The organism is Leeuwenhoekiella sp. NPDC079379, assembly GCF_044542075.1.
GTDB lineage: Bacteria > Bacteroidota > Bacteroidia > Flavobacteriales > Flavobacteriaceae > Leeuwenhoekiella.
The window spans coordinates 461,371-519,041 of the sequence record NZ_JBITTU010000001.1; the positions used below are offsets into that span (position 1 = coordinate 461,371).

A 57,671-nucleotide genomic window follows, 5' to 3' on the forward strand; every position below is an offset into this window, starting at 1 on the left:
AACAGAAAACATCGAAAACGGAAAATGGTTTGAGATGGTAAGCTCTAACGGAGGCACTAACAATGCAAATACATCTCAGGATCGCACGTATTACTATGAAGTTTTTCCTTCAAATAATCTAGAATTAGGGTTATGGATGGAATCTGAGCGCATGTTACACCCTATTATTAAACAAGGTGGCGTAGATACTCAAAATGAGGTTGTAAAAGAAGAGCGTCGTTTGCGTTATGACAACTCTCCTTACGGCCAATTTCTGTTCGCCATTAGCGAACAATTATTTAAAAATCATCCATATAAAGATCCTAACGTAGGATTTATGGAAGATCTTGATGCTGCTTCTTTAGAGGATTTTAAAGCTTACTTCGATAAATATTACAAACCTAGTAATGCAGCATTAGTAGTTGCAGGTGATATTGATATCGCCAAAACTAAAAAAATGATTCAAGATTATTTTGGCCCCATACCAAGCGGACCAAAACTAGAACGCAGCTATCCTGAAGAAGCTCCTATTACTGAAGCCAAAAGAACTCAGTTTTACGATTCTAACATACAGGTGCCTGCAATCCTAACCGCATACCGTACTCCGGGATATGGTGATCACGATGCTTACGTACTAAATATGATCTCTTCGTATTTAAGTGACGGTAAAAGTTCTAAACTGTATAAAAAAATGGTTGATGAGAAAAAGCAAGCACTTCAAATAGGCGCTATCAACTTAGAACAAGAAGATTATGGCATGTATATTATCTATGGCTTGCCTTTAGGAGAAACTTCTCTTGAAACCTTACTGGAAGGAATGGAAGAAGAAATTGCCGCTTTGCGAAATAATTTAATCTCAGAAAGCGATTTTCAAAAGCTTCAAAATAAAGCTGAAAGCAACTTTGTAAACTCAAACTCTAGTGTTGAAGGTATTGCAAGCACATTAGCAACAGATTATATGCTATATGACGACACTAATCTAATTAATACAGAGATTGATATTTACCGCTCTATAACGCGTGAAGAAATTAAAGAGGTTGCAAATAAATATTTGAAACCTACGCAACGCGTTGAAGTAGAGTATTTACCTAAAAAAGATGAGAAATAAACTGTAGATTTTTACAAATCATATACAGTAACGTCAAACAAAATCAAATTCTGATGAAAAAAATAATATTTAGTTTACTTATTGTAGCTGCTAGTTTTGGCACTAATGCACAGGTAGACAGAAGCACAATGCCAAAAGCCGGGCCTGCACCTGAAATCAACCTCAGCAAGCCTCAGAGCTTCGAATTAAAGAATGGTCTAAAGGTAATCGTTGTAGAAAATCACAAACTCCCACGCGTTGCCTACACACTTACGTTAGACAATCCGCCTATTCAGGAAGGAGACAAAACAGGAGCTGCAACACTTTCTGGCGCATTATTAGGAAAAGGCTCTACAAGCATTAGTAAAGATGCCTATAATGAAGAAGTAGATTTTATGGGTGCCCGTATCAACTTTGGGTCTCAATATGCTGCTGCAAATGGTCTTACTCAATATTCAGATCGTATTTTAGAACTCCTTGCTGATGCAGCAATCAACCCTAATTTTACTGAAGAAGAATTTAACAAAGAGAGAGCACTTCTTATAGACAATTTAAAAACAAATGAGAAGAGTGTTTCCGCAGCTGCAAATACGGCAAGTCGTGCATTACTTTATGGTAAAGACCACCCAAAAGGGGAATTTGAGACGCCAGCAGGTTTAGAGAACGTAACTCTTACAGACGCTAAAGCTTTTTACAACAAAGCGTTTATACCTAACAATGCATATTTAGTTGTCGTAGGTGATGTCGATTTTAAAAACATCAAAAAAATAGTTACTAAAAATTTTAAAGATTGGAAAAAAGGAACTGAACTTTCAGCAGCTTTTACAACTCCTAAAAATGTTGTTAGTACAGAAATAGACTTTATAGATATGCCTAATGCGGTGCAGTCTGAAGTGATTGTAGAAAACCTGGTTTCTCTTAAAATGAGTGATCCTGATTATTTTCCGGTTTTAATGGCAAATCAAATCTTAGGTGGTGGTGGTGAAGGCCGCCTGTTTTTAAACCTACGTGAAGACAAAGGCTATACTTACGGAGCTTATTCTAATATAGGCAATGACAAATATGGGATGACTTCGTTTAGCGCTTCAGCGAGTGTTAGAAACATGGTTACAGACAGTTCTGTTGTGGCATTTTTAGAAGAAATAGATAGAATACGTGAAACTCCGGTTTCAGAAAAAGATCTAAAAAACGCTAAAGCAAAATACGTAGGAAGTTTTGTAAGATCTCTAGAGCAACCGGCTACTGTAGCGCGTTTTGCGTTAAATATTGAAACAGAAAATCTTCCTGAAGACTTTTACCAGAATTACTTAAGTAAGATTAATGCTGTAACTATTGCAGATGTGCAACGTGTAGCTAAAAAGTATTTCTTATCAGATAATTCACGTATTGTTATTGCAGGAAAAGGAAGCGAAGTCTTAAATAACCTTGAAAATGTATCATTTAAAGGAAAAACAATTCCTGTAAAATTTTATGACAAAGAAGGTAACGCTGTAGAAAAGCCAACATATGAAGTAGCTCTTCCTGAAGGTGTAACTAAACAAACTGTTTTAAATAACTATCTGGAAGCAATAGGCGGAAAAGATAAAGTAGCAGCACTTAAATCTCTTATGATGGTTGGCGAAGGTAGTGTTCAGGGAACACCACTTAAACTAACTATGAAAAAAACAAACAAAGAACAGTTTGTACAAATGATAGAGGTGATGGGTAATGTAATGTCTAAGCAAGTACTTAATGGTGATACCGCTGTTATTACTGCACAAGGGCAAACAGTTAATCCTACTCCTGAGCAACTGAAAGATTTAAAGGCAGAATCTGCTATTGTTGCTGAATTAAATATGCTTGAAGATGAAACTATTAAGCTTGATAAGATCGATAAAGTAGATGGTAAAAATGCTTATGTTTTAGTTTTAAATGAAAAGAAAAAAGCTTTCTATGATACAGAAAGTGGTCTAAAAATTAAAGAGGAAACCACTCAGGAAATGCAAGGCCAGACCTTTGTACAAACCGTATTATACGGAGATTACAAAGAAGTAAATGGCGTACAATTTCCTACCAAATTATCACAGTCTATGGGACCTCAAAATATTGAGTTTACATTTTCTGAAGTAAAGGTTAATGAAGGAGTTACTGAAGCAGATTTCAAATAAAAATCAGCTTTTTAAATACTTAAGAAGACCGGCTTAATCGTCGGTCTTTTTTTTGTTTACGGTTTACGAGATATACACCCAAAAGAATCACCATCGCTCCTAAAAAATGAATCAAGGTGAATAATTCACCATCAAGTAAACCCCAAAAAATACCAATTACGGGAATCAAATAGGTCACCGATGTTGAGAACACGGCAGACGAAATCTGAATGAGCCTATTGAATAAAATTTTAGCGATTCCTGTTCCCACTACAGCAAGCACACCTACATACATCAGAGATTCTGAGACTATATTATTTGATAAATCAAGCTCTAAAACACCTGAGAAATAAAGAACAATTAACGCCGGAATAATCATTACTGTAAAATTACCTACTGCTATTGCCTTAGAGGAAACTTCCTGTAACTTCGATTTTATAATATTTGCATTACCTGCATAACAAAGCGCCGCAAGAACCACAAAACCCGCAAACAAATAATTCTGCTCTGGGTTTACCTCAGCTCCTTTAAAAATAAGAATCCCTGCTCCCGCAAGCCCCATTAAAACTCCAAGTACTTGATTTCCCGTAAAGGGTATTTTAAAAATCACATAACCTAAAAACATAGTAAAGAGAGGCACCAGTGAATTTAATATTGAAGCGATACTGCTATTAATCTCAGTCTCTGCATAAGCAAATAGAAATACAGGAAGAAAGGTACCTAGCAAAGCACTAAGTGCAATCCAGGGCCACTGCTTTCGAGTAATTGTAAAAACAGATTTAAACCCTATAATAAACAGAAAAATAGTAGAGAAAGTGATGCGTACAGCACCTAACTGAAGCGGTGTTAACCCCACCAGACCTTTTTTAATTAGTATATAAGAACTGCCCCAAACCAGTGAAAGTATAATGAGGTAAATCCATTTTTTAGTATCATTCTCCATTGCCAAAAATATGGCTGCAAAATTGTGATTAATAAATGGGAATATGACACTAGGTCTTGGCTATTTCTTCCACCTTAGAGACTCCATCAAATGACGAATATCATTTTTCATATAAGCAGCAGCAGGTAAAATACTATCGTAGTTAGGTTTTACATTAAAATAAATAGAACCTGTTATAAAATGGGAAGTACTATCTGTAATGTAAAATTGAGATTGGGAAGCTGCGTTACCAGCAACGTCATAAAACATACCATATACGTTATGCTCATCGTTCAAATACTTCTCTTCAGAAATGTTATCTGCCTTTATAACGTGCTCATAAGTGAGTTTTTGAGCATCAGTCAACAGTTCCTTTATATTATTTTCTACCGGCCGGTATGTAAGATACAATGCAGCATCTAATGCAGGGTATTCTAAAACAGCAGAGCAATCGCTTTTATAACGCACTACGGCCAATGCGTTTTTCATAAATTTATAAGAACACGCATCTGAACCATATAAAGAATATTCAGGAGCCTTATAGTTGAGTGCTAAAAAAGCATCGGGCTTTGGCAATACATCATCTTTGCAAGAACATAACAGAAAACTGCATAAAACCAATAAATGTGCTGCTTTTAGATTCAATACTATAAAGATTATAAGAAACCCGGCTTTATTCGGTGTCTCTAATTGTAAGTTTAATTTGCTTAATACGTTTTTGATCTATCACCTCTATCGTAAACGCATAATGCTCAAAATTTAGTATCTCGTTTTTCCTCGGAAAACCTTTTGAAATCTCTAAAAGAAAACCGGCTAAAGTTTCAGCCTCCCCTTTGTTATCTTCAAATGAAGAGGGGTCATCCATTCTCAAAACTTTGTAAAAATCTTTAAGTGATGTCTTTCCTTCAAAAATATAATTGTTGTCATCTAGCTTAGAGAAGATAATATCTTCATCGTCAAACTCATCGCTAATATCTCCCACAATTTCTTCTATGATATCTTCCATAGAGATTAAACCACTTGTACCGCCATATTCATCTACGACAATTGCAAGGTGTATTCGCTTCTCTTTAAATTCATTTAAGAGATCATCTAGCTTTTTATTTTCGGGCACAAAATATGGATCTCTTAAAAGAGAGGTCCATTCAAAATCTTCTTTATCTATATGCGGCAGGAGGTCCTTTACATAGAGAATCCCAGATATATTATCTACATTATCAGCATAAACAGGAATACGTGAATACCCATTCTCAATTATTAACGGAATTATAGTCGAGTAAGACGACTCTTCATTAAGCGCAAACACATCCATTCTAGGTTTCATTACCTGCTTGGTATCTGTATTACCAAAACTCACGATACCTTTTAGAATTTTTTGCTCTTCTAAAGATGTATCCTCTTCACTGGTTAATTCTAATGCCTGCCCTAATTGATCTATACTTATATTAGCCTTTTGCTTGCCCAGGCGATCCTGAAGCAACAGCGTTATAGAACGCATAGGCATACTTAAGGGTGTAATGATAAAATCTAAAACCAGCATGGGATATGCCATTTGGCCAGAAAACTTTACCTTATTTCTACTGGCGTAGACTTTAGGCAAAATCTCACCAAACATAAGTATAAGAAAGGTAATTCCTAAAACTTCTACTAAAAACCTTAGATCTACTACCCAAACCTTTAAACCATCAAGACCTGAGAATAACGTCTCTCCCAGACCTGTGAATATTAAAACAATAGCAATATTTATAAAGTTATTAGCAACCAGTATTGTTGCAAGAAGTTTTTTTGGCTTTTCTAACAATCCCGCAACAATACTTTCTTTTCTAGATTGCTTATCGGGATCTAGCTCTAAATCTGAAGGAGTAAGTGAGAAAAAAGCAACCTCAGTACCGCTAATTAAAGCTGAAAAAACCAGTAAAATAAGCACCGCTATAATTTCTACAACCGTGGTTATTGAAAAGCTTTGTTGAATGAGCAGCAAACTTGGGGGGTCGGGATCCAATTAAATGATGGTGTTTAGTTTATACTTTTTAAAAAGGAAGGTCATCTTCTTCCTCCTCAATTGCAGGAGTTACAGGAGATGGCGCTGCTTTTGGCTTAGCTACTGCAGCAGGTCTACTTTGAGCTGGTTGAGCTGTAGAAGAATCTATACCACCGCTTTCTTTAGGTGTTAAAAATGTAAAATCTGTACATTGTATCTCTGTACTGTAACGCTCAATACCAGACTCATCCTGCCATTTACGAGTTTTAATACGTCCTTCTATATATACTTTGTCACCCTTCTTCAGGTATTTTTCGCAAATCTCTGCTCCTTTATTACGTACAACAACATTGTGCCACTCTGTAGAACTTACGCGCTCTCCAGAAGTTTTATTTGTATATGTCTCATTTGTAGCAAGCGGAAAACGCCCTATACTACCACCACCTTCAAAATAGTGCATTTTAACATCGTCTCCGGTGTGGCCTATTAACATTACTTTATTTAGTGTACCTGACATAATCTTAATTTGAAAGATCAAAAGTAACTAAAATTAAGTAGTTGCTCAACTAAAAACACGTTAAGCCTTTGCCATAAATCTCATACTTTTCAAGGTATTTTGAAGTTAATAATCCTCAAAATCAAAAGTTTCCATAAACCGATCTATAACTCTAGGCACAGCAAACTCGCTAAAGCTTGTAAATGGTATCGTTTGAAGACCCTTAGCTTCTACCAGTTTAGCTATCCAGAATTTAACGTAAAGTCTTTGATGCGATAACTTATGAATAATAGGTTCTATTTGACCTAACTTAACAGACTCAACCTCTAAATCACTAAAAAGAACAGGACCATCTATTCCTATAATAGAAAAGTCTTTGACGCGTTTGCTAAACGTTTTACTATCAAGATCTTTAGTAGACTCAAGTAATGGGAAATCATAAAGACCTTGCCAAATACCCTTTTCTTCTCGCTTGCTCAAAACAGTTTTTCTATCTTGAGTTATTAATATTACATAATTAAAGAACCGGTCCCGCACTTTTGTTTTTCCTTCTTTATAGGGGAGTTTATCTATTCTACCCTGCTGAAAAGCGACACAGTCTGTTTGAAAAGGACAATGTAAACAGTACGGATTTTTGGGCTTGCATTGCGTAGCACCAAACTCCATAACCGCCTGATTAAACGTAGCCGGATCTTTAATGTCTATAAGTTTTTGAGCCAATTCCTTAAACTCTTTTTTACCAGATGTAGAATCTATAGGAGTATCTATACCATAAATACGAGAAAGCACTCTGTATACATTACCATCTACTACTGCTCTTACTTCGTTAAAACATATAGACGCAATCGCACTAGCTGTATAATCACCCACACCTTTTAATTTAATAATATCGGTATAGGTAGAGGGAAAGACACCTCCTAATTCATAAGCTACTTTTTTTGCGGTAGCGTGCAGATTACGAGCTCTTGAATAGTAGCCCAGCCCTTGCCATAATTTTAAAACCGCATCCTCATCTGCGTCAGCAAGTGATTTTACATCGGGATATGACGAAATAAACTTGAAATAATAGGGTGTTCCCTGCTCAACTCGTGTTTGTTGAAGTATGATTTCTGAAAGCCAAATGTAATATGGGTCACTTGTAGACCTCCAGGGAAGCGCTCTTTTATTTTGTAAGTACCAGTCAATTAGTTTTTTAGAGAAATTTAACACAAAAAATACCTTTTGTTCAATTTAGCCGTTTATGTAGTTATATTTTAATCTTTTACGTTTGAAATATTGATTTATTAATGTGTATATTTGCACCCTTGAAAATTTTTAACCCCCTAAAACAATAAATAATGACAAAAGCAGATATTGTTGCTAAGATTTCCGAGAAATTAGGAATTGAGAAAAATGACGTTCAGGCAACTGTTGAAACATTTATGACCGAAGTGAAGAATTCTCTGGAAAGTGGAGACAATGTTTACTTAAGAGGTTTTGGAAGTTTTATTATTAAAACACGTGCTGAGAAAACCGGCCGTAACATTTCTAAAAATACTACTATTAAGATACCCGCACATAACATCCCTGCGTTTAAACCTGCTAAGGTTTTTGTAGAAGGAGTTAAGTCAAACGTATCAGTAGACGAAAACTAACTATTAATTATTAAACCGAGCTCTTATGCCAAGTGGTAAAAAAAGAAAAAGACACAAGGTAGCAACGCACAAACGTAAAAAACGTCGTCGCGCTAACCGTCACAAAAAGAAAAAGTAGTCTAGTACTACTTTTTCTGTTATTATAACGTTTGTTATGATAACCTATGTTCATTGACATCTGGAGTCTTCGCATAATTTAATGTGTAAAACTTCTAACGTTTACAAAATCCTGTGAAAAAAAATGTTTAATCTTTTTGCAGCAAAAACCTGTATATCAGGCTTAGGCTGTGGATATAATTTAATGAAGCGTGAATAATGAATTAATCATTAGATCCAGTTCCACTTCAGTTGATTTTGCCCTTTTAAAAGATGGTAAACTAATAGAATTACATAAGGATGAGGAAGATAACCAATTTGCAGTAGGAGATATTTTTATCTCTAAAATACGCAAAACGGTTTCTGGTCTTAATGCCGCATTTGTCAATGTAGGCTACGAGAAAGATGCATTTTTGCACTATCACGATTTAGGACCCCAGCTTCCCACTCTTTTGAAATTTGTAAAACGTGTAAGCACAGGTAAACTCAAGGATTACTCCTTAAAAAACTTTCCTACGGAAAAAGATATTGATAAAAATGGAAAAATAGCAGATGCTATAAAATCTAATCAATCTATTCTAGTACAGGTAGTTAAAGAACCCATTTCTACAAAAGGCCCAAGAATAAGCAGCGAGCTTTCTATCGCCGGAAGATATGTGGTTTTAGTTCCTTTTTCTGACCGTATTTCTATTTCTCAAAAGATAGAATCTAAAGAAGAAAAAGCACGCCTTAAACGCCTCATGCAAAGCATACGACCAAAAGGTTTTGGCGTAATTGTGCGTACTGTCGCTGAAGGAAAAATGGTTGCAGAGTTAGATAAAGATCTACAAAACCTGGTAGACCGTTGGACTGCCATGTGTAAAAAATTACACAATGCCCATTTGCCCAGTAAAGTTTTAGGTGAGATGAATAGAGCCTCTTCTATGTTAAGAGACTTGTTTAATGACACCTTTACTGCAATCTGCGTAGATGACGAGACATTGTATTATCAAATTAAAGAATATCTGCAAGAGATTGCGCCTAACAAAGAAAATATCGTAAAACTACACCAAAGTAATGTTCCTGTTTTTGAAAAACATGGCATTGAACGACAAATTAAAACTTCCTTCGGGAAGACTGTATCTATGAGTCGTGGGGCTTATTTAGTTATCGAGCATACCGAAGCTTTACATGTTATTGATGTAAATAGTGGTAACCGTTCTAATAAAGCCAAAAGTCAGGAAGAAACAGCTTTGGAAGTAAATATGATTGCCGCCACAGAAGTAGCCCGCCAATTGCGCCTACGCGATATGGGCGGTATTATTGTTGTAGACTTTATAGATATGGGTAAGGCCGAAAATCGTAAAACTCTTTTTAATCACTTACGTGATGAAATGAGTGATGACCGCGCTAAACATAAAATTTTACCTCCTAGTAAATTTGGACTTATTCAGATTACACGTCAACGTGTACGACCTGAAATGAATATCAAAACAAGGGAAAAAGATCCTAACGGAGATGGTGAGATTGAAGCACCTATTAGTGTCGTAAGTCGCATACAAGCAGACTTAGTAAAATTATTTAAAAAAGACTATAAGAAGATAACGTTACATACGCATCCTTTTATAGAGGCCTTCTTGACAAAAGGCTTCCCATCAGTACGTTCTAAATGGTTTATAGAACATAAAAAGTGGGTTAAAATAATGCCCAGAGATGCTTACACGTATCTCGAGTACCGTTTTACAGATAAAGACGGGAAAGAAATTAGATAAACTGAAACAACCCTCATCGTGCAAACGGTGGGGGTTTTTTGTTTTATATCTTTGCGTGATTAAATTTTATAATGCAGCAACCTGTAAAAACCTATACGTTAGAAGAAGCAAAGCGAAAGCTTGAAAGCTTTTGCGCCTATCAGGATCGTTGCCATAAAGAAGTACGAGAGAAACTTTATAAAATGCGTATGATCCCTGAAGCTATTGATGAAATTATATATCATCTGCTTCAACACAAATTTTTAGATGAAGAACGCTTCGCACGTAGTTTTGCACGTGGAAAATTCAGACATAAAAAATGGGGGAAAAACCGTATTAAACAAGAACTCAAGCAACGTGAAATAGGTGATTATATTATTAGAAAAGCCTTTACTGAAATTCCAGAATCAGAATATCTAGAAACTTTTGATTTATTAGCAGACAAACGCTTTGATCAACTCAACTCCGAAAAAGACAAATACAAAAAAAGAAAAAAACTTGCCGATTACTTATTTTACAGGGGCTGGCCAGGAGATTGGATTTATGAAAAAACAACAGAACTAATTCCTTAACTACCCTTCAATAACTACTCTACTTTATTCGTGACAAAGAAATTATGCTCATTTACATCGCGTGTATGCATAATTTGCGATGATCAATCTTAATTTGATTAAAAACTAAATTTCTATACAGTAATAACAACGAGACAGGCTAATAAATTTCAAATAAATTAAGAATCAAAAACCTATCTAAATTCCGTGAGCGGTATGTGTTTCAGTAATCGCACGCTCATTTTTTTCGTCAATCCAAGCTTGTCCTTTTCTTCGACGCATTAACCCATCAAAATGACGCATTATGAAGACGTTATAAACGGCGCGTAATAGATGTTTTGGCTTTCTAGGTAGCGAACGTAAACTCATACTAAAACCAGGCGTTACATACTTCATATAGTGCCAATATCCTTCAGGCATATATAATGTTTCGCCGTGGTTAAGTTCGCAGATAAACCCTTCAGCTTTTTTCAAAACCGGAAATTTATCATAATTAGGATTATCAAAATCGATATCCTCTCTGGTTATTAATGAGTGCGGTACTTTATATAAATTTTCAGTTTGCTCCGGAGGGAATAAAACAACCTGCTTTTTTCCGTGGAAATGAAAATGCAAAATATTTGCGAAGTCTATATCGTGATGCATAAAAACCCGTGAGTTTTCACCACCAAAGAAAACCATTGGTATTTGCTTAATTAAATGCAATCCTATTTTAGGAAAATTGAAGTCCTTCTTGAGTGTAGGGACTTCTTTCATAATATTGTATAAAAAAATACGATAGGTCGTAGGCTCTTTCTGCAGCAAATCTATATAATCTGCCATTTTCATTTTTGCATGAGCCTGGTTAAAGCCGTCTTCGTGAGTAACCGGCCTATCATCATATAATGGCACTTCATTATCACCGGCCACATCTTTAATGTAGTCAAGATCCCATTTATCAAAAGCAGGCCAATCTTCAATTAAATTTTCGATAACCACAGGTTTTTGTGGTTTCAAATAATTTTTAACAAATTCTGCTTTAGTAATTGTTTTTACCCTATTTATTTCGGTAAGCTTCAAATATATATGTATTAGAATTAAGCTTTGGCTTTTGCCTTAGCTTCTTCATTACGAGGTATCGTGTGACCCGGTCTTGACCATTTTGGCTTTTCACCGGTAGGTATATGTTTAGAATCTTGAGCTTCTACAGTTTCTGGTTTCGCCTTTTTTACAAAAGGTGCTTGCGGATTTAAGCCTAACAATTCAAACATTTTCATATCTTCATTTACATCAGGATTAGGTGTAGTTAACAACTTATCTCCTGCAAAAATCGAATTTGCTCCCGCAAAGAAACACATTGCCTGCCCTTCTCTGCTCATTTGAGTACGTCCTGCGCTTAGTCGTACTTGTGTTTGTGGCATTACAATACGGGTAGTTGCAACCATACGCACCATTTCCCATATAGAAATAGGCTCAATATCTTCCATTGGGGTGCCTTCTACCGCGACTAATGCGTTTATAGGCACACTTTCTGGCTGCGGGTCTAAAGTCGCAAGAGCAACAAGCATACCGGCTCTATCTTCTACTTTTTCTCCCATCCCAATAATACCGCCGCTACAAACCGTAACATTAGTCTTGCGTACATTTCCTATCGTATCTAATCGATCTTGAAAAGCACGTGTCGAGATTACATCTTTATAATAATCTTCAGAAGTATCTAAGTTATGGTTATAAGCGTATAAACCAGCTTCTGCCAGGCGTTGCGCCTGATTTTCGGTAATCATACCTAAAGTACAACACACCTCCATATCAAGTTTATTAATGGTACGCACCATTTCTAAAACCTGATCAAACTCTTCACCATCCTTAACATTTCTCCATGCCGCACCCATACACACGCGTGAACTTCCTGCAGCTTTAGCGCGTAAAGCCTGTGCTTTTACCTGCTGAACTCCCATTAAATCATTACCCTCAATATCTGTATGATATCTCGCAGCTTGCGGGCAATACCCACAATCTTCGGGACAACCACCTGTTTTAATTGATAATAATGTAGAAACCTGTACGGTATTGGGATCGTAATGCAAGCGGTGTGTTGTCGCAGCTTCATAAAGCAATTCCATTAAAGGTTTATTATAGATATCGAGGATTTCCTCGCGAGTCCAGTTATGTTTCATCTGTTTCATTTTAAATCTCCGGAAGTAAAAGAATTAATCTTTTTTCCCAAAGTAAATTTCATAGCTCTAGGAAGCGTGTCAAAAATACTAAATCTGTTGTTTATAAATGTGAAAAAGCTAGGCTTTACGCAACAAAATACTAACAGCATTACCGCCAAAACCTACTGCATTAACTAATATATTCTTAATCTCTTTATGTTTTGCTTGCGGCGAAATAAAGGGCACTTGCTCGTACTGTTGCGATTGCAGCATTTTTACGGCAAGATCAAAACTTAATAAACCGCTGGCACCAAAAGTATGACCTACCTTCCACTTATTTGTTGTTAATAACGGAAGGTCTTCACCAAATAGTGCGTGTATAGCCTTAAACTCACTGCTGTCTCCTAATAGTGTCCCAGGAGCGTGCATCACAATGGCATCTACAGTACCAGCCATCTCTCTAACAGAGCTAATCCCTACACTATCACCAGTTACAAAAGCATCTTCTAGTGCCATCTTCATAGACTTTTGAAAACACGTGGCTTCGGCAGAAATAGAGACGGCATGTTTCAATTTTTCTGTGGCGTAACCTATTCCCGTAATGTAAGCAAGCGCATTTTCTTTTTTACCAAGTTCTAAACAGACTGATGCTGCCCCTTCTCCTAAAACCATAGTGTTTTCGGTTTTATCAAGATCAAAAGCACGGCACGGATAAGAAGCCTCTTGACCCGCTCGACTGTAGGTTTTCATTGCACGCATTTGAGCTATAGTAAATGGTGTTAACGCTGCCTCACTACCACCTACTAAAAATTTATCACACATACCCGACTGTAACCAGGCAACGCCATTGAGTAGGGAGTGTAACGCCGTAGAACAGGTTATAGAGTGCGAAATATCGGGTCCATTATTCTGTAAATCCTGAGCAACCCAGGAGGAGATATTACCTAAAGTGGTTGTGGGTGATGCCAGAGTTTCGGTTTTACCTTCTTTTAAAAATGTATTGTAATAGGTTTCAAAAAGCTGCGTTGCTCCACGTGACGAACCTATATTAATACCAAATTTACTCTCAAAACTCCAGCCGGCTTGCGCTACTGCATTACGAGATACATGCATCGCATACAATACTGAAGGATCGAGTGCCTGATAATTGCGGTTTTCCTCTCGTATTTTTTCAATTTTAAACTGAATTTCTTTAGGCAGTTTACCTACCCAGGCGTCAAGATCTTCGTCAAAAGATAAGTTATGATTTGCTAAGCTATTGTGCAGATTCGTATCTTCTCCCGTAGCAGAAATAGCAGAAATTCCCGTTAGTGCAACTATGTGTTTCAACTGGATTTATTTTTGACAAAATCAGTATTTAAAAACTGATTTTTTATACATCGCAAAATTACTATATCAGTTAATGAGAACATCAAAAAATCAAGTTTTAAAAGATTTACTTAGATTCGTAGAATCAATCAACTACAAAAATCAATGAACGAATTAGTAAAAGAAGAACGCAGCTGGTGGTCTCGCAACTGGAAATGGGTCGTACCCGTGGGTGGATGTTTTACCATTATTATCATCGGAATTCTTCTAATAGGAGGAGCAATCTTTGGCTTTGTTAATAAAGTACAAAATAGCAGCGGCGGTGACGAGGCGCTAGAACTTGTACAAAATAACCCTGCAGTAATTGAAGCCCTGGGAGAACCCATAGAGAAAAATGGCTTTGGCAGTTATAAAGTAAATTACAACAACGGCGATAAAACTGCAGAAGCATCGTTTCCCATAAAAGGCCCTAAAGGAGAAGCTTTAGTAGAACTTAAATCTTCTGGTGAGGATGATGAAATACTCTATGAGATTTTTCAGGTTACTCTTGAAAATACTAACAAAGTTATAGATCTAAATAAAAGTCAACTAAAAGCTGGAGATTACTAAAAAGTATCTAAAACCTTCCTGATCACAGCATACACTTTTTCCATTTGCTCTTGAGTCGTTACATAAGGCGCCAATATATATATAGTCTCGCCCAGTGGCCGCAGGTACACACCCTCAGTCATACACGCCTCATAAATTTGGTAGCGCAAGTTGCCATAACGTTCCATTTCTAGTGCGAGTTCTAAAGCAAAAATTACACCTTGTTGTCGCGTAACACGCACTTTAGGATGATCTTTTAGTTCTTCAGCAAATTGCTGATGCCAGCTCATAATTTGTTTGATGTTGGCCTGAATTTTTTCAGACTGCAACAATTCTATCCCGGCAATTGCGGTTGCGCAAGCGATGGGATTAGCTGAATAGGTGTGCGCGTGAAACAGACCTTTACCTATATCATCTGCATAAAAAGCATCGTAAATCTCCTGAGTACAAGTGGTGATCCCCATAGGAACCAAACCGGCGGTTAAAGCTTTTGACAGACACATCACATCAGGTTTTATATTTATGTGATCTGAAGCAAAAAAGCTTCCGGTTTTACCGAAGCCGGTCATGACCTCATCAGCCACGGTAATAATCCCAAGGTCTTTACATTTTTTTAAAACAGGCTCGAGATGTTCAGGCTGATACATTTTCATCCCCGCAGCACCTTGCACTAAAGGCTCGTAAATGAATCCGGCTAATGGAGATTCTTTATGAAAAGTCTCAATGGCACGAAGTACATCGTTAATATTTTCGCCGTTAGGCAATGGAATGCGTTTTACATCAATAAAAAATTCTTCAAACGGACCGTTGTAAACAGATAATCCGCTTACAGACATTGCACCCAGGGTATCGCCGTGAAAACCCTCTTCAAATGCCAAAAGTGTTTTGCGATCAGCACCTTTATTATGATGGTACTGCAACGCCATTTTAATACCTATTTCGGTAGCAGTAGAGCCGTTATCGTTAAACATCAACTTGGCTTGATTAGAAGGTAAGATTTCCATTAATTTTTCGGAAAGTTCTACTGCCGGCTCGTGTGTAAAACCACTAAAAATAATCTGATCTAACTGCTGCATTTGTTTATAGGCGCGGTCGATAATAAAATCGTTGCAATGCCCGTACATGGCAGTATACCAGGAGGAAATTGCATCTACATATTCATTTCCATCCTCATCATAAAGTAAAGCTCCTTTAGCTTTAACAATGGGTTTTGCTTCCGGATGTAGTTTATGCTGCGTTAGCGGATGCCAAATGTGTTTTTTATCGCGTTCAGTTAGATTCAAAATTCAAAGTTTAAAATTCGTACAAGCCTGCTTATTGTGACTTCCTACTGTAGACGTTCCTTCAAAAGATCAGCATATTCTTTAACCACCATCTTATCAAAATAAGGTTCTTCATCAATACGGCCAATGATCTTAACACCGCTCATTTTTTCAATTACGGCCTCAGTGGTGGGATGTTTGGCTCCGCTGAAAAGAATTCCGAAAATGGTTTTCCCGGCTTGTTTCAGTCTATCAATTGTAAGCAACGTATGATTGATGCTTCCTAAATAATGTCTTGAAACTACAATCACCTTGTCATTTGGCTCAATTAAATCTAGAATCGTTTCGGTATCACTTATAGGAACCAAGAGGCCTCCCGCTCCTTCAATCACCAGATTGTTTTTAGTTTCGGGTCGTTTTACTTCTGCAGAAACGATTTGAACACCATCAATTGCTGCTGCTGCATGCGGACTCATAGGCGTTTTTAAACTGAAGGCATTAGGATGAAATTGAGTCTTGCTGTTTGAGATAAATTCTTTGACTTTGTGTGTATCAGAATGTTCTAAATCTCCCGCCTGAATGGGCTTCCAGTAATCCGCTTCTAACGCTTCAGTAACAATCGCCGAAGCCACTGTTTTGCCAACCTCAGTTGAAATTCCTGTTATAAAAAAAGTTTGTTTAGCCATAGTCCTGCAAAGGTACTACCACAAGCTTAATCTATAGAGAATGTATCTAAACATTTTGTAAGTCGCTCAAGTACATTTTTAAGCTCTTCTTGTGTGTTGTAGCTGTGTAAACAAAATCGTAAGCGTTCCTGTCCTGCAGGTACTGTAGGCGAAAGAATCGCTTTAACCTCATAACCAGATTCTTTAAGCTGAAGCGAAATCCTTTTAACCGTATCATTACCGGGTATTACCGCAGATTGTATTGCAGAATCACTTGGGATAAAATACCCTTGAAGGTTTTTAACTTTAATTTCATTAATGAAAAATTGAATAATATCTTCAAGCTTTTTCACTTCATCGGAAAGCCCCTCGACTGCGCTCGGGGTGACATTTGTAAGCTGTTTATAAGATGCTAAGATGGTTGCTACACTATGCGGCGGCAAACCGGTGGTATAAATTAAACTTCGGGCAAAATTAACAAGGTAACTTTTTAAATCTTCCGAACCCAAAATCGCTGCTCCGTGACAGCCCATCGCTTTACCAAATGTCACAAGCCTTGCAAATACACGCGGGGCAAGACTCAAATTATCAATGATGCCGGTCCCAAATACACCGAGGGCGTGAGCTTCGTCAACTATAAAATGGGCGTTATAGTTTTCACATAAATTCACCATCGCTTTAAGGTCTGGAGTATCACCATCCATGGAGAAAACCGATTCAGTGACGATGTAAATTTCATAACCAGTTGATTCTGCCAAACATCTCGACTGCACTTCGACAAGCGCAGTGTGACCCGCTCGACTTCTCGACTGCGCTCGAAGTAACAGTTTTGATTCTAAATCCTGGAGGTCGTTATGCTTAAACTTATACGCTTTCGCATTACTCATTTGGATACCGTCGCGAATGCTGGCGTGAATAAACTCATCGTATAAAATCACATCACCACGTTGCGGCACACTGCTAAAAAATCCCACATTAGCATCGTAACCCGAATTGAAAATCAATGCTGCTTCAACCTGATGTGTTTTTGCAATAAACGCTTCTGCCAGATCGTAAAGCTTGTGATTGCCAGAAAGTAAACGCGAACCGGTTGCACCGTTTTCTTGCAGGTCTTGTTCCTCTAAAATTTTGCTTGCGCGGAAGAAAATGTTCTTGTTTTTAGAAAAACCCAAATAATCATTAGAAGAGAAATCGACGTCCTTCCCCAGGCCCTCCAAAGAAGAGGAGCCTAATTTGCGTAACGCATTAGCTGCACTCCGCTGATCAAGTTTTATCTGTAATTTTTTAGGTAGCATCACGTAAAGATAAACTCTCCAAAGAAGGGAAGAAACATATTTTAATTTCAAAAATCTAAAAATAAATTATTGTTTTTCAATAATTAAATTATATTTGTTATCGTAAAACGATAATATTTAAAATTATGAAAACTAAAAATGTATTATTAATTGTAGCCGCATCAGTTGTAATTCTCTTTACAGTCATGGCTTTTGTTGCAGATAAGGTAAGTATAGGTGTAACCCATTATTAAAACGATGAACTTAAACAAACTCTTCAAATCGCTTATTGATTTGGCTTTTTATTTGATGATTCCCATTGTTGTCTTTTTTCCGGGAACTATCTTATATATCCTGATTTTTCCGGAGCAAAGCATTATCAATGTAAATATTCCGTTTACTGAAGATGGATTTAGTGGAAAGGCATTGCTCTTTACACTTATATTCTTTGCGCTATTTCTTTTATTCTTTGCAGGTTTTTACCACTTGAGAAAGTTTGCCGGTTTACTACTTATTAAAAACAAGCTCTTTTCTGAAGAAGTCATTATACGTACTAAAAGAACCGGACAGTTTTTTACGGCTTGCGCATTGGGTTCATTCATTTTTATAGGAATCTATTCCTTGCTTACGGTTAAGAGTCAACTCAGTATCACTTTTGGAACTTCAAATTTCAACCTTCTTTTATTTCTTTTAATTGTAGGAGTACTCTTTCTACTCCTTAGCAACGCGTTTGCAAGGGCTTTAAAACTGAAAGAAGAAAACGATTTAACCGTCTAGCTATGCCCATCATCATCAATTTAGACCAGGTATTGGCAGACCACAATATGAAGAGTAAAGAGCTAGCAGAGATTGTAGGCATTACGGAGGCAAACCTTTCCATTCTAAAATCGGGGAAGGCAAAAGCGGTTCGGTTTTCTACTTTAGAAGCCATTTGTGAAGCATTAGAGTGTCAGCCGGGGGATATTTTAGCCTTTTCCTCCCCTCATCCCTCCAAAGGAAGGGATTAGAAATAGGCAGGTTTCTAGTACCCATTTGCATTTGTTTAATTATTTTTAATGCAAATAGTATTTTATGAAACTTTGGATTGCCTTCCTTCTTGTAAGCCTATCACTTCAGGCACAAACTAACACCTATACAATTTCTTTTGACAATGCAGTTCACCACGAGGCCGTGGTACAGGTTACCTTTCCGCAGGTAAAATCTAAAACGCTACGCGTACAAATGAGTAGATCTTCACCGGGACGTTATGCCATTCACGAATTCGCCAAAAATGTCTACGGTTTTAAAGCTACAAACGGGGCAGGCGAAATCTTAGAAATAGATCGAAATGATCCCTACAGCTGGGTAATCACAAACACAGACGGAACTATTAATATAGAATACATTCTTTTTGCAAATCGTGCTGACGGAACCTATTCTCAAGTTGATGAAACGCACGCGCACCTTAATATGCCCGCTACATTTATGTATGCTGAAAGCTTACAGGAACGCCCAATAGAAATCACATTTAATACACGCAAAGACCTGAATTGGAAAGTGGCTACCCAACTCAAATACGAAGGAAATACAACTTACTCTGCTCCTAATCTCTATTATTTTTTAGATAGTCCCACCGAAATAAGTGATTACAAACTACGTGAATTTAAAGTAGACGGTCAGACCATCAAATTTGTTTTACACGACCCGGGAACAGAAGCCGAATTTGATGAATACTGGGATAAAGTTCAAAAAATTGTGTTCCAGGAAAAAGCTGTTTTTGGGGAGTTACCAAAATACGATTATGGCGAATACACGTTTTTAGCGTGTTATATGCCTAATGTTTCCGGTGACGGAATGGAACACCGCAACAGCACCATACTAACCGATACCGAAACTTTGGCCAATGGAGGAATGAAAGGTAATATTGGCACGGTTGCACACGAGTACTTTCACAGCTGGAATGTGGAGCGCATTCGCCCGGCGGACTTAGAACCGTTTCAGTTTGATAAAGCCAATATGAGCAACAGTCTTTGGTTTGCCGAAGGGTTTACCAGCTACTACACAAATCTGATTTTAGAACGTGCAGGTGTTATTACAACAGAAGAATATGTTGAAGGTCTTAATGGCACGTTTAATTATGTTTGGAACTCTCCTGCATTGCAGTATTTCAACCCCATTGAGATGAGCAATCAGGCGCCCTTTGTAGATGCTGCAACTTCGGTAGATCCCGTAAATCGTGAGAATATGTTTATTTCCTATTACTCATACGGCAGTGTTTTGGGATTGGCTTTAGATTTGAGCTTACGTGAAAAGAATCTAAACCTTGATAACTTTATGAAGTTAATGTGGAAGAATTATGGCAAGACAGAAGTAGCCTATACCGTTGCTGATATTGAAACTACACTAGCCGATTATGCAGGCGATGCATTTGCCCAAAACTTTTTTGAAAAATATATCTACCACAGTGAGATGCCCAATTATGCCGAATTATTTGAACAAGTAGGACTAAATCTTGAACAGGACGCTAACAAGCCATATTTTGGCGCTTCGTTCAGAAAGACAGAAACTGGTTTGGAAATTACTAGAATCACATTTAAAGGAAGCCCTGCATACAAAGCCGGCCTTGATAAAGGTGATCTTATAATATCTATAGATGAAACTCCTTTTACAGGTATAGAGGACTTCAACACTCTTTTAGCTTCTAAAAAAGTAGGAGACAACTTGAATATTGAATTCACTCGATTCGGTGGTTTGAGAACTACAAATGCTACACTATCAGCAGACCCGACCTATTTTATAACTCTAAAGCAAAAGGCTGAAAAACAGGCTGTAATTTCACGCGATGCATGGTTATCTAAGAATTAATATGAAAATTGAGTGCTCTTTTAAACTCAATAAACCTATTCATAAAAAAAGCGCTTAATCTAAAGATTAAGCGCTTTTCTTTTATGTGTATGACAAACCAGTATTTAGTCTGCTAATACAATTACTCTGTTATCTTTCATTTCTACAGTACCAGAATTGATTGCAAGAACAAACTCTCCCGCTTCTTTTCCGGCTGTAAATTGCTTTTTAGCTTTTTCTGAAAGTATAGCTCCTTTAACCTTAACCACTCCTTTTTCTAAAAGAGCAACTATAGGCGCGTGATTATCTAAAATTTGAAACCCACCATCTACACCCGGAAGTGTTACTGATGACGCTTCACCGCTATACAAAGTAGCCTCTGGACTTACTATTTCTAAATGCATATCTTCTAGTTTTCAGTTTACAGTTACAGTTTGCAGTTGTAAAACCACTACCTGAAAACTGCGTACTTATTTTTAAGCTTCAGAAAGCATTTTCTCTCCAGCTTCGATAGCTTCTTCGATAGTACCTTTAAGGTTAAAAGCTGCTTCTGGAAGGTGGTCTAACTCCCCATCCATAATCATATTAAATCCTTTTATGGTTTCTTTGATATCAACTAAAACTCCTGGTATACCTGTAAACTGCTCTGCAACGTGGAACGGTTGAGATAAGAAACGTTGTACACGACGTGCGCGACCCACAGCTAATTTATCTTCTTCAGAAAGTTCTTCCATACCTAAAATGGCAATAATATCCTGAAGTTCTTTATAACGCTGTAATAACTCTTTTACATTTTGAGCACAGTTATAATGCTCATCACCTAAAATAGCTGCAGATAAAATACGAGAAGTAGAATCTAGAGGATCAACCGCAGGATAAATACCTAATTCTGCAATTTTACGAGAAAGTACTGTTGTAGCATCTAAGTGAGCAAAAGTTGTAGCCGGTGCCGGGTCTGTAAGGTCATCTGCAGGTACATAAACCGCCTGTACAGATGTAATAGAACCTCTTTTTGTGGAAGTAATACGCTCTTGCATCGCACCCATTTCTGTTGCTAATGTAGGCTGGTAACCTACCGCAGATGGCATACGACCTAAAAGAGCAGATACTTCAGATCCCGCTTGTGTAAATCGGAAAATGTTATCTACGAAGAAAAGAACGTCTTTACCTTGGCCTTCTCCTGCTCCATCACGGAAATATTCAGCAATTGTTAATCCTGAAAGAGCCACACGAGCACGCGCCCCTGGAGGCTCATTCATCTGACCGAAAACAAAAGTAGCTTTAGAGCCTTTCATAGCTTCTTTATCTACTTTAGTTAGATCCCAACCACCATCTTCCATAGAATGCATAAAGTCGTCACCGTATTTTATAATACCAGACTCTAACATCTCACGTAGTAAATCGTTACCCTCACGAGTACGCTCACCTACTCCGGCGAATACAGAAAGACCACCGTGACCTTTTGCAATATTGTTAATCAACTCTTGAATTAATACCGTTTTACCTACTCCAGCACCACCAAAAAGACCAATTTTACCACCTTTTGCATAAGGCTCAATAAGGTCAATTACTTTAATACCTGTAAATAAAACTTCTGTAGAAGTTGATAAATCTTCAAATTTTGGTGCTTCACGGTGAATAGGAAGACCTGCATTTCCAGATTTAGGAAGGTTACCTATACCATCAATAGCATCACCAATTACATTAAATAATCTTCCGTAGATATCATCACCTATCGGCATTTGTATAGGCGAACCTGTAGCGACTACATCTGTACCTCTGCTCAAACCATCTGCAGAATCCATAGCGATAGTTCTAACTGTGTTCTCACCTACGTGTGATTGCACCTCAAGTACCAGAAGACTTCCGTCTGCTCTAGTGATTTCTAATGAATCATAAATTTTTGGAAGATCTGCAATGCTTGCAAATTCCACATCTACAACAGGGCCGATAATTTGGGAAACTTTACCTGTAACGTTTGACATTCTTAACTATTTAATGTTTAGCAAAATATGTAGTTGAAAAAAATTAATAGTGCATAAAAACACCTGCTTTTTTTCATCGTGCAAAGATAGTTTTTAATATTAAAAAAACTAACCCTCTTTAGTTGAATTTAATCGGTTGATTTTTTTTTAGTAGAAAAACGCTTATAAACAACAAAAGCCTTCTTTTACAGATAGGCTTTTGTTGTTTAATTTATAGGTGATTAAGACCTGTATATGAGCTTATTCAACCGTAACTGATTTTGCCAGATTACGAGGCTGATCTACATTTTTTCCAAGCATCACTGCAATATGATAGGATAACAATTGTAATGGTATTGTGGTCAAAAGCGGCGACATAGAATCCATTATCTCTGGAACTTCTATAACATAATCTGCAAGATCGCGTACAGTAACATCTCCTTTTGTAACGATCCCTATAATTTTCCCCTTTCGGCTTTTTATCTCTTGTATATTACTTACAATTTTATCATAATGACCTTTACGTGTTGCAATAACCACTACAGGCATTTGCTCATCAATAAGGGCAATAGGGCCATGTTTCATTTCTGCAGCAGGATAGCCTTCTGCGTGTATATAAGAGATCTCTTTTAACTTTAGAGCGCCCTCTAAAGCTACCGGAAAGTTAAACCCACGACCTAAATATAAAAAGTTAGCTGCGTCTTTATACACTTCTGCAATTTTCTTTGCCTGCTCATTGCTTTGCAATGCTTCTTCTACTTTCTGAGGTACATGATTTAGCTCCTGTAAATGCATATGAAAGTCTGAAGTCGATATTTTTCCTCTTGCTTTTGCTATTTTTAAACCTAGCAACGTAAGTACAGTAATTTGTGTGGTAAATGCTTTTGTTGATGCAACACCTATTTCTGGTCCCGCATGAGTATACGCACCTGCATGAGCTTCACGAGATATAGAAGAGCCTACTACGTTACAAACACCAAACACAAAGGCTCCCTGCTCTTTAGCAAGTTTCATTGCAGCCATGGTATCTGCTGTTTCTCCACTTTGAGAAATTGCAATTACAATATCTCCTTTTTCAATAACCGGATTACGATATCTAAATTCTGAAGCATATTCTACTTCAACAGGAATACGTACTAATTCTTCAATAATATACTCTGCAACCAGACCTGCATGCCACGAAGTTCCGCAGGCTAAAATCACGAGTCTTTTTGCATTTATAAACTTATCAATATGGTCATCTACACCCGCCATTTTGATAATACCCTCCTTTACACGCATACGCCCCCTAAAAGTATCGCGTATCGCCTGAGGCTGTTCATATATTTCTTTAAGCATAAAATGCTTGTAACCCCCTTTCTCTATTTGCTCAAGATTTAACTTTAATTCTTGAATATAGGGAGCGGTAACTAACGCATCATCTTTAATGCTAAAAACTTTAATTTTTTTATCTAAACGCACAATCGCCATCTCACCATCTTCTAGATATAGCGCATTTGTGGTATATTCTATAAAAGGAGATGCGTCTGATGCAATAAAAAACTCCCCCTCGCCAATACCTATGGCTAATGGACTACCTAATCTTGCAACTACAATCTCATTAGGTTTTTTTTTATCAAATACTGCAATCGCATAAGCACCTACGGTTTGATTTAATGCTACTTGTACTGCTTTACCAAGCTTTAAACCCTGATTTATTTGTACATCTTCGATAAGATTTACTAAAACTTCTGTATCGGTATCTGATTTAAAGGAAAAACCACGATTAGTAAGTTCTTTTTTTATGGCATCATAATTCTCAATGATTCCATTATGTATAATTACAAGATCTCCCGAATTTGAATAATGTGGGTGTGAATTCACGTCATTAGGAACCCCATGTGTTGCCCATCGCGTGTGACCTATTCCTAAATTTCCTTTTGTATTTATTGAAGATTCGACCTTCTTTTTTAAATCTTCTACTTTACCCTTAGTCTTGTAAAGCTGTATAGATTCTCCATCATATATTGCAACACCAGCACTATCATATCCTCGATACTCCAGTCGCTGAAGCCCCTTCATGATGATAGGGTAAGCCTCCCGGTGCCCAATATAACCTACTATTCCGCACATATAATTTATTTAATTTCCTGATTCAGAATAAAATATTCTCAACTTAAGACGCTGCGCATCAGGTACCGAAGAATTACTTCCGTAAAGAACTGTTCCCTTTTGAGAAACCACTGATGCGTAAGGAATTCTGTTCGGGTAATCTGTAGAAATCTTATTATCTATTCTACCCGTTCCTATAGCAGTAAGATTTTGACTTACCACAACACCAAGTCTGGTATTAGGACTATCATTATCTGAATTTAGAAGGTCTTTTATATATTCGGTGATTCGTATTTTGTAACTAATTCCTGCTCCTGATTCCGTTTTAGTTAAAGGACCTAAATGCGTCGTACCTACTGCTGTAATTACTCCTTGAGAAGAAATATTTGCATCTATAGAAAAATCTACTAAAGGTTGATTTGTTTCTAGATCGTAAATATATATACGCTCTGGTTCTGAAATTGGCGAAGCCGACAATGCACTAATAGTAGACTGATCTACAAAAAATTCAAGATTAGCTTCTCTTATAAGTCGGTTTTTTGCTCTAAGTTCAGCTAAATCGTCTGGAATACCATCATTATCTGTATCTGCTCCAAAAAGCTCAACGACAGCCATACTACCTTGACCTCCTTTTAAAAACAGATTTGCATCACCTTCAGTAGTATTGACACTAGCTAATCTATCTGTAACCGAAGTTTTAAAATTGTTCTCAAAGTTTACAACAGAATTACCCGAAAATCCCATGGTCACACTCCCTGAAACACGAGAAGCCTCGGCCCCTGATTTATAATAAATTACTATTGAAGTATTGGCTTTGTCAAACACAAAATAATTGCCTGCATTACCTATAGGCTCTGCATCTAGATAAATCCCTCTAAAATAATTTCTAAAGGCATTACCATTAAAAAGAACATCTTGTCCCTCTTTAGCAAAAATTACATCTTGCCAGTATGCAGAGTTCGCCCCTGTAGTTAGACCATCTAATCTAAAGCGTAACCTGGGAGAATTTGTAGTCGCTACGGGGTCTTGATTTTCTGCGGTTGCCTCTGCGGGTACAGTTGTAATTACGGGAGCATTTGACGGCAAAACTTCTTTTTCAAAAAGAAAATCTCCACGTACACCAGTGAAATCCGGTAAATCGTCAGAATAATATATTGCAGCATCTGCAAAATCTGGCGGAGCATTGTTTGTAAGCAAATAATTAGACCTATATGCTGTTAGCTTTATAGGGCTTGTACCCGATATAGAATCTAACGTATATATTGTCTCGCTATCTTCATTTACAGACTGCGTACTAAAATACGGCATTGTAAAAACTATAGAATCTATTACGGGATTTGTACCATAGGTAGTATTGTATGTAGTTAAACCTACCTGACTTAGTGTAGAAGCTGTAGTTGTTCCATAAAGCGGATCATCATAAAGCCCTAAAATACCTACACTTAAACCATTAGTCTGCACACCATTTTTATCGACAAGCTGCTCATTATAAGCAACTACATTAAAGGCTTCTACACCCGAAGTAAAATTACTAGAATCCACTAAACCATCTCCAATCTCTAAAAAATCATCTTCACAAGAGGCGGCAATAAAAAGAAGCATTAGTATTCCTAATGTTCTCACCAACAAATCATTTAATTTCATTCGTTTTTTTTTAATCTAAAACCTTAGTCGTGTAGAATTCCTCATAAGCCTGAGCAAACTCTTCCTTTTTCTTATAGGGTAATACCGGTATTTTGGTCACATTTAGATAGCTGGAAAGCTCTTCATCTAAATCTGACGAACCTATAATTGCCGCGTCAGAATTTTTAATCGCTACCTTCATCAAGTTTGAATAGGTAGGCTCTTCCAATTCTGCAATCTCACCTTTGTCTATACCGTCAAAAGCTATTTTATCTATTAATTGCATATTAAGCGTATCGTCAAAGCCTTTATTGTAAACAGAAGTAACTATTTTACTTTGTTTGAAAAGTGGCTCACTCGCATAATATTTCTTCAAATAAAGGGGTAATAAAGATGCCAACCACCCGTGAACGTGGATAATATCTGGTGCCCAATTTAATTTTTTTACAGTTTCAACAACTCCTTTCGCAAAAAATATAGCGCGCTCGTCATTATCTGCAAATAAGTTTCCGTCTTCATCTGTAAAAGTCGCTTTACGTTTAAAGTACTCTTCGTTATCAATAAAGTAAACCTGAATACGTTCTTTAGGTATTGATGCTACTTTAATTATAAGAGGCATGTCAAAGTCATTAATAACTAAGTTCATACCAGAAAGGCGTATTACTTCGTGTAATTGATGACGTCTTTCGTTGATATTTCCGTATCGAGGCATAAAAATTCTAATCTGACCTCCCTTACTATTAACCATTTGAGGTACCTCAAAAGACATAGATGCAATCTCTGTCTCTGGCAAATAAGGTATAACTTCAGATGATACGTACAATATCCTCTTATTTTTCATATGTGTGCTTCTAAGTTTCTATTAAGGCTAAAAAACACGCAAAATTACGAAAATTTATGCAGATTGCCAGTAATATAGTAATTTTGCCGCCTGTTAAATTAATCCCCATGCACGTATACACTAATAGACCAGAAATTTCTAACGCCGTTGCAAAGCATAAAGAAAATGGTTCAAAAATAGGTTTTGTCCCCACTATGGGAGCATTGCATCGGGGCCATGCCAGTCTCTTTAATTTTGCCTTAGAAAGATGTGATGTTGTGGTTGTTAGTATTTTTGTAAATCCCACGCAATTCAATAATAGTCAGGACTTAGAGACCTATCCAAGAGACCTTCAGGCAGACCTTGAACTCCTTGAGAAAATCAACCCAAATTTGCTTGTTTTTGCACCTGGCACTACAACGATTTATGGTTCTAAAATTAAATCTATAGATTATGATTTTGAAGGCCTCAATATGGTAATGGAAGGTGCTTTTAGACCCGGTCATTTTGAAGGCGTAGCTACTGTATTAAAGTATCTTTTTGAGATAGTACAGCCTCATTTTGCCTTTTTTGGCGAGAAAGATTACCAGCAACTTCAGATTGTAAATAAACTTGTTGCTATAGAAAAACTACCTGTTGCAATTATAGGTTGTCCAATTAGCCGTCACGATGATGGTCTTGCAGAAAGCTCTCGCAATATGAGGTTGTCACAAAGTCACAGAGAGATTGCCCCTTTTATATATAGCACCTTACTGAAAGCAAAAGAACTATTTAACGACAAATCTATAGGTGATGTACATCAATTTGTTACTAATGCTTTTGCAGATAGCACATTGAAACTTGAATATTTTGAAATTGCAAACGCAAGTACTTTAGAACATACTGAATCTAAAAAAGCAAACGAATTGTACAGAGCGTTCATCGCTGTTTTTGCAGGAGATGTTCGCCTTATTGACAATATAGCCCTAAATTAAAAACCCTTATTTTTACATCATGTTAGTTAACGTTGTAAAGTCTAAAATACACCGCGTAAAAGTTACCGGAGCAGAACTTCATTACATCGGAAGCATCACTATAGACGAAGATCTTATGGATGCTGCCGGAGTTATAGAAGGCGAGCGCATGCAAATCGTAAATGTTACAAACGGAGAACGTTTAGAAACGTATGCAATTCCCGGCCCCAGAAGCAGCGGAGAAATTACACTCAATGGTGCTGCAGCACGCAAGGTTGCAAAAGGTGATATTCTTATTTTAATTGCTTACGCCTTTATGGAACTTGAAGAAGCAAAAGCATTTAAGCCTTCATTAGTTTTCCCAAATGAAGAAACAAATTTGCTTAAATAACATTGAATAAAAAGCAACTTATAAAACTTCTTAAAGTTTTAATCCCTCTTGGTTTAGGGATCTTCCTTATATATTATTCATTGAGTTCAGCTACTCCAGAAGAGCGTGCTACGCTATGGGAGAATATTAAAAAAGCAGATCCTATTTATATTTTCATTTCTTTGATATTTGGCTTCTTAAGCCATTTTTCAAGAGCCTATCGCTGGCAATATCTATTAGAACCTATGGGCTATAAACCTAACCTCTCTAATAGGTTTATGGCTGTAATGGCTGCTTATCTCGCAAATTTAGGAATCCCTAGAAGTGGTGAACTTTTAAGAGGAGCGCTATTAACCACTTATGAAGACATCCCTTTTGAGAAAGGCTTTGGTACTATAATTTCAGAACGCATAGCAGATTTTGTAATGCTTCTACTGGTTGTTGCTATTGCCATTTTTATGCAAACAGATTTACTTTTAACCTATTTAAAAGATCAAAATATTAATCCATTATATACCGTAGCGTTTCTAATAGTTGCGGTTGGAGGGATCTATATTGGTTTTAGAATAGTCAAAAACTCAAAGTCAGGATTTTTTTTAAAGATCAAAAAATTTATGTCCGGCCTTTTAGAGGGTATGCGCAGTATCCTGCATATGAAACATAAAACTGCATTTATCGCACATACATTGTTTATCTGGATTATGTATGTAATGATGTTTTGGGTTGTGAAATTTACGATTCCGGAAATTTCCACTGCTTCATTAGGCATCATACTGGCTGCATTTGTTATTGGCTCCTTTTCTATATCTGTCACAAATGGAGGCATTGGAGTCTACCCTATAACTATAGGTGCACTTTTCGTCTTTTTTGGATTTAGCAAAGAAGGTGGTGAAGCTTTTGGTTGGATTATATGGGGCTCACAAACACTTCTTGTTATTGTCTTAGGAGCACTCTCATTTATTTTATTACCGGTATTAAATCGAAATAAGTAATCACGACCACATCTATTAGGTAGCTTAGCCATTTTATGGTTAAATTGAGGTATTCAAAAAATCTACCTACTATGAAAAAAACACTACTCTTACTTTTGCTTTTTAGCAGCTTTCTAAATGCACAGGTTTTGTATGAAACTATTCCTTCAACAAATTTTAGTGAAAGCAGACAGGTAAAAATACAGCTACCTCGTAACTACGAGACTAATAAAGACAAAAATTACCCTGTAATTATAGTACTCGATGCAGATTATCTTTTTGAACCTATCGCTGGCAATGTTGATTATTATAGCTATTGGGAAGACATGCCTCAAGCCATCGTAGTAGGCGTTATGCAACCCAATCGCATGGACGACACTCAGTATGATGATAGTAATTTTTTACCCACAGAGCAAGGCGCCTCTTTCTTCAATTTTATAGGTCAGGATCTTTTTCCGTGGCTAAGCAAAAAATACCGCTTGGCGCCTTTCAATTTAATAGTAGGTCACGATGCGACTGCCGGTTTTGCTAACTATTACCTGATGAAAAATCCGCCATTATTTAATGCATATATTTCTTTAAGTCCAGATCTTGCACCACAAATGATTGAGCGCTTAACCGATATACTTCAGAAGACTGAAAACAAAATATTCTACTATCAGGCAACAGGAACTGAAGATATAGAAGCACTGCGCAAATCTACACAGATACTTAATGTGGCTCTTCAAAACATAGAAAACACTAACCTTAAATATTATTTTGATGATTTTGAACACGCTACGCATTACACGCTTGCAGGCAAAGCAATACCCAGTGCTCTAGAACAGATATTTGCAGTGTACAGACCTATTACAAAAAAAGAGTTTCAAGAAAATATTCTTTCAGCAGAATCTCCGTTTAATTATCTGACCGAAAAATATGAGATTATTGAAAATCTCTTCGGTATAAAAGATAAAATACGCATTAATGACTTTATCGCTATTGCCGCCGCACTAGAGAAAAAAGCAGATTGGGACGGTTTTGAAAATCTAGGTAAACTTGCTCGTAAAGAATATCCCGAGACGGTATTAGGAGCCTATTATATAGGCAGGTCTTATGAAGGGAATGGAGACACTAAAAAAGCTATGCGCACCTATGAGAGCGCACTGGTATTAAAAAGCGCAGGCGATGTTGATAAAGATATTTTAATGGCTCGTGCTCAACGTATAAAAGATGATTTCGGATATTAATGGCAAAGACTAAAACAACCTTTTTCTGTCAGAATTGTGGGGCCCAATTTGCAAAATGGCAAGGGCAATGTACCTCTTGTAAAGAATGGAATACAATTGCTGAAGAAGTAATACAAAAGGCAGAAAAATCAAGCTGGAAAGTTGAAACTTCAACAACAAAACAGGTGGCAAAACCACAGCGTATTCAGGAGATAGACACCACCGCTGAAGCTCGCTTAAATACTAAGAATAACGAACTTAATCGTGTTTTAGGAGGCGGTTTAGTGCCGGGTTCCTTAACACTACTAGGCGGTGAACCGGGTATAGGAAAAAGCACCCTAATGCTGCAAATTGCATTAATGCTACCCTATAAAACGCTTTATGTTTCTGGAGAAGAAAGTGCTCAGCAAATAAAAATGCGCGCAGAACGCATAAACCCCAATGCTGAAAACTGCCTGATTCTCACAGAAACTAAAACTCAAAACATTTTTAAACAGATTGAAGCCGTAGAGCCAGATATTGTAATTATAGATTCAATTCAAACACTGCATACAGATTATGTAGAGAGCGGAGCCGGTAGTATATCTCAAATACGGGAGACCACAACAGAACTTATAAAGTTTGCTAAAGAAACAGCAACTCCAGTAATACTAATAGGCCACATCACAAAAGATGGAAATATCGCAGGTCCTAAAATTCTGGAACATATGGTTGACACCGTCTTACAATTTGAAGGCGACCGCAATCATGTTTATCGAATATTAAGAGCTCATAAAAACCGCTTTGGCTCTACAAACGAACTTGGCATTTACGAGATGCAAGGCAGCGGGTTGCGTGAAGTTTCTAATCCGTCTGAAATATTAATATCAAAGAACGATGAAGAACTTAGCGGAACTGCGATAGCAGCAACCTTAGAAGGGATGCGTCCTTTAATGATAGAAATACAGGCTCTAGTAAGTACTGCTGTTTATGGTACACCGCAGCGAAGCGCAACTGGCTATAATGCTAAGCGATTGAATATGATTCTTGCTGTTCTGGAAAAACGTGCTGGTTTTAGACTTGGAGCAAAAGATGTTTTCTTAAATATTACCGGAGGCATTAGCGTTGATGATACAGCTATTGACCTGGCGGTAGTAGCAGCTATTTTATCAAGCAATGAAGATATTGCTGTAGCAAAAGATATTTGTTTTGCCGCAGAGGTAGGACTTGCAGGAGAAATACGCCCGGTTACACGCGTAGAACAGCGTATTCTTGAGGCTGAAAAACTAGGTTTTAGCACTATAATGGTTTCTAAATACTGTAAAATACCGAATGAAAATTACGGCATTACTATAGTTAAAGTTGCTAAGATGAATGATGTAGTGGAGTGGTTATTCGGATAATCTGATATCTACAAAAAGTTTAGATCAATCTAATTAGCTGACCCACCCTTTCGAGGAACTTATTTTATGTAAAAACACCCGATAGATTTTAAAATCTATCGGGTGTTTTATTTATAATTTCCGCTTTGCGAAAAATTTATCCCTTTGAGACAGCACTTAAATACTCACGATTCATACGAGCGATATTTTCTAAAGAAATTCCTTTAGGGCATTCTATCTCGCAAGCTCCAGTATTAGTACAGTTACCAAAACCTTCTAAATCCATCTGACGTACCATATTTTGCACACGCTCTGTAGCTTCTACTTCACCTTGTGGTAATAAAGCAAACTGTGAAACTTTTGCAGATGTAAATAACATAGCACTTGCATTCTTACAAGCTGCTACACACGCACCACAACCTATACACGTAGCTGCATAAAAGGAGTCGTCTGCATTTTGCTTCTCGATAGGAATCGCATTTGCATCTACAGTATTACCAGAAGTATTTACAGAGATATAACCACCTGCCTGCTGAATACGATCAAAAGAAGAACGATCTACAATTAAATCCTGTATTACCGGGAATGCAGTTGCTCTCCAAGGCTCTATTGTAATAGTATCACCATCATTAAACTTACGCATATGTAACTGACACGTAGTAACTAAACGGTCTGGACCATGGGGTTCTCCATTAATTTGTAAGGAACAACTACCGCAAATTCCTTCACGACAATCATGATCAAATTCTACCGGCACTTCACCTTTATTAATCAAATCTTCATTAAGCACATCTAGCATCTCTAGAAAAGACATATCTCCGTCAATCCCATCAATCTGGTAGCTTTTCATCGCCCCTTTAGCTTTAGCGCTTTCCTGACGCCATATTTTGAGTGTTAACTTCATAGTAAAAGTTATCTTTTAATTATTATTTATAAGAACGCGTTTTAACTTCGATGTTATCAAAAGTCAATTGTTCTTTATGCAATTTAGCCTCACGTGGGTCTGCATTATATTCCCAGGCAGATACAAAACTAAAGTTTTCATCATCTCTTAAGGCCTCTCCTTCTGGAGTCTGATATTCTTCTCTAAAGTGACCACCGCAAGATTCATTTCTAGTTAATGCATCTTTAGCAAAAAGCTCCCCTAATTCTAAGAAATCTGCTACTCTTCCGGCTTTTTCTAATTCTGCATTTTTAGAATCTATACTTCCCGGTACTTTTACATTCTCCCAGAAATCTGCTCGTAAAGCAGAAATCTCATCCATAGCTTCCTGAAGCTCTTTTGCGTTACGAGACATTCCGCATTTATTCCACATAATTTTTCCTAAACGTTTGTGGTAATAATCTACAGAATGCGTACCCTTTCCGCCCACTAACTTTGTCATGCGCTCACGCACATCTTTTTCTGCCTGATCAAATTCTGGAGAATCTGTAGGTATCTTACCGGTACGAATATCCTTAGAAAGATAATCTCCAATAGTATATGGCAACACAAAATATCCATCTGCAAGACCTTGCATTAAAGCTGAAGCTCCTAGACGGTTAGCTCCGTGATCTGAGAAGTTTGCTTCTCCTGCTGCATAACAACCAGGTATGGTAGTCTGTAAATTGTAATCTACCCATAGACCACCCATTGTGTAATGCACTGCAGGATAAATCATCATTGGGGTTTTATACGGATCTTCATCTACGATCTTCTCATACATCTGGAAGAGGTTTCCGTATTTATTTTCTACTACAGCTTTACCATAGTCATATATTTCTTTATCTGAAGGATTAGGATTACCGTGTATTAAAGCTTCTTCCTTACCATAGCGGTTAATTGCGCTCTTAAAATCAAGATATACCGCCTCACCCGTTTTATTAACACCAAAACCTGCATCACAACGTTCTTTTGCTGCTCTGGAAGCTACATCACGAGGAACCAGGTTACCAAAAGCAGGATAACGACGCTCTAAATAATAATCTCTTTCTTCTTCTGAAAGATCAGTTGGTTTCTTTTTACCTTCTCTAATAGCAATTGCATCTTCTTTCTTTGCAGGAACCCAAATACGCCCATCATTACGTAAAGATTCTGACATCAACGTTAATTTAGACTGGTGATCTCCTGAAACTGGAATACACGTAGGATGAATCTGCGTATAGCAAGGGTTAGCGAAGTAAGCACCGCGACGGTGTGCTCTCCAAGCTGCCATTACGTTACTTCCCATTGCATTTGTAGATAGGAAAAATACATTACCATAACCACCACTCGCTAAAACAACAGCGTGAGCAGAATGTCTTTCTATTGCCCCGGTAACTAAATCACGAGCAATAATACCTCTCGCTTTACCACCCACCAAGACAAGATCTAACATCTCGTGACGGTTAAAAGGTTGAATTTTACCTCTGTTAATCTGGCGGTTCATTGCAGAATATGCTCCTAAAAGCAACTGCTGTCCCGTTTGTCCCTTTGCATAAAAAGTTCTGGAAACCAAAACCCCACCAAAAGAACGGTTATCTAAAAGTCCGCCATATTCACGTGCAAAAGGAACTCCCTGAGCAACGCACTGATCAATAATGTTTCCTGATACTTCAGCAAGACGATATACATTAGCTTCACGTGAGCGATAATCCCCACCTTTTACAGTATCGTAAAATAAGCGGTAGTTAGAATCCCCGTCTCCCTGGTAATTTTTTGCTGCGTTAATACCTCCCTGCGCCGCAATAGAGTGTGCGCGACGTGGAGAATCTTGATAGCAAAATGTTTTTACGTTATAGCCTAACTCTGCTAACGTTGCAGCAGCACTACCTCCCGCAAGACCTGTACCCACAACAATAACATCTATGTTACGTTTGTTTGCCGGGTTAACCAGGTTAATATCATTTTTATGTTGAGTCCACTTATCTGCAAGTGGGCCGTCTGGTATATTTGATTTTAATTCTGACATCGTCTAGTGATTAAAATGGTGAAACAACGCGATAAAAACAAAACCCGCAGGTATTGCGATTGCATAAAACTTAGCAAACTTCTTCAAGCTTGTCGCGTATTTGTTATTAAAGCCAACAGATTGAAAAGAAGAAGCAAAACCGTGAAACAGGTGAAGCGCTAAGAAAACAAAAGAAAGCACATAAAGACCTGTTCTAACCGGGCTTTCAAACTTTTCTACTAACTCCCCATAGTAACGCGTAGCATCAGCAGGGTTTGACTCAATGTATTTGTGTACAATCTCAGGAAACCAGAAGTCATAAAAATGCAATCCTAAGAATGCTAAAATTACAAGACCACTGTAAATCATGTTACGGCTAACCCAGCTTGAGTTTGCACTTCCTTTGTAATTCACGTAGTTGATTTTACGTGCAGCACGGTTACGAACTTCAAGAATGAAACCCATTACAAAGTGAAAAATAACTCCAAAGATTAATACAGGTTGAAGTATTGCCTGAACCAGAAAGTTAGTTCCCATAAAATGAGAAAACTCATTAAAAGTTTCTGGGCTAAAGGTCGATGTTAAGTTAATTGTGAAATGCTGACCTAAAAACAATACAAGGAATAAACCTGAAAGTGCCATGGCAACTTTTCGGGCGATAGAAGAGGAAATGATTCCCATTTATTTACGTTTTTTATTTAGTGGCACAAAAATACGGCTCAAAAGGTTGTTTCACAAACTTTGAGACCGCTTTTGGAATGGTTTTAAATAATAAAAAAAATGTTTAATATTTCTTACGAAAACCTTTGAAATATAGGCTTCTCGTTAAACATAATATTATATAATTAAGTCTTCAACTATGGTCTGGAGTCTCTTAGCGTAAATCAAATAACTTACTTATTATATTACATTCTTCAATCATCCATATCATTTAATTGTATCTCAAGTGCCCGAGTACTTAATTGTACTTCGATAAAAGACAGTGTTAGTGAAATCATTAATGCAATCAAACTTATTCCAAACACAATATTTGCAAGAAAACTTCTTTCAATATAAATAAAAAACATAGTTATAACTGCTAACAGAAAACTAACAATTGCCATAGCCTGCATGGCTTTTATAATACCCAGCCGCTTTCGCAATTGTTTAATTTGCTTTTTTACAGGTGATGAAGAGCTATCCTGATAACGTTTATGCAACTCTCTAATTAAAGCAGCTATCGCCAGGTATCTGGCATTATAAGCTAACATTGTCAACGAAATTGCAGGAAACAACAACGCCGGGATACTCAGGCTTAAATTCATACGTGTATATCTTAATCTTCTTGTGCTTGTGCAGCTCGCTCTGCGCGATCTCTACGACGACTACCCTCTTTTACTTCAAACATTGTTTTAGCAGATTTACCAGCTGCGTTTATTTGCACGGTATAAGTACCCGGCGGCAGATAAAACACGTTATTTTGAGCCTTTGTGATTTTTAGATCTTTTGTCTCTTTTTCTAATTGCTTCTTCCCATCTTCAGAAATACTTAAATCATAAACTACATGGTTAAAGCCCATATCTGCATTTACAGACCAGGATTTGACAGGCTTACCAGCTTTGCTCAAAATATCTAGTTTAGCCTCGCCTGCTTTAGGAGCATAAAACTTAATGCTGGTTTCTGGCGTATTCGCTGTACTCCAAGCACTCCAAGACCTGCCCCAGTTTGTTGAAAAATCTACATCTTTCATTTTAAAAACTTGTAAATTTTCGGCCTTGGCAGGATCAAAATTCTGAATCTCATCAAGATTTGTTATAAATATAGATCTTCCGTGCGTGCCCACAACCAGATCATTTGCTTCGGTTTGAATTACTAAATCGTGAACCGCTACATTAGGCATACTTCCATCTAAAACCTCCCAGCTATCACCAGTATTAAAACTTACATAACTCGCGTCATCTGTTCCTAAATACAGAATATTTTCTTTAACAGGGTCTTCTATAATTACATTTATGGGAGAAAGTGGCAAATTAGAGCTTATATCTTTCCAGCTCTGCCCATAATCATCGCTTAAATATACATAGGGCTTAAAATCGTCATAGCGATAGCCATTTAAAGCTGCATATACCCTTCCTTTTTTATGAGCCGAAGCAGTTACTTTACTCACCCATAAATTTTGAGGTAAGTTTTCTGAAATAATATTCCAGCTGCCACCGGCATCTTGAGTGACCTGAATCACCCCATCATCACTACCGGTATAAATTAAACCGAACTGAAATACAGATTCACTTATAGTTGTGAGCGTTCCGTAAGGTACATTACCTTGTTTACCGCCTGCTGTAAGATCTGGCGAAATAGCCGTCCACGTGTCACCTTGATTCATAGAACGCATTAACTTATTGCCGCCCATATACAAGATATCCTGATTATGTGATGAAAGCAAAATGGGCGTTTCCCAATTAAAACGATATGGTGCTTCCCCAAGATCATGACTCGGTTTTATAAACACACGCTCCCCTGTTTTTAAATTTAGCCGATTGTAAAACCCAAACTGCGAACCCACATAAATAATATCACTATCTCTGCGATCTATCTGCACCTGCATGCCATCGCCTCCTCCTACGCGCTTAAAGGGGTATTGACCTTCTGCCTCATAATCTTTAGAATACACATAATTGTGAGGCCCCTTCCATGTCCCATTATCCTGTAAACCTCCATAAATATTATACGGTTTCTCATAGTCTACATTAATTGCATAAAACTGCGCTAAAGGCATCGAGTTTATTTTTGACCAGCTTTTACCACCGTCATAAGACATATTTAAACCTCCGTCATTACCATTAATTAGATGATTAGGCATTTTAGGATCTACCCAAATAATATGATGATCTACATGTAAATTTGGTTCGTCTATATAGGTAAATGTTTTTCCACCATCTGTAGATTTAATAAGCGGAACACCCACTAAATAGATTTCATTTTCATCCTGGGGATTTACATCCATTTCTGCAAAAACATATCCATAGGAATAAAAGAAATCTTCTATATAGCCTTCGTGTGTACGACCCCAGGTTTTACCACCATCATTAGATTTATAGATTTCTGCACCTATAACCTCACCTTCAGAGTCAGGACTGTTCTTATCGAAAGTATACAAATAGAAATCTGATGCTTTAAACTCACCAGACTTTACCAATTCTTTTGCTTTAGCAGCCGTGTATTGTTTTGGAAAGCGATTTGATTTCAAGTAGTCATCAAGCTCATCGATATTCAATTCTAAAAATGCTGCGGAAGTCATATTTTTAAATGCTTCAGGCTTTAAATCTTCATCTTTCTTTTCTGCCTTCTTCTCTTTAGAATCATCACGCATATCCTGATTATCATGTATTGCATAAAGGGTATTTGCATTAACAACTGCAAGACCTATACGCCCTACTCCTTTTCCTTGCGGAAAACCATTTCCTGTCGTTACTAACGACCAGCTGTCACCTGCATCAGTAGATTTATAAATCCCAGAGTTTTCTCCCGAACCTCTAAAATCCCAGGCCATACGCGCTCTATCCCAAGCAGCTGCGTATAATACATTAGCATTTTCTGGCGCGGCACCCAGATTGATAATGCCTGTATCACTATTTATAAACAAGGTTTTATTCCAGGTTTTTCCGCCATCTGTAGTCTTAAAAATGCCTCGTTCGTCATTAGGAGAATACAAATGACCCAGGGCAGCTACAAGTACTACATCAGGATTTTCTTCATCTACAATAATATCACTAATATGGTGCGAATCGTAAAGGCCTGTATTCTCCCAGGTTTTACCATTATCTGTACTTTTTAAAATACCTACCCCTGCGTAGGAAGATCTTGAAGAAATAGTCTCGCCAGTACCTGCCCAAATTATTTTATATGCCCAGTTTACCGCAATGTCACCCACATTTTGAGTAGGTGCACTATCAAAAACTGAAGTAAACGTAATACCGTTGTTCACTGTATGCCAAACACCTCCCGTCGCATATGCTACATAAAACTCTGTGCTATTTTCAGGATTTACTTCAATATCAACCACGCGGCCACTCATAATGGTAGGGCCTGCATTTTTAAAAGGAATATTTTTAACAATAGAATTTGAAATTAAAGCTTCTTTAGCTTCAAGAGATCGTGTTAGTAATTCTGGCGAAGTGGCCGGTTGCTGAGCAAATGAACTTGAAAAAACACTTAAAGAAATAGAAAGGAGTAAAAATCGAATGTGCATAGTAAAACAGTTTTATGCTTTTAAAAATACCTATTTGTTAAAGAAATCTAAACAATTTAAAAAGAGTTTAACACCCTTTAATCATGTTGTTTTTACCTTTGAGTAAATTCAAATTACAACTATGAAATACGACCTTATAGATCGCAATCTGTATATAAATAACCGTAAAGATTTTATGGCTGCGATGAAGCCAAATAGTCTTGCTGTTTTTAATAGTAACGATATTTATCCCATAGGCTCAGATAGCACGATGCCTTTTCAGCAAAATAGAGATTTATTCTTTTTAAGTGGGGTAGATCAGGAAGAGAGTATTCTGGTACTTTTCCCTGATTGTCCTAAAGAAAAACACCGCGAGATTTTATTTTTAAAAGAAACGAATGACCACATTGCCGTATGGGAAGGAGAAAAACTCACAAAAGAAAAAGCTCTTGAAGTTAGCGGTGTAAAAACGGTGTATTGGATACAAGAGTGGGATAAGGTTTTTTATGAATTGATGACCCAAGCAGAGACGCTTTACATAAATACAAATGAGCATTACCGTGCCAATGTAGAAACCGAAACCCGTGAAGCTCGATTTAATAAAAAAATAAAGGAACAATACCCGGCACATAGCGTAGCTAAAAGCAATCCTATATTGCAGCGCTTACGATCTGTAAAAGATCCTATAGAGATAGATTTACTACAAAAAGCCTGCGATATTACTGAAAAAGGCTTCAAGCGTATTCTTCAGTTTGTAAAGCCAGGTGTGATGGAATACGAAATAGAGGCTGAGTTTATGCACGAGTTTCTACGCAATCGCTCACGTGGTTTTGCATACACACCCATTGTTGCCTCAGGAAATAATGCTAACGTGCTGCATTATATCGTTAACAATGCAGAATGCAAGGCAGGCGACTTAATTTTGCTAGATGTAGGAGCAGAATATGCAAATTATAGTAGTGATATGACCCGTACTATTCCTGTTTCCGGAAGGTTTACAGCGCGACAAAAAGAGGTTTACAACGCCGTTTTACGCGTTAAGAAAGAAGCTACAAAAATGCTTACACCAGGAAATCTTTGGGGACCCTATCACGAAGAAGTAGGTAAGTTGATGACTTCAGAGTTATTGGGACTTGGACTTCTCAACAAAGCTGATGTTCAAAATGAAAACAAAGACTGGCCCGCATACAAAAAATACTTTATGCACGGCACCTCCCACCATATTGGCCTAGACACACATGATTATGGTTTATTGCACGAACCCATGCAAGCCAATAATGTATTTACGGTTGAACCCGGTATATATATTCCCGAAGAAGGTTTTGGAATTCGATTAGAAGATGATTTAGTAATTCAGGAACAAGGTGAACCTTTTAATCTCATGCGCAATATTCCCTTAGAAGTTGAAGAGATTGAAGACTGGATGAATCGCTAGATTCGGTTTGCGGTTTGCAACAATTGAAAAAGCTCCGTAATCATTTTGATTACGGAGCTTTTTTTATGCTTAATACTTATGTCTGAAATCTACGATCTTCTAAAACCAGTTTGACCACGGAATGCGGCTTAGCATTACAATAAGACCAAGGGTGTAAAATATAGCCAATAGTTTAAACTTAGGCTTTGAAGTTAATTTTTTCTTATGCTTACTATACCCTACTGTAATAAAAACAATAGTGAGAATCATTGCAATGGGATGCTCTACCACATACAAACGTAGATTAGGATCTTTCATCGCAGCACCCATACCTTGTGATGCTATTGCTTTTGCTCCTAATGGAGAAACAAAATAAAGCACAATACCTATTAATAATTGAATGTGTGAAACAATTAAAGTAAACAACGCCAACCTAAAGTCACGAGCTCCAAATTCTTTACCCGAAAAATAAGAAACGAGCACATTAATAGTTGTTATTGTAAGGATAATAAGAGCCAAATAAGCCCAGTACGAATGCACAAATTGTACGGTAGTATACATAGTCTGAAATTTTAAAAATCAAAGATAACTTTTTGCTCTGAAAGGACTGAAACCGAAATGCTTTAAATGCAAAAAACCCTTCCGTTTAAAAATGGAAGGGTTTTTAATTAAGCTTTAATTAGAAACTAGTTCCAAGTATTTTCAGCGGGTGTTCCTCCCCAAATTAAAGTTACTAAATATGGATTATCTATAAACGGATTACGATTACCCTGAGCCGTTTCTATAACTTTGTTTCTGTTTTTCTCAAAATCTGAAACAGGATCTTCACGGTTCCACTTTAAAAACAAATCAAGATTTCCTACTTTTTTAAAGTCTTCACCATATCGTATATTCAAGTATAAAACAGCTCTTGCAACATCCCCTTTCCACTCATCACCAGGATACCATGAATTATCATTTATCAATTTGTAGGCCCCACTACCATCTACAAACGGATAGTTTAATCGTAATGAATTCACATCACTATCTGCAGAACGTAAATGATGCAAATCTGTCACGGCATCTTCAGTAGCTAAACGTGACTGTGGGAAAATATGCTCGGTATTAAATGTTTGAGGTGAATGAGAATTGCTTCCTGAAGTATACTCGCGCTCATCACGACTTTCTCCAGAATACATTAAAATCACATTAGCAGCATTACTCAAATCTGCATCTGCATCATATAAAAATTGGTGACGCTGTGTATAGGTTAAAATTGTGGTGTGCTTTGCCACTGTATATGAACTTAAAGCATCAAATGTGAGATCTCCATCTTCAAAGAAGCTCACGTCTGCATAATAACTTTGTAATTGCGCAGGAATAGTAAAACTTACCGCTTCTAAAACATTTATGGTTACCGTTGCTGTAGAACAGCTAGGAGTCGCATCATTATCACAAATTGTATATATAAATGTATCTTCACCTAAAACGTTTGTCGCAGGAGTGTAGGTAACAGAGCCATTACTATTTAATACACCTGTACCAGTACTAGCTGAAAAATCAACACTCGTGAGTATAGCTCCATCAAGCAACTCATCATTATCTAATAAATTTACAAGTGTTAAAGAAGTGTTTTTGGCTGTAGCCGCGTTGTCTTCTTTAGCAACTGGTGTTCCCGCATCTGCAACAGTTATGGTAACAGTAGCCTGTGAACAAATACTTGTATCTGTGTTAAGACATAGTTGATAGGTAAAAGTATCTTCACCTACAAAATTAGCCTTAGAAATATATGTGTAACTACCATTACGATTATCTGTTAGAGCACCTCCTTGGGCAGTTGCTGCGTCAATAGAAACAATACGAGCTCCAGAAGCTAAATCATCATTAGCAGTAAGATTTTGAATTATATAGTCTGTATTTTCTTCTGCGTTGAATGCATCAGCTACCGCTACGGGACTTTCTAATTCTGGCTCTACGGGAGGCGCAACAACCACATCATCATCAGAACCCCCACACGACGCAAAAACTAACATTGAACATAGAGCAACAAATATTTTCTTTTTCATAATAAAATTTTTACAAAAATAAAAAAACCTCCTGTCTCTTATTGAGCAGGAGGTTTTATTTAAACTATTATCTATTTATTGTTTTACCCAACTTCCGTTAGTTTTAATTATAAAGAACGTTTCTGTTGTGTTAGCACCATTGTAAATATCAAGAGTCACAGCATATTTCTGACCTTCTTCTGCATTAGCGTCTAACTTATTAAATAATAAGTCTAAAGCTCTATATATTAAGTCATCACTCCAGAAAGCATCATTACCGCTACGACGATCAAGGTTATTAAAACGTAACATACTTGCTGTTTGAGCAGGGAACTCTGAAGACAATTCTCCACCTATAAATACATAATCAGCTACAGTCAGTGTGTAAGCGATGGTATTATCAGGAATCCACTCACCTGCATCGTTACCAAACTGAAGTGTCATTGGTAATGCATTATTGTAGACATCCCAAGAAGATCCATCAAAGATAAAATTTGCTATGAAGCTGTAAGTTGCACTGTCTGTAACACTTCCATCTCCATCAATATCACTAACATCTGTAGTATAAACTTTATACGTTGTAGATTTTACGTCATTAATAGCAACATCTTCATATTTGAACTTATCTAAAAGATAAATTGGTAATTTTCTTAAAGCTTCATCTTTAGTATTAAAGTTTGCAAAACCCTGACCTACCATAGTATACTCATCATTTGTAAGTCCCAATGCAAATTGCCATTCACCATTTACCCTAAGAAACCCATTATTCAATGTTTGAGCACTTCCGTTATAAAACTTATAAGTTAAAGAAACTAAAGTTCTGTTAGCAACATCAGGAAATTTGTCATCTAAAAATGTATAGATCTGATCCTCGTCATCAAAATTATCAAATCGTTCTGTTTCAGGATATGCATCATAATCTGCAGTACTTACCGTATAGACAATTAATGAACGCTCAGTAGATACTGGAGCATACAAGTCATAAGTTACTGTAGCCAACGAACCATTACCTAAAACCGGGAAATTATTTTTTAGAACTAATGGAACTAGACTTTTAGCATCATCTACAGAATTAAAAGTTGCAAAATCAAGTTCTAAAACTTCTTTGTAATCATCTTCAGTTAATGTATAATTAAATACATCAGAGATACCTGCTTCATTTGCCTCTAGCTGATCATTAATATCTTCTACAGGATCACAACCTACCATAGACATAGCTCCTATAGTAATAGCTGTCAATAAATAATTAAATTTTTTCATTTCAATTTTTATTAAAAATTAATTTTTGCACCTACAGTATAGGTTCTACCTGCTCCATAATAAACTCTTGCAGTTGTTGCAAGTGAGTTATTACCGTCTTGTGCATCAGAAATATATTCTGTATCTAAAACGTTAAATACATTAGCATTAATCTGCGCACTAAATCCTCCAAAGTTAAATCTGTGTGTCAATCCTAAGTCTAATAAACCATATTCCGGCATTTCCCAAGTTTGCGGTAACCCCTCAGCACTACGACCTGTAGGGTCATAGTCTGCAAAATAATCTGCAGCATAATTAAATGACGCTCTTATTGTAGTAGAAGCTAATACAGCGTAGTCTGCACCTAGAGCAAAAGTAGTTTGAGCAGAATTTCCAACTTTAACATCCTCTAAATAAATATCGATAGGATCTCCAATTGGATTTTGTTGATCATCAAAAACCTGAACATTCTCAATGTCATTAGCAAATTTCCAATCACCTAAAGAAGCCATACCAGTTAAAGTTAAAGTTTCTATTGGACGGTATTGTAACTCTAATTCAACACCTTGATGCAGTTGATTTAAGCCTAATATATTTGCAGTATACTGAATATTATCAGCAGTTCTTGAGATAGTGTAAGTACGATCTGTCCATTTTGTACGATAAACATTAAGATCTGCTCTAAAGTTATCACTTCTAAAACCATAACCTAATTCTGCACTAAATATTTTTTGATTCTCTGCATCAGCATTAGTTACGTTTGTGTTGTTTATAAAAACTGCATCGCTAAAAGGAGCACGCTCAAAATAGCCCACATTTGCAAAAACATTATTTACATCATCAAGTCTATAGTTTAAACCACCCTTAGTACTAAAAGCAGTAAAGTTTACCCAGTCTGTCTCTCTTAACGGATCTTCTGGAGTATACTTAAAGTAATCTTCTCTTTTATAAGAAGTATTGTTACCGGCAACAGAAATAACTGCTGAAATCTGGTCTTTGTTATATTCTGCCTGAGCAAAAAGCCCAGCCCAGTTTGTATAACCAGAATCATTATAGTTGTACTTATCACCTACCTTAACAACCTTATTAGGATTATTTACATCATTATTGTCTATATAGAATGAACCTCCTAAAAGATCTGTAAGTTCTGTATAGTGATCTCCTTTATAGATACGAACATCTACACCAGCAGAAAGGTCAATAAATTCTGAAAGCTCTGTATTATACGTTGATAAAGCACCATACCACTGATGGTTATTTCTTGAAGCTCTTAAAAAAGTTTCAACGCTATTTGCAGCACCTAAAGCTTTATTTTCAGCAATAATTTTATCAAAATCTACAGGACCATAAGCAGAATCACGATAATTTAGATCATCTTTTCCAAATTTGTTAGCACCCGCAGTACCACCACCACCACCAGTACCATAAGAGGCATAGATAGAAGTTGTAAGTGAAGAAATCTCATTAATTGTCCAATAATGGTTTAATGACATTTGTGGCTTATGATAGAAGTTATCTTCGTGATTTAATAACTGTCCATTTTTATAACCATAATCTGTGTTCGTTCTGATTCCACGATCACTTTTTCTGTAATCATCAATAAGCAATCTGTTTTGACGCTGACCGTGACGCTGTGGAGCTCCAAAAGCTGTGAACGACAATTCGTGATTTTCATTTATTTTCTTAGCAACATTTAAAAAGTAAGAATATGCATCAATGGTCGTTGCATCAACAAATTGTTCTCCTGTAGTTCTTGACAAACTTACAGTTGCAGCCCAATCATTATCTAATAATCCTGTTGAAAGAGTAAAACCATATTTCGTATAACCGTCGTTACCAGTAGTCATTACTACATTACCACCTGCAGCGATATCTGTAGATTTTGTAACGATGTTTACAGTACCTCCAATTGATGGAAGACCTATCATCGCAGCACCAAGACCACGCTGAACTTGCATAGAGCTAGTTACATCAGAAAGACCTGCCCAGTTACTCCAGTAAACGTTTCCGTTTTCCATATCATTTACAGGAATACCGTTAATCATAACTGCAACGTTCTGAGAGTTAAAACCACGTATACGTAATTCAGCATCTCCAAAACCACCACCTCCTCTGGTTACATAAACACCTGGTGTAGTTTTTAAAATTTCAGGAAATTCTTGACTACCTAACTCATTTGCAATTGTTTCTGCTTTTATTGTAGAAACTGCAACGGGAGTTTTACGGTCAATTGCTAAAGAGTAAGCTTTTACAATTACCTCATCAAGAGCATCAGAATCCATTTGAAGTTTAACAGTACCTAAGTCAATAACTTTTTTTCCTGTAACATCAAATTTTAGTGTTAGTGGAGCAAAACCCACATAAGAAACGCGTAAAGAACCTGTATTTTTAGCAACTTGAATCTCAAATAACCCATCAAAATCAGTTGATACTCCGTTAGTTGTGCCGTCAACAACTACGTTAACTCCAGGTAGTGGCATACCATTTTCACCATCTACAACTGTACCTCGTAAAGTTCCCTGAGCCTGCGCAACAGCAGTTAACAGAAGAAAAACAAGTGCTAGTAAACTTGTAATTTTTTTCATTGTGCTTGTTTGAATTTAGAATTTTTGCAAAAGTCTTAATAAAGACCTAATTAAATATTAACGCAATGTTAAGAATTACTATTTAACGCAATATGTTTAATCTTAACTCTTAAATATCCAAAATTGATATTTAAGAGTTAAAAATCTAAATTACAAGCCCGTTTTTGAATTAGCTTTTGAAATGCATAATTAGTGAAGTCGTTGAACTATCATGACTAGCTATACTATCTGAACTTAAGTCTGTTAGCACATTTTTTGCTAACTGCTTTCCTAGCTCTACACCCCACTGATCATAACTAAAAATATTCCAAAGAATACCTTCCGTAAAGATCTTGTGCTCGTATATTGCGATAAGTGCTCCCAAGCTTTCTGGGGTTAATTTATCAATAAGTATTGTGGTTGTGGGTTTATTTCCTTCAAAAACCTTAAATGGCACCAGTTTATCGATAGCAGTAACATTCATCCCTGAAGATTCTAATTCTTCACGGGCTTCTGCCTCGGTTTTACCATTCATTAAGGCTTCGGTTTGCGCAAAAAAGTTTGCCATTAATTTATTGTGATGATCTGCATCCCCATGTAGAGAATGCTTAAACCCTATAAAATGAGTTGGGATGATTTTTGTTCCCTGGTGTATTAACTGAAAGAAAGCATGTTGCGAGTTTGTTCCCGGTTCTCCCCAAACAATTTGACCAGTTTGATAATCTACAGGATTGCCATTACGATCTACACTCTTCCCGTTACTCTCCATAATTGCCTGCTGTAAATACGCTGCAAATCTGTTCAAATATTGAGAGTATGGTATTATCGCTTCACTTTCAGCTTCAAAGAAATTGTTATACCACACGGTTACCAGCGCCATAATCACGGGTATATTTTCTTCTAAATCTGTAGTTTTAAAATGCTCATCTGCTCTATGCGCTCCTGCAAGCATACTGTTGAAGCTGTCAAAACCCACCGCAAGTGCTATAGACAATCCTACAGAACTCCATAGTGAAAAACGACCTCCTACCCAGTCCCACATGGTAAATACATTATTAGGGTCTATACCAAAGTCTTTAACTGCTTCTTCATTTGTAGATACGGCAACAAAATGTTTAGCCACGGCTTCTCCTTCTGCAACCGTACCTGCCACTTTACTCAAAAACCATTTACGAGCGGTATTCGCATTAGACAAGGTTTCTTGAGTTGTAAAGGTTTTTGAGACAATTACAAAAAGCGTAGTTTCAGGATTTAAATATTTTAAAGACTCGTGAACGTGGTCACCATCTACGTTAGAAATAAAATGAACCTTTAAATGGTTGTGATAAAAAGCTAAAGCTTCAGCCACCATATTAGGACCTAAATCTGAACCACCTATACCTATATTTACAACATCGGTAATTGCTTTACCGGTAAATCCTTTATGATCTCCACTTATAACCGTATCGCAAAAACCTTTAATTTTTTCCTTAACGGCGTTTACTTCAGGAATTACGTCTTCACCATCAATCTTTATGTGAGCATCTTTAGGTTGTCTTAGCGCTGTATGCATAACCGCCCTTCCTTCGGTCTCATTTATTTCAGAACCATTAAAATAAGCTGCGCGAGCATCTTCAAAATTCATCTCCTTCGCTAAATCTAATAAGAGCGATTTAGTTTCAGAAGTCATTCTATTTTTACTATAATCTACATAAAAGTCATCCCAGATTAAGGAAAAATCTGCGGCTCTAGAATTATCTTGGAAAAGCGTTTTCATCTCTAAAGTTTTCACCTTGTTAAAATGATCTTTTAGCGCTTTCCAGGCTTTAGTTTGAGTGGGATTTATTTTTTGCATCTTATATTATTTTTTGAAGGTTATTGCGTCTAGTTGCTCTACTAAAGGAGCAATGTGTATAAAATATTCTTCTTGTAATGCTTCAGCCAGTGGTTCTGAAGTAGGCAGGTTTAATGCAAAAGGATCTACCTGTTTGCCATTTTCCCAGAATCTGTAACATACATGAGGACCACTTGTATTACCTGTCATCCCTATATACCCTATGACATCACCCTGAGAAACATACTGACCAACTTTTACTGCCCGCTTACTCATGTGAAGATACTGCGTTTCATAGGTTTTATTATGTCTGATTTTAACATAATTACCGTTTCCGCCTCTATATTCAGATTTAGTTACCGTACCATTTGCTGTTGCCATAATTGGTGTGCCTACAGCGCCTGCAAAGTCAGTTCCTTTATGTGGTCTAATACGATTACCATAATAGGCTATACGACGTTTAAGATTGTACCTAGATGATATACGGTTAAATGACAAAGGCCCTTTCAAAAAGGCACGTTTTAAATTCATTGCTTCTTTATCAAAATACCCATAAGCGTCTGTAAGACTATCGCTCCTATACCTAAACGCATAATAAGGCTTACCTTTATGCTCAAACCAAGAGGCTTTAATCTCACCTATTCCTGCAGGTATCGTGTCGTTTATAAACTTCTCTGTATATACTAGTTTAAAGCGATCTCCTGCCTGAAGACGAAAGAAATCTATCGTCCACGCATAAATATCTGCCATTTTATAAGCCACATTTACACTAAGTCCCAAATCGTCAAAAGTGGTAGAAAGATTATTATTAATCACACCGCTTACTTCACGTTCTTTAATAGTAACAGGACGTTTTTTTGCCTTTGCCTGTACAACCTCATCTTTAAAATCAAGAACAACGTAGTCTATATTATTTTCTTCGTAAATAAAGACCTGCGCTTGATTTAAAGTGTCTTTAGATTTTAATAATGTATAGGGTTTACCTACACGAATAAGACGAGTATCAAAAACATCCTGAACAGAATCTGTAATCTGTTGAATCGTGGCGTAATCAATACCATTATCAAATAATATCTGTCCAAAACTATCTCCCTGTTGAACCGTATCTGAGACAACGTTATAATCATTTAGGGTGTAACCAAAACGTTTTACTATAGGGACGACTTTTTCTTTAGCAACGGGTTTAACTTCTTTTGTTTCATCATCTGCACAAGCACCAAGTGTGAGTGCTGCCAGAAGTAGTATGCTTAATTTCTTCAATTTAGGGTTTTTGAAAATTCTTAATTTAGTTTATGTTTTGTCCCCATTCATCACGCTCTTTCTGAGACCATAACTCAGGAAAGAAAATGCGCCTTTGATATTTAGGATGCATATATTTTACCCAATCACTGCCTCCGGTTGCTTCAAGAGGTTCTTTACCTTGATTTAAATAATGTAATGCTGCTTGATAATGCGCCATTACCCATTGTATATTAACCGTGTAATCATAGTGACGCATTGCCTTTAGCAATGTTGCATCTTTTTGATCTGATAGCGGTAATGTTTTGAATTTTGACCACAAGTTTAGGGATTCATAACGCTTAATGAAACGGATGAATTCCTCTTTATATTTTAATTCAAACTCTTTTAACGTATAACTTTTTTCTCCTGTGCTATAATCTTTGCCTGCAGCTTGCCAGTACAGGTGTTCAAAAGCTTTATTATAAAAGACATCATCTTTAATATCTTCAGTTGTAAAATCACCACGGAAGCGTGCATCTATGAGGTTACTAAATTCTGTTGAGCTGAATTCAATGAGGCGGTATTGCGCACTTTGGAATCCGCTGGCAGGACTAAGTGTTCTGCGGAATTTTAAATACTGCTCCATCTCCATTCCCTCACGCATAATATTGAAAGAAGAGGTAAGCATATCAAAATATCTGCTAATGCGATATAATTTTGATGAAAAGAAAGCGGCAGTAAGCTCAGCAGCATAGGCAACTTGTTCTATCTCCCACAGGATCATTTTAAACAGCAACTCATTAACCTGATGGTACATAATAAATACCATCTCATCGGGAATTAAGGTGCGTTGTACCTGTAAGTTTAAAAGTACATCTGTTTGAATGTAGTCCCAGTAATTTATTGGTTTGCCGTGTACAAAACCTTCTAAATGGTGATTAAGATTCTGGCCCATTGCATCAAACTTATCGCTTAACGCGTCTAATTGCTGTTGTGTTTCCGGGCTGTTTTCTTTAATCATTAATCTTGTATAATATAGAAAGGATGCTTTAAACCTTTATAAGCATCAATATCTGCTTTTAGTGAACCTACCGCTAAATCGGCTTTAATTTGTAAAGGTATTTTATTTTGATCATCACTAATCCAAACTGTCAAACTTTCTTGCTCTTTAAATACTCTTCCAGCTTGTACATAAGGTCTAAAAATAAGAGTATTTACTTTACCAAACTTAGTTTTAAGCACTTCTCTCCCCATAAATTTAAGTTTGAATTTGAAGTTTTCCTGATCAAAAAACATATTAATCACCGTCTCATCACCTTCTTTCAATGTTTTTGAATCAATTCTATTGCGCAAATAATAAAAACTTGAGACCATATCGTGTATTGAAGGTTCAGTTTTATGAGTAGTAATCGTATTATGCTTCTTATCGTTTACAGTAGCAATATGAGCACGCTGATCAAAGTCTATCACTTTATCTTTTGTGTGCCCACCCTCATCTATTTTACGAATAAATCTATACGGAAGCGTGGTTTGCTTATCTACATAGCTTTCGTAATAATCTTCTACTCCAAAGAACAATTTGGTCATTCCTGTAGTTACACCTTTACCTTTAATGTGATATACAGGCTTACCTTTATATGTGTCGTTTGAAACAGCCATTGTTGCTTCTCCCGCTTTCCACCAGCCACTATAACTAATACGAAATCTAAACCACTCACCATCACCAAAAGAATTCTCTTGAGCGATTGTCGCAAAGCTGGTAAGCATAATCGTAAAAAACAATAAACCTTTTTTCATAGTATTAATTATTAGGGGCTTTACAAATGCATTTGCAAGAGTTGTTCCAAAAGTAGCCAAAAGCTTAAAAACCTAATCCTAAGGATAGATTAAATAAAAAAATCCTTGCTTACTAGTAAACAAGGATTTGTAACGTATGTTTTATTGGCAAAGCTTAAATATCACAAGGTACCTCTTGCTGCTTGTTCTCGTTCTATAGATTCAAACAAGGCTTTAAAATTACCGGCTCCAAAACCTTTTGCTCCCATGCGCTGAATGATTTCAAAAAATAAAGTGGGTCTATCTTGAAGTGGCTTGGTAAAAATCTGAAGCAAATACCCTTCTTCATCTGCATCTACAAGTATTGATAACTCTTGCAGTTTAGTAAGATCTTCTTTCATAGTCTCCATATGCGCGCCCAGTCTTCTAGGAATATCATCGTAATAAGCTTGCGGTGGTGGTGGCAAAAATTCTACCCCTCTTGCACGTAAAGCGGAAACTGTCTTCACAATATCATCTGTAGCAACAGCAAGATGCTGTACGCCTGCTCCCTCATAAAAATCAAGATACTCTTCTATTTGAGACTTTTTAATACCTTCTGCTGGCTCATTAATGGGAAATTTTATTCTGCCGTTACCATTACTCATTACCTTGCTCATTAAGGCAGAGTACTCTGTGGTAATTTGCTTGTCATCAAACGTGAGAAAGTTTACAAACCCCATTACATCTTCATACCACTTCACCCAGATATTCATTTCTCCCCAGCCTACATTACCCACCATGTGGTCTATATATTTTAAACCGGTTGGTTCAGGGTTATAATCTGACTTCCATTTGCGAAAACCTGGCATAAAATCACCTTTGTAATTCTTACGCTCTACAAACATATGCACAGTCTCGCCGTAGGTATAAATACCAGAGCGTATAACTTCACCGTGCTCATCTTTTTCTACTTTAGGTTCCATAAATGGTTTTGCGCCACGCTTTGTAGTTTCTTCAAACGCACTACGCGCATCTTCAACCCATAAGGCTACCACTTTTACACCATCACCATGCTTTACAATATGATCGTTAATAGGGGAATCACTATTAAGAGGAGAGGTAAGCACCAAGCGTATCTTGTCTTGCTTAAGCACGTAACTTACACGATCTTTCTGCCCGGTTTCTAAACCGCTGTAAGCAAAAGATTGAAAGCCAAATGCTGTTTTATAAAAATGTGCTGCCTGCTTGGCATTACCCACATAAAATTCTACATAATCTGTTCCCAATAGCGGAAGAAAATCTTGCGCTCCTTCAAATATTTTTTCGAGTCCGTAATCGACTGATTTTAATTCTTTACTCATTTGTTTAGTTGTTTTTAGCCCTGATTGCAGCGACATCCTTTCTAATTGTAAAGCCCTAAGGCTCGCAATTAAATAGATATAGCGGAAAGCAGGAAATAGCTCCTTATTATTAGATTTAATTTAATGAGGTAGCCATGATTTATAATACGTCTCGTCTGCGATAGGCATAGCATCTTCACAAATCTGCAACGGTTTAAAGGTGTCAACCATCACAGCAAGCTCTTCGGTTTCTGTTTTGCCTATACTACGTTCTGTAGCTCCCGGGTGTGGCCCGTGCGGAATACCGGCAGGATGTAATGAAATATGCCCAGCCTCAATATCGTTGCGACTCATAAAATCTCCATCTACATAATACAACACCTCGTCGCTATCTATATTACTATGATTGTACGGCGCAGGAATACTTTCTGGGTGATAATCATATTTACGCGGACAAAAACTGCACACCACAAATGCATCTGTCTCAAAAGTTTGATGCACAGGTGGTGGCTGGTGTATGCGCCCTGTTATGGGTTCAAAATCGTGAATAGAAAATGCATACGGGTAATTATAACCATCATAACCCACAACATCAAAGGGATGCGTTGCATAAACCATATCAAAAAGATCGTCCTGCTTCTTAATTTTTATCAAGAATTCACCGGTTTCGTTATTAGTTTCCAGTTCATAAGGCCTGCGTAAATCACGCTCACAAAATGGAGAATGCTCTAACAATTGACCAAAGTAATTGCGGTATCTTTTTGGTGTATATATAGGTCTTCGAGATTCTACAATAAATAACCTGTTATCACTTGTATCAAAGTCTAATTTATAAATGGTTCCCCGCGGAATTAAAATGTAATCACCATATTTAAAGTCTAAATTACCTAAGTGACTGCGGAATTTACCACTACCGCGATGCACAAAAATCAACTCATCTGCATCACTGTTTTTGTAGAAATAATCTTGGGTTTTGTTCTGCGGTGCAGCAAGAATAATTGTACAATCACTATTAGTCAAAATGGGTTTGCGACTTTCAAGATAATCTGCCTGTGGCTTTATCTCAAAACCTCTAAATCTGTAGGATTGTATGTGATTTGCTCTTGAAACTTTAGGCTTTACACTTGTACTACCTTTAATTTCTTTAACCTGCGTAGGGCGTTGTTCGTGATACATATTGCTATACATCCCGTCAAACCCTATAGTACCAAAAAGTTGCTCATAGTAGAGACTACCATCTGGTTTTCTAAATTGTGTATGACGCTTGTGCGGGATCTTACCCAGTTTATGGTAAAAAGGCATAGTTTCTTTTTTTTAGACCGAAGTAACACAACTAAGATTTATGCTTATTATGTTTTTCTCCGAAAACGTTATCGATCATTACAAATATCGTAAAAAGACTAGCTAAACAAACTAATATTTTCTTAAAACCAAAATCCCAGGCTGAAATTCCAAAACACCTTATCAACCTCTGGTGAGTAAGACAATTTAGTTTGTAATGGCCCTACAAGAGTTTCAAGACCGTAACCTATAAAATACCCGGTATAGTCTGGTGAAGTTAACCAGTTACCATTAGTGAACAAATCATTTTCAAGATTGGCAAAATTACCCCCAAAGTTTAAATGATTTTTGCGATAAAAATTAAAATCAAAACTTATATCAGACTTTACAAGACCGTCACCGGCACTACTAATAAAATCATAACCGTAGAAGGGTATTATATTATTAATAAAATCATTACCCCATCCTCCTAAAATAAAGTCAAAGCTACCGCCTTCTGAAGCCCCTATTTTAAAACCGCCTTCAACGCCTACAAGTACAGAAAGTTTTGGTAAGATTTTATGTGCATATTTTAATCGCGCACTACCTACAGAAAACTCTTCAAAATTATTATTGTAGTCTGAAGATAACAGATAAAGATGAAAATCACCATTAAAATACCATCCAGAAGTAGGGAAGTATTTATTATCAAAACTGTCTAAGAGTAAACTTCCGTATGTACTAAAGTAGTGGCTATTATCAAAATAGACTTTACTGTTAGGGTCTTCTACAAGACGTACACTTTCTGTATCTATTTTTAAAAATTTGTGCTCTAATCCCAGATTGAATGAAAACTGTTTTTGAAAAAGTGTTTGTATATATATTTGGTTTGTAAAATCTGTGTAATCTACCGTTAGATTATTAAAACTCTCTAAGGGCAAATCGCTCAATTGCTCAATAAATCTAGCATCTACACGACGGTCAAAGCTGTTGTAATATGATCTTAAACCAAAACCAATATAAAATCCATTATCGCTATAATAGTCAAAATTATATCGAACATTATCTCCCAAAGCAAGATCAAAAGACGCAATGTCGTTTTTAAACAGAACACGCTTTTTTGTGATATTAATCAAAGCAGCACTCTTATAAACATCGTCATAATGAATACCCGCTTTTATGTAGGTTGTAGATTCGCTTTCGGTAAGATTTACAGATAAATGATATTGACCATCATCATATATTTCTAATTTATGATTTATACGCTGAAAGTTATTTGTTGCCGCAAGATTATTAACACCGTCAAATAAAGCCGAATAAGTGGTCTTAGCAGGTGTTTTGATTTTTAGCTTACCTAAGATATATGATCGCGTATAATAGGTGTTTCCATTAATACCTACACTTTTAATTCTAAGTGTGTCTGTATCTGTTATGGCTAATGCAGGCTTGTTATAGTGTGCTTTTTGAAGTTGAGCTAGCTTAAGAAATTCTGAATCAAAAGTTTTTGCTTTTTCCTCGCCGCCCTTAATGATAGCTGCTCCTTTATCAAAATCTACTACACTATAACCCGCAATATTTGGTTTTATATAAATGTCAGTTTCAGCGACTTTATCTTTCATCGCTTCAATGGTGCGGTAATTATTGATTTGAATAAGCATTTCTGGGGCGCTCTTAAGCTCACTCTTTCCTCTCAAATCATCCTGAACGTCAACCCCTATTATAAAATTTGCACCTCTTCTGCGTAATTCTTCAACCGGATAATTATTTACAACACCACCATCTATTAATATACGATCATCTACAATAACAGGACTAAATAAGGAAGGTAATGCCCCACTCGCTGTTATTGCCTCAGGCAAACAGCCTTTATCTAAAATAATTGCCTGCCCTTTTTCGGCATCTGTTGCCACACAGAAAAAAGGAATAGTTAATTCTGAAAAGTCATTTACTTCCTGTACGTGATGAGTAAGCTCTGTAAAGAGATTATATATATTTTGACCCTTAGAAAGGGCTGAAGGAAACGATATTTTAAAATGATCAAAAGGGAGACTTATGGCATATTTTTCTGCGTCTGCACGCTCGTAAAATGATTGCGCACTACGCGGTAAATTGTCTTGAATTAATTTGTCAAAATTAACAACGTTAAAAATAGAATCTAGCTGATGTGCATTGTAACCTGCAGCATACAAGCCCCCTATTATGGCACCCATACTGGTCCCGCCTATATAATCTATTTTTACACCCGCAGCTTCAAGCTCATTTAAAACCCCTATATGCGCTAAGCCTTTAGCACCACCACCGCTTAGTACAAGACCTACCTTTAAATTATCACCTTTTGGATATTTACTAAAATCTATGGTCGTACTGTCTTGAGCGTAAAATGCCCAATTCATTAAAACTATAATAAGTAGACAGTAGCTTTTTTTCATTCTGTTTGCTGATAATGATTGTAAATAATCCTGGCTTTTGAAGGCCCTATAACTTCTGCCAAATTCTTTTCTGAAGCTTCTTTAACCTTAGTAACAGATCTAAAATGGGTTAACAACTCAATTACCGTCTTTTCTCCAATACCAGAAATTGTTTCTAGCTCTGTACTTATAGCAGCATTACTGCGCTTATTTCTATGGAATGTAATTCCAAAACGGTGCGCCTCATTACGCAACTGCTGAATCACTTTTAAGGTTTCACTCTTTTTATCAAGATAAAGTGGAATAGAATCTCCGGGGTAAAACAACTCCTCAAGTCGTTTTGCGATACCTATAATAGCAATTTTGCCGCGTAGTCCCAGATCTTCTAAAGCCTTAACGCCAGAAGAAAGTTGGCCTTTACCGCCATCTACAATAATTAGTTGTGGCAAAGGTTCGTCTTCATTAAGTAAACGTTTGTATCTTCTAAACACAACCTCTTCCATAGATGCAAAATCATTAGGACCTTCTACTGTTTTGATATTAAATTTACGATAATCCTTTTTACTGGGTTTTCCGTCTTTAAAAACAACACAGGCTGCAACAGGATTTGTTCCCTGAATATTTGAGTTATCAAAACATTCTATATGTCTGGGCTCTACAGATAGCCTTAAATCTGACTTCATTTGAGCCATTAGGCGATTCACATGCCGGTCTGGATCTACGATTTTGGTTTGTTTGAAGCGCTCCATTCTAAAATACTTTGCGTTACGCTCAGACAATTCTACTATGCGCTTTTTATCACCTAATTTTGGAACTGTAACTCTAAATTTTTCACCTAAATCTACAGGGATTGGTGTGTATATTTCAGGAGACTGAGAATTAAAACGCTGCCGTATTTCTATAATACCTATTTCTAGTAATTCTTGATCAGACTCGTCTAGTTTCTTTTTTAACTCCAGTGTGTGCGATCTAATTATTGCACCGTGAGAAAGCTGTAGAAAGTTTACGTACCCATAACCCTCATCAGATACAATACTAAAAACATCTACATTATTAATGAGTGGGTTTACCACTGTGCTCTTTGCCTGATAGCCCTCTAAAATATCTATTTTCTCTTTAATACGCTGTGCATCTTCAAACTCCATAGCTTCAGCATGAGCCTTCATTTGTAGGCGAAAACGATGCAATGAGTCTTTAAAATTTCCTTTCACAATATCGCGTATAGCATCTATATTCTCGTGATAGGTTTTTGCTGAAATATTATCTTCACAAGGCCCCAGACAATTACCCAGATGATATTCTAAACAAACCTTATACTTGCCAGATTCTATTTTTTCTTTAGAAAGATCATAATTACAGGTACGTAGAGGATACAACCCTTTTATAAGATCGAGTAGCGTATGTACGGTTTTCATACTCGTATACGGACCGTAATATTCACTACCATCTTTTATTAATCTTCTGGTGGGGAAAACCCGCGGAAAGCGCTCATTTTT

The 57,671-nt window shown here is 36.9% G+C and carries 48 protein-coding genes (2 of these 48 only partly in view); 15 read left to right on the top strand and 33 right to left on the bottom strand.

Annotation, left to right across the window (positions count from 1 at the left end):
- Positions 1-1,087, top strand: the 3' portion of a protein-coding gene (locus ACIGAM_RS01960; protein WP_396509780.1) for a M16 family metallopeptidase. 233 nt of this gene lie to the left of the window's left edge; 1,087 of the gene's 1,320 nt are visible here — the last part of the coding sequence; the start codon falls outside the window, past its left edge; its stop codon occupies positions 1,085-1,087.
- A 53-nt stretch (positions 1,088-1,140) separates the two neighbouring features.
- Positions 1,141-3,213, top strand: coding sequence for an insulinase family protein (locus tag ACIGAM_RS01965; protein ID WP_396509781.1), 2,073 nt, complete (start codon positions 1,141-1,143; stop codon positions 3,211-3,213).
- 19 nt (positions 3,214-3,232) lie between these two features.
- Here ACIGAM_RS01965 and ACIGAM_RS01970 read toward each other — a convergent pair whose 3' ends face one another.
- From ACIGAM_RS01970 to mutY, 5 genes are all read right to left on the bottom strand, one after another.
- Positions 3,233-4,135, bottom strand: coding sequence for a DMT family transporter (locus ACIGAM_RS01970; RefSeq protein ID WP_396509782.1), 903 nt, complete (start codon positions 4,133-4,135; stop codon positions 3,233-3,235).
- 60 nt (positions 4,136-4,195) lie between these two features.
- Entirely contained in the window at positions 4,196-4,759 is a 564-nt protein-coding gene (gene gldD / locus ACIGAM_RS01975; protein WP_396509783.1) for a gliding motility lipoprotein GldD, read from the bottom strand.
- A gap of 28 nt (positions 4,760-4,787) precedes the next feature.
- On the bottom strand, positions 4,788-6,116 hold the full coding sequence (locus ACIGAM_RS01980; protein ID WP_396509784.1) for a gliding motility-associated protein GldE: 1,329 nt from the start codon (positions 6,114-6,116) through the stop codon (positions 4,788-4,790).
- A 28-nt stretch (positions 6,117-6,144) separates the two neighbouring features.
- Positions 6,145-6,612 (bottom strand): single-stranded DNA-binding protein, encoded by a 468-nt coding sequence (locus tag ACIGAM_RS01985; protein ID WP_396509785.1) that lies wholly within the window; start codon positions 6,610-6,612, stop codon positions 6,145-6,147.
- A gap of 105 nt (positions 6,613-6,717) precedes the next feature.
- Positions 6,718-7,800 carry an A/G-specific adenine glycosylase gene (mutY, locus tag ACIGAM_RS01990; RefSeq protein WP_396509786.1) on the bottom strand — a complete coding sequence of 361 codons (1,083 nt, stop codon included), beginning with the start codon at positions 7,798-7,800 and terminating at the stop codon, positions 6,718-6,720.
- A 128-nt stretch (positions 7,801-7,928) separates the two neighbouring features.
- On the opposite strand from mutY, the gene ACIGAM_RS01995 reads away from it, so the two are divergent.
- The 3 genes from ACIGAM_RS01995 (at position 7,929) to ACIGAM_RS02005 (ending at position 10,623) form a co-directional block, all read left to right on the top strand.
- Positions 7,929-8,225, top strand: coding sequence for an HU family DNA-binding protein (locus ACIGAM_RS01995; protein ID WP_028376886.1), 297 nt, complete (start codon positions 7,929-7,931; stop codon positions 8,223-8,225).
- A gap of 308 nt (positions 8,226-8,533) precedes the next feature.
- On the top strand, positions 8,534-10,072 hold the full coding sequence (locus ACIGAM_RS02000) for an Rne/Rng family ribonuclease (protein ID WP_396509787.1): 1,539 nt from the start codon (positions 8,534-8,536) through the stop codon (positions 10,070-10,072).
- Between the two features lie 71 nt (positions 10,073-10,143).
- A complete protein-coding gene (locus ACIGAM_RS02005) occupies positions 10,144-10,623 on the top strand; it encodes a regulatory protein RecX (protein WP_396509788.1) in 480 nt (159 codons plus the stop codon).
- Between the two features lie 177 nt (positions 10,624-10,800).
- Here ACIGAM_RS02005 and ACIGAM_RS02010 read toward each other — a convergent pair whose 3' ends face one another.
- The 3 genes from ACIGAM_RS02010 to ACIGAM_RS02020 form a co-directional block, all read right to left on the bottom strand.
- The gene (locus ACIGAM_RS02010) at positions 10,801-11,661 is read right to left on the bottom strand and encodes a cupin-like domain-containing protein (RefSeq protein WP_396509789.1); all 861 of its coding nucleotides are present in this window, start codon (positions 11,659-11,661) and stop codon (positions 10,801-10,803) included.
- Between the two features lie 17 nt (positions 11,662-11,678).
- Positions 11,679-12,767 (bottom strand): biotin synthase BioB, encoded by a 1,089-nt coding sequence (gene bioB / locus ACIGAM_RS02015; RefSeq protein WP_396509790.1) that lies wholly within the window; start codon positions 12,765-12,767, stop codon positions 11,679-11,681.
- Between the two features lie 108 nt (positions 12,768-12,875).
- The gene (locus tag ACIGAM_RS02020) at positions 12,876-14,066 is read right to left on the bottom strand and encodes a beta-ketoacyl synthase N-terminal-like domain-containing protein (RefSeq protein WP_396509791.1); all 1,191 of its coding nucleotides are present in this window, start codon (positions 14,064-14,066) and stop codon (positions 12,876-12,878) included.
- A gap of 144 nt (positions 14,067-14,210) precedes the next feature.
- Between ACIGAM_RS02020 and ACIGAM_RS02025 the strand changes: the two genes are divergently transcribed.
- Complete coding sequence (locus tag ACIGAM_RS02025; protein WP_396509792.1) at positions 14,211-14,654, top strand: cytochrome c oxidase assembly factor Coa1 family protein; 444 nt, start codon at positions 14,211-14,213, stop codon at positions 14,652-14,654.
- Here ACIGAM_RS02025 and bioA read toward each other — a convergent pair.
- Genes bioA through ACIGAM_RS02040 form a run of 3 tightly spaced genes read right to left on the bottom strand, consistent with a single transcriptional unit; the run spans position 14,651 to position 17,855 of the window.
- Positions 14,651-15,916: an adenosylmethionine--8-amino-7-oxononanoate transaminase gene (gene bioA, locus ACIGAM_RS02030; protein WP_396509793.1), complete on the bottom strand. Its 1,266-nt coding sequence runs from the start codon at positions 15,914-15,916 to the stop codon at positions 14,651-14,653. The two genes, ACIGAM_RS02025 and bioA, sit on opposite strands and share 4 nt — an antisense overlap.
- A gap of 44 nt (positions 15,917-15,960) precedes the next feature.
- Positions 15,961-16,581 carry a dethiobiotin synthase gene (gene bioD, locus ACIGAM_RS02035; RefSeq protein WP_396509794.1) on the bottom strand — a complete coding sequence of 207 codons (621 nt, stop codon included), beginning with the start codon at positions 16,579-16,581 and terminating at the stop codon, positions 15,961-15,963.
- Positions 16,582-16,607: 26 nt separating this feature from the next.
- The gene (locus ACIGAM_RS02040) at positions 16,608-17,855 is read right to left on the bottom strand and encodes an aminotransferase class I/II-fold pyridoxal phosphate-dependent enzyme (protein WP_396510082.1); all 1,248 of its coding nucleotides are present in this window, start codon (positions 17,853-17,855) and stop codon (positions 16,608-16,610) included.
- A 237-nt stretch (positions 17,856-18,092) separates the two neighbouring features.
- On the opposite strand from ACIGAM_RS02040, the gene ACIGAM_RS02045 reads away from it, so the two are divergent.
- The 3 genes from ACIGAM_RS02045 (at position 18,093) to ACIGAM_RS02055 (ending at position 20,678) form a co-directional block, all read left to right on the top strand.
- Positions 18,093-18,611 (top strand): DUF2975 domain-containing protein, encoded by a 519-nt coding sequence (locus ACIGAM_RS02045; protein WP_396509795.1) that lies wholly within the window; start codon positions 18,093-18,095, stop codon positions 18,609-18,611.
- A gap of 2 nt (positions 18,612-18,613) precedes the next feature.
- Complete coding sequence (locus ACIGAM_RS02050; RefSeq protein WP_396509796.1) at positions 18,614-18,841, top strand: helix-turn-helix domain-containing protein; 228 nt, start codon at positions 18,614-18,616, stop codon at positions 18,839-18,841.
- A gap of 64 nt (positions 18,842-18,905) precedes the next feature.
- Entirely contained in the window at positions 18,906-20,678 is a 1,773-nt protein-coding gene (locus ACIGAM_RS02055; RefSeq protein ID WP_396509797.1) for a M61 family metallopeptidase, read from the top strand.
- Positions 20,679-20,782: 104 nt separating this feature from the next.
- Here the strand turns inward: ACIGAM_RS02055 and ACIGAM_RS02060 are convergent, their stop codons facing one another.
- The 5 genes from ACIGAM_RS02060 to ACIGAM_RS02080 all read right to left on the bottom strand — a co-directional run bounded on the left by ACIGAM_RS02060 (position 20,783) and on the right by ACIGAM_RS02080 (position 27,176).
- On the bottom strand, positions 20,783-21,061 hold the full coding sequence (locus tag ACIGAM_RS02060) for a F0F1 ATP synthase subunit epsilon (protein WP_396509798.1): 279 nt from the start codon (positions 21,059-21,061) through the stop codon (positions 20,783-20,785).
- A gap of 72 nt (positions 21,062-21,133) precedes the next feature.
- Positions 21,134-22,642, bottom strand: a complete 1,509-nt coding sequence (gene atpD / locus ACIGAM_RS02065) for a F0F1 ATP synthase subunit beta (RefSeq protein WP_396509799.1) — start codon at positions 22,640-22,642, stop codon at positions 21,134-21,136.
- Between the two features lie 240 nt (positions 22,643-22,882).
- Entirely contained in the window at positions 22,883-24,733 is a 1,851-nt protein-coding gene (gene glmS, locus ACIGAM_RS02070) for a glutamine--fructose-6-phosphate transaminase (isomerizing) (protein WP_396509800.1), read from the bottom strand.
- Positions 24,734-24,742: 9 nt separating this feature from the next.
- Positions 24,743-26,356 (bottom strand): DUF4270 domain-containing protein, encoded by a 1,614-nt coding sequence (locus tag ACIGAM_RS02075; protein WP_396509801.1) that lies wholly within the window; start codon positions 26,354-26,356, stop codon positions 24,743-24,745.
- Positions 26,357-26,366: 10 nt separating this feature from the next.
- Positions 26,367-27,176 carry a glycogen/starch synthase gene (locus ACIGAM_RS02080; protein WP_028376905.1) on the bottom strand — a complete coding sequence of 270 codons (810 nt, stop codon included), beginning with the start codon at positions 27,174-27,176 and terminating at the stop codon, positions 26,367-26,369.
- Positions 27,177-27,283: 107 nt separating this feature from the next.
- Between ACIGAM_RS02080 and panC the strand changes: the two genes are divergently transcribed.
- The 5 genes from panC (at position 27,284) to radA (ending at position 32,039) form a co-directional block, all read left to right on the top strand.
- Positions 27,284-28,129: a pantoate--beta-alanine ligase gene (panC, locus tag ACIGAM_RS02085; protein WP_396509802.1), complete on the top strand. Its 846-nt coding sequence runs from the start codon at positions 27,284-27,286 to the stop codon at positions 28,127-28,129.
- A gap of 19 nt (positions 28,130-28,148) precedes the next feature.
- Complete coding sequence (panD, locus tag ACIGAM_RS02090) at positions 28,149-28,499, top strand: aspartate 1-decarboxylase (RefSeq protein WP_396509803.1); 351 nt, start codon at positions 28,149-28,151, stop codon at positions 28,497-28,499.
- Positions 28,500-28,501: 2 nt separating this feature from the next.
- A complete protein-coding gene (locus tag ACIGAM_RS02095; RefSeq protein WP_396509804.1) occupies positions 28,502-29,470 on the top strand; it encodes a YbhN family protein in 969 nt (322 codons plus the stop codon).
- A gap of 71 nt (positions 29,471-29,541) precedes the next feature.
- A complete protein-coding gene (locus ACIGAM_RS02100; protein ID WP_396509805.1) occupies positions 29,542-30,678 on the top strand; it encodes an alpha/beta hydrolase in 1,137 nt (378 codons plus the stop codon).
- Positions 30,678-32,039, top strand: coding sequence for a DNA repair protein RadA (radA, locus tag ACIGAM_RS02105; protein WP_396509806.1), 1,362 nt, complete (start codon positions 30,678-30,680; stop codon positions 32,037-32,039). Before ACIGAM_RS02100 ends, radA begins: the two co-directional genes overlap by 1 nt.
- A 136-nt stretch (positions 32,040-32,175) precedes the next feature.
- Here the strand turns inward: radA and ACIGAM_RS02110 are convergent, their stop codons facing one another.
- The 5 genes from ACIGAM_RS02110 to ACIGAM_RS02130 form a co-directional block, all read right to left on the bottom strand.
- The gene (locus ACIGAM_RS02110; RefSeq protein WP_396509807.1) at positions 32,176-32,922 is read right to left on the bottom strand and encodes a succinate dehydrogenase/fumarate reductase iron-sulfur subunit; all 747 of its coding nucleotides are present in this window, start codon (positions 32,920-32,922) and stop codon (positions 32,176-32,178) included.
- Positions 32,923-32,944: 22 nt separating this feature from the next.
- Positions 32,945-34,948, bottom strand: coding sequence for a fumarate reductase/succinate dehydrogenase flavoprotein subunit (locus ACIGAM_RS02115; RefSeq protein ID WP_396509808.1), 2,004 nt, complete (start codon positions 34,946-34,948; stop codon positions 32,945-32,947).
- 3 nt (positions 34,949-34,951) lie between these two features.
- Positions 34,952-35,608 carry a succinate dehydrogenase cytochrome b subunit gene (locus ACIGAM_RS02120; RefSeq protein ID WP_396509809.1) on the bottom strand — a complete coding sequence of 219 codons (657 nt, stop codon included), beginning with the start codon at positions 35,606-35,608 and terminating at the stop codon, positions 34,952-34,954.
- A gap of 233 nt (positions 35,609-35,841) precedes the next feature.
- Positions 35,842-36,231, bottom strand: coding sequence for a DUF2721 domain-containing protein (locus tag ACIGAM_RS02125; RefSeq protein ID WP_396509810.1), 390 nt, complete (start codon positions 36,229-36,231; stop codon positions 35,842-35,844).
- Positions 36,232-36,242: 11 nt separating this feature from the next.
- Entirely contained in the window at positions 36,243-39,155 is a 2,913-nt protein-coding gene (locus ACIGAM_RS02130; RefSeq protein WP_396509811.1) for a WD40/YVTN/BNR-like repeat-containing protein, read from the bottom strand.
- Positions 39,156-39,276: 121 nt separating this feature from the next.
- On the opposite strand from ACIGAM_RS02130, the gene ACIGAM_RS02135 reads away from it, so the two are divergent.
- Entirely contained in the window at positions 39,277-40,569 is a 1,293-nt protein-coding gene (locus ACIGAM_RS02135; RefSeq protein ID WP_396509812.1) for an aminopeptidase P family protein, read from the top strand.
- 99 nt (positions 40,570-40,668) lie between these two features.
- Here ACIGAM_RS02135 and ACIGAM_RS02140 read toward each other — a convergent pair whose 3' ends face one another.
- The 12 genes from ACIGAM_RS02140 to uvrC all read right to left on the bottom strand — a co-directional run.
- On the bottom strand, positions 40,669-41,109 hold the full coding sequence (locus tag ACIGAM_RS02140; RefSeq protein WP_028376916.1) for a hypothetical protein: 441 nt from the start codon (positions 41,107-41,109) through the stop codon (positions 40,669-40,671).
- A gap of 125 nt (positions 41,110-41,234) precedes the next feature.
- Positions 41,235-42,593 (bottom strand): endonuclease, encoded by a 1,359-nt coding sequence (locus tag ACIGAM_RS02145; RefSeq protein ID WP_396509813.1) that lies wholly within the window; start codon positions 42,591-42,593, stop codon positions 41,235-41,237.
- Positions 42,594-42,668: 75 nt separating this feature from the next.
- Positions 42,669-43,832, bottom strand: a complete 1,164-nt coding sequence (locus ACIGAM_RS02150) for a hypothetical protein (protein ID WP_396509814.1) — start codon at positions 43,830-43,832, stop codon at positions 42,669-42,671.
- An 11-nt stretch (positions 43,833-43,843) separates the two neighbouring features.
- The gene (locus ACIGAM_RS02155; protein WP_396509815.1) at positions 43,844-46,396 is read right to left on the bottom strand and encodes a TonB-dependent receptor; all 2,553 of its coding nucleotides are present in this window, start codon (positions 46,394-46,396) and stop codon (positions 43,844-43,846) included.
- Positions 46,397-46,565: 169 nt separating this feature from the next.
- A complete protein-coding gene (pgi, locus tag ACIGAM_RS02160) occupies positions 46,566-48,209 on the bottom strand; it encodes a glucose-6-phosphate isomerase (RefSeq protein ID WP_396509816.1) in 1,644 nt (547 codons plus the stop codon).
- Positions 48,210-48,215: 6 nt separating this feature from the next.
- A complete protein-coding gene (locus tag ACIGAM_RS02165) occupies positions 48,216-49,448 on the bottom strand; it encodes a peptidoglycan DD-metalloendopeptidase family protein (protein ID WP_396509817.1) in 1,233 nt (410 codons plus the stop codon).
- Between the two features lie 25 nt (positions 49,449-49,473).
- Positions 49,474-50,430: a tryptophan 2,3-dioxygenase family protein gene (locus ACIGAM_RS02170; RefSeq protein ID WP_396509818.1), complete on the bottom strand. Its 957-nt coding sequence runs from the start codon at positions 50,428-50,430 to the stop codon at positions 49,474-49,476.
- Positions 50,430-51,206, bottom strand: a complete 777-nt coding sequence (locus tag ACIGAM_RS02175; protein WP_396509819.1) for a DUF3108 domain-containing protein — start codon at positions 51,204-51,206, stop codon at positions 50,430-50,432. Before ACIGAM_RS02175 ends, ACIGAM_RS02170 begins: the two co-directional genes overlap by 1 nt.
- Positions 51,207-51,367: 161 nt before the next feature.
- Positions 51,368-52,528, bottom strand: a complete 1,161-nt coding sequence (gene hppD / locus ACIGAM_RS02180; protein WP_396509820.1) for a 4-hydroxyphenylpyruvate dioxygenase — start codon at positions 52,526-52,528, stop codon at positions 51,368-51,370.
- Positions 52,529-52,648: 120 nt separating this feature from the next.
- Positions 52,649-53,809 carry a homogentisate 1,2-dioxygenase gene (locus tag ACIGAM_RS02185; RefSeq protein ID WP_396509821.1) on the bottom strand — a complete coding sequence of 387 codons (1,161 nt, stop codon included), beginning with the start codon at positions 53,807-53,809 and terminating at the stop codon, positions 52,649-52,651.
- 122 nt (positions 53,810-53,931) lie between these two features.
- Positions 53,932-56,196 carry a patatin-like phospholipase family protein gene (locus ACIGAM_RS02190; protein ID WP_396509822.1) on the bottom strand — a complete coding sequence of 755 codons (2,265 nt, stop codon included), beginning with the start codon at positions 56,194-56,196 and terminating at the stop codon, positions 53,932-53,934.
- Positions 56,193-57,671, bottom strand: partial view of an excinuclease ABC subunit UvrC gene (uvrC, locus tag ACIGAM_RS02195; protein ID WP_396509823.1) — the 3' portion only. Its footprint extends 318 nt past the window's final position; the window shows 1,479 of its 1,797 coding nt (coding positions 319-1,797); the start codon falls outside the window, past its right edge — the gene reads right to left on this strand; it ends in the stop codon at positions 56,193-56,195. Before uvrC ends, ACIGAM_RS02190 begins: the two co-directional genes overlap by 4 nt.

Excerpts from the sequence above, each read along its gene's own strand:
- ACIGAM_RS02080 (WP_028376905.1), bottom strand. The coding sequence starts at position 27,176 with ATGAAAAATAAGAGGATATTGTACGTATCATCTGAAGTTATACCTTAT.
- ACIGAM_RS01970 (WP_396509782.1), bottom strand. The coding sequence starts at position 4,135 with ATGGAGAATGATACTAAAAAATGGATTTACCTCATTATACTTTCACTG.
- ACIGAM_RS02075 (WP_396509801.1), bottom strand. The coding sequence starts at position 26,356 with ATGAAATTAAATGATTTGTTGGTGAGAACATTAGGAATACTAATGCTT.
- radA (WP_396509806.1), top strand. The coding sequence starts at position 30,678 with ATGGCAAAGACTAAAACAACCTTTTTCTGTCAGAATTGTGGGGCCCAA.
- ACIGAM_RS01985 (WP_396509785.1), bottom strand. The coding sequence starts at position 6,612 with ATGTCAGGTACACTAAATAAAGTAATGTTAATAGGCCACACCGGAGAC.
- ACIGAM_RS02130 (WP_396509811.1), bottom strand. The coding sequence starts at position 39,155 with ATGCACATTCGATTTTTACTCCTTTCTATTTCTTTAAGTGTTTTTTCA.
- panD (WP_396509803.1), top strand. The coding sequence starts at position 28,149 with ATGTTAGTTAACGTTGTAAAGTCTAAAATACACCGCGTAAAAGTTACC.
- ACIGAM_RS02110 (WP_396509807.1), bottom strand. The coding sequence starts at position 32,922 with ATGAAGTTAACACTCAAAATATGGCGTCAGGAAAGCGCTAAAGCTAAA.
- pgi (WP_396509816.1), bottom strand. The coding sequence starts at position 48,209 with ATGCAAAAAATAAATCCCACTCAAACTAAAGCCTGGAAAGCGCTAAAA.
- ACIGAM_RS02190 (WP_396509822.1), bottom strand. The coding sequence starts at position 56,196 with ATGAAAAAAAGCTACTGTCTACTTATTATAGTTTTAATGAATTGGGCA.
- bioB (WP_396509790.1), bottom strand. The coding sequence starts at position 12,767 with ATGAAACAGATGAAACATAACTGGACTCGCGAGGAAATCCTCGATATC.
- ACIGAM_RS02170 (WP_396509818.1), bottom strand. The coding sequence starts at position 50,430 with ATGATTAAAGAAAACAGCCCGGAAACACAACAGCAATTAGACGCGTTA.
- ACIGAM_RS02185 (WP_396509821.1), bottom strand. The coding sequence starts at position 53,809 with ATGCCTTTTTACCATAAACTGGGTAAGATCCCGCACAAGCGTCATACA.
- ACIGAM_RS02175 (WP_396509819.1), bottom strand. The coding sequence starts at position 51,206 with ATGAAAAAAGGTTTATTGTTTTTTACGATTATGCTTACCAGCTTTGCG.
- ACIGAM_RS02045 (WP_396509795.1), top strand. The coding sequence starts at position 18,093 with ATGAACTTAAACAAACTCTTCAAATCGCTTATTGATTTGGCTTTTTAT.
- ACIGAM_RS02050 (WP_396509796.1), top strand. The coding sequence starts at position 18,614 with ATGCCCATCATCATCAATTTAGACCAGGTATTGGCAGACCACAATATG.
- bioD (WP_396509794.1), bottom strand. The coding sequence starts at position 16,581 with ATGGCTAAACAAACTTTTTTTATAACAGGAATTTCAACTGAGGTTGGC.
- panC (WP_396509802.1), top strand. The coding sequence starts at position 27,284 with ATGCACGTATACACTAATAGACCAGAAATTTCTAACGCCGTTGCAAAG.
- hppD (WP_396509820.1), bottom strand. The coding sequence starts at position 52,528 with ATGAGTAAAGAATTAAAATCAGTCGATTACGGACTCGAAAAAATATTT.
- atpD (WP_396509799.1), bottom strand. The coding sequence starts at position 22,642 with ATGTCAAACGTTACAGGTAAAGTTTCCCAAATTATCGGCCCTGTTGTA.
- ACIGAM_RS02005 (WP_396509788.1), top strand. The coding sequence starts at position 10,144 with ATGCAGCAACCTGTAAAAACCTATACGTTAGAAGAAGCAAAGCGAAAG.
- ACIGAM_RS02155 (WP_396509815.1), bottom strand. The coding sequence starts at position 46,396 with ATGAAAAAAATTACAAGTTTACTAGCACTTGTTTTTCTTCTGTTAACT.
- ACIGAM_RS02025 (WP_396509792.1), top strand. The coding sequence starts at position 14,211 with ATGAACGAATTAGTAAAAGAAGAACGCAGCTGGTGGTCTCGCAACTGG.
- ACIGAM_RS02100 (WP_396509805.1), top strand. The coding sequence starts at position 29,542 with ATGAAAAAAACACTACTCTTACTTTTGCTTTTTAGCAGCTTTCTAAAT.
- ACIGAM_RS02120 (WP_396509809.1), bottom strand. The coding sequence starts at position 35,608 with ATGGGAATCATTTCCTCTTCTATCGCCCGAAAAGTTGCCATGGCACTT.
- ACIGAM_RS02055 (WP_396509797.1), top strand. The coding sequence starts at position 18,906 with ATGAAACTTTGGATTGCCTTCCTTCTTGTAAGCCTATCACTTCAGGCA.
- ACIGAM_RS01995 (WP_028376886.1), top strand. The coding sequence starts at position 7,929 with ATGACAAAAGCAGATATTGTTGCTAAGATTTCCGAGAAATTAGGAATT.
- ACIGAM_RS02140 (WP_028376916.1), bottom strand. The coding sequence starts at position 41,109 with ATGTATACTACCGTACAATTTGTGCATTCGTACTGGGCTTATTTGGCT.
- ACIGAM_RS02135 (WP_396509812.1), top strand. The coding sequence starts at position 39,277 with ATGAAATACGACCTTATAGATCGCAATCTGTATATAAATAACCGTAAA.
- ACIGAM_RS02125 (WP_396509810.1), bottom strand. The coding sequence starts at position 36,231 with ATGAATTTAAGCCTGAGTATCCCGGCGTTGTTGTTTCCTGCAATTTCG.
- glmS (WP_396509800.1), bottom strand. The coding sequence starts at position 24,733 with ATGTGCGGAATAGTAGGTTATATTGGGCACCGGGAGGCTTACCCTATC.
- ACIGAM_RS02115 (WP_396509808.1), bottom strand. The coding sequence starts at position 34,948 with ATGTCAGAATTAAAATCAAATATACCAGACGGCCCACTTGCAGATAAG.
- ACIGAM_RS02150 (WP_396509814.1), bottom strand. The coding sequence starts at position 43,832 with ATGAAAAAATTTAATTATTTATTGACAGCTATTACTATAGGAGCTATG.
- ACIGAM_RS02145 (WP_396509813.1), bottom strand. The coding sequence starts at position 42,593 with ATGAAAAAGAAAATATTTGTTGCTCTATGTTCAATGTTAGTTTTTGCG.
- ACIGAM_RS02040 (WP_396510082.1), bottom strand. The coding sequence starts at position 17,855 with ATGCTACCTAAAAAATTACAGATAAAACTTGATCAGCGGAGTGCAGCT.
- ACIGAM_RS01965 (WP_396509781.1), top strand. The coding sequence starts at position 1,141 with ATGAAAAAAATAATATTTAGTTTACTTATTGTAGCTGCTAGTTTTGGC.
- ACIGAM_RS02060 (WP_396509798.1), bottom strand. The coding sequence starts at position 21,061 with ATGCATTTAGAAATAGTAAGTCCAGAGGCTACTTTGTATAGCGGTGAA.